57 protein-coding genes, 2 tRNA genes and 1 pseudogene (1 of these 60 running past the window's edge) are annotated in these 55,580 nt (G+C 61.0%); 26 read left to right on the top strand and 34 right to left on the bottom strand.

The genetic code is table 11. The features are described from left to right. The 3 genes in view from EWH21_RS13440 to EWH21_RS13430 are tightly spaced (at most 18 nt apart) and all read left to right on the top strand, a layout consistent with a single transcriptional unit that may run on beyond the window. Positions 1–192 carry the 3' portion of a transporter gene (locus EWH21_RS13440; protein ID WP_256662951.1) on the top strand. Its footprint begins 783 nt before the window's first position, so 192 of the gene's 975 nt are visible here — the last part of the coding sequence; its start codon lies beyond the left edge, outside the window; it ends in the stop codon at positions 190–192. A gap of 18 nt (positions 193–210) precedes the next feature. Beyond that, the gene (locus EWH21_RS13435; protein WP_152488798.1) at positions 211–1,800 is read left to right on the top strand and encodes an outer membrane protein transport protein; all 1,590 of its coding nucleotides are present in this window, start codon (positions 211–213) and stop codon (positions 1,798–1,800) included. Positions 1,801–1,804: 4 nt separating this feature from the next. After that, the gene (locus EWH21_RS13430) at positions 1,805–2,956 is read left to right on the top strand and encodes a MalM family protein (protein WP_277698548.1); all 1,152 of its coding nucleotides are present in this window, start codon (positions 1,805–1,807) and stop codon (positions 2,954–2,956) included. A gap of 75 nt (positions 2,957–3,031) precedes the next feature. Here EWH21_RS13430 and EWH21_RS13425 read toward each other — a convergent pair whose 3' ends face one another. Genes EWH21_RS13425 through EWH21_RS13415 form a run of 3 tightly spaced genes read right to left on the bottom strand, consistent with a single transcriptional unit; the run spans position 3,032 to position 6,091 of the window. Next, on the bottom strand, positions 3,032–4,018 hold the full coding sequence (locus EWH21_RS13425) for an alpha-L-glutamate ligase-like protein (protein ID WP_277698547.1): 987 nt from the start codon (positions 4,016–4,018) through the stop codon (positions 3,032–3,034). A gap of 4 nt (positions 4,019–4,022) precedes the next feature. Next, positions 4,023–5,549: an inactive transglutaminase family protein gene (locus tag EWH21_RS13420; RefSeq protein WP_037047708.1), complete on the bottom strand. Its 1,527-nt coding sequence runs from the start codon at positions 5,547–5,549 to the stop codon at positions 4,023–4,025. A gap of 5 nt (positions 5,550–5,554) precedes the next feature. Then, positions 5,555–6,091: an ATP-dependent zinc protease gene (locus EWH21_RS13415; RefSeq protein WP_037047706.1), complete on the bottom strand. Its 537-nt coding sequence runs from the start codon at positions 6,089–6,091 to the stop codon at positions 5,555–5,557. A gap of 304 nt (positions 6,092–6,395) precedes the next feature. Between EWH21_RS13415 and EWH21_RS13410 the strand changes: the two genes are divergently transcribed. From EWH21_RS13410 to prpF, 5 genes are all read left to right on the top strand, one after another. Next, positions 6,396–7,133: a GntR family transcriptional regulator gene (locus tag EWH21_RS13410; protein ID WP_277698546.1), complete on the top strand. Its 738-nt coding sequence runs from the start codon at positions 6,396–6,398 to the stop codon at positions 7,131–7,133. Next, the gene (gene prpB, locus EWH21_RS13405) at positions 7,130–8,017 is read left to right on the top strand and encodes a methylisocitrate lyase (RefSeq protein ID WP_037047702.1); all 888 of its coding nucleotides are present in this window, start codon (positions 7,130–7,132) and stop codon (positions 8,015–8,017) included. The genes EWH21_RS13410 and prpB overlap by 4 nt, the downstream gene beginning before the upstream one ends. A gap of 30 nt (positions 8,018–8,047) precedes the next feature. Continuing rightward, complete coding sequence (gene prpC / locus EWH21_RS13400) at positions 8,048–9,205, top strand: 2-methylcitrate synthase (RefSeq protein ID WP_037047700.1); 1,158 nt, start codon at positions 8,048–8,050, stop codon at positions 9,203–9,205. A gap of 14 nt (positions 9,206–9,219) precedes the next feature. Continuing rightward, entirely contained in the window at positions 9,220–11,829 is a 2,610-nt protein-coding gene (acnD, locus tag EWH21_RS13395; RefSeq protein ID WP_277700615.1) for a Fe/S-dependent 2-methylisocitrate dehydratase AcnD, read from the top strand. Between the two features lie 163 nt (positions 11,830–11,992). Beyond that, complete coding sequence (gene prpF, locus EWH21_RS13390) at positions 11,993–13,180, top strand: 2-methylaconitate cis-trans isomerase PrpF (protein WP_179554232.1); 1,188 nt, start codon at positions 11,993–11,995, stop codon at positions 13,178–13,180. Between the two features lie 5 nt (positions 13,181–13,185). Here the strand turns inward: prpF and EWH21_RS13385 are convergent, their stop codons facing one another. Further along, positions 13,186–13,815, bottom strand: a complete 630-nt coding sequence (locus EWH21_RS13385) for a LysE family translocator (RefSeq protein WP_277698545.1) — start codon at positions 13,813–13,815, stop codon at positions 13,186–13,188. 17 nt (positions 13,816–13,832) lie between these two features. Next, positions 13,833–14,651 carry a pyruvate, water dikinase regulatory protein gene (locus EWH21_RS13380; RefSeq protein WP_037047682.1) on the bottom strand — a complete coding sequence of 273 codons (819 nt, stop codon included), beginning with the start codon at positions 14,649–14,651 and terminating at the stop codon, positions 13,833–13,835. Positions 14,652–14,899: 248 nt separating this feature from the next. On the opposite strand from EWH21_RS13380, the gene ppsA reads away from it, so the two are divergent. From ppsA to EWH21_RS13340, 8 genes are all read left to right on the top strand, one after another. Further along, on the top strand, positions 14,900–17,272 hold the full coding sequence (ppsA, locus tag EWH21_RS13375; protein WP_037047680.1) for a phosphoenolpyruvate synthase: 2,373 nt from the start codon (positions 14,900–14,902) through the stop codon (positions 17,270–17,272). Between the two features lie 207 nt (positions 17,273–17,479). Further along, positions 17,480–18,469, top strand: coding sequence for an alpha/beta fold hydrolase (locus EWH21_RS13370; RefSeq protein ID WP_277698544.1), 990 nt, complete (start codon positions 17,480–17,482; stop codon positions 18,467–18,469). A gap of 204 nt (positions 18,470–18,673) precedes the next feature. After that, complete coding sequence (rraA, locus tag EWH21_RS13365; RefSeq protein WP_152488791.1) at positions 18,674–19,162, top strand: ribonuclease E activity regulator RraA; 489 nt, start codon at positions 18,674–18,676, stop codon at positions 19,160–19,162. 5 nt (positions 19,163–19,167) lie between these two features. Then, the gene (locus tag EWH21_RS13360) at positions 19,168–20,154 is read left to right on the top strand and encodes a zinc transporter ZntB (RefSeq protein WP_152488790.1); all 987 of its coding nucleotides are present in this window, start codon (positions 19,168–19,170) and stop codon (positions 20,152–20,154) included. A 55-nt stretch (positions 20,155–20,209) separates the two neighbouring features. After that, on the top strand, positions 20,210–20,455 hold the full coding sequence (locus EWH21_RS13355; protein WP_047593145.1) for a hypothetical protein: 246 nt from the start codon (positions 20,210–20,212) through the stop codon (positions 20,453–20,455). Between the two features lies 1 nt (position 20,456). Next, positions 20,457–21,281, top strand: coding sequence for a mechanosensitive ion channel domain-containing protein (locus EWH21_RS13350; protein ID WP_037047666.1), 825 nt, complete (start codon positions 20,457–20,459; stop codon positions 21,279–21,281). Between the two features lie 83 nt (positions 21,282–21,364). Then, the gene (sigX, locus tag EWH21_RS13345; protein ID WP_152488789.1) at positions 21,365–21,955 is read left to right on the top strand and encodes an RNA polymerase sigma factor SigX; all 591 of its coding nucleotides are present in this window, start codon (positions 21,365–21,367) and stop codon (positions 21,953–21,955) included. A 108-nt stretch (positions 21,956–22,063) separates the two neighbouring features. Beyond that, entirely contained in the window at positions 22,064–23,041 is a 978-nt protein-coding gene (locus tag EWH21_RS13340) for an OmpA family protein (protein WP_037047661.1), read from the top strand. A gap of 57 nt (positions 23,042–23,098) precedes the next feature. On the opposite strand, the gene cobA is transcribed toward EWH21_RS13340, so the two are convergent. The 9 genes and pseudogenes from cobA to EWH21_RS13295 form a co-directional block, all read right to left on the bottom strand. Next, on the bottom strand, positions 23,099–23,842 hold the full coding sequence (gene cobA / locus EWH21_RS13335) for a uroporphyrinogen-III C-methyltransferase (protein ID WP_277698543.1): 744 nt from the start codon (positions 23,840–23,842) through the stop codon (positions 23,099–23,101). Between the two features lie 10 nt (positions 23,843–23,852). Further along, complete coding sequence (locus EWH21_RS13330; RefSeq protein WP_277698542.1) at positions 23,853–26,564, bottom strand: nitrate reductase; 2,712 nt, start codon at positions 26,562–26,564, stop codon at positions 23,853–23,855. 90 nt (positions 26,565–26,654) lie between these two features. Then, positions 26,655–27,860, bottom strand: a pseudogene (locus EWH21_RS13325) (FAD-dependent oxidoreductase); the annotation flags it as partial. 677 nt (positions 27,861–28,537) lie between these two features. Beyond that, positions 28,538–28,984, bottom strand: coding sequence for a thioesterase family protein (locus tag EWH21_RS13320; protein WP_037047655.1), 447 nt, complete (start codon positions 28,982–28,984; stop codon positions 28,538–28,540). Positions 28,985–29,033: 49 nt separating this feature from the next. Next, positions 29,034–29,723, bottom strand: a complete 690-nt coding sequence (locus tag EWH21_RS13315; RefSeq protein WP_037047653.1) for a polysaccharide lyase family 7 protein — start codon at positions 29,721–29,723, stop codon at positions 29,034–29,036. Positions 29,724–29,820: 97 nt separating this feature from the next. Next, entirely contained in the window at positions 29,821–30,615 is a 795-nt protein-coding gene (locus EWH21_RS13310) for an ABC transporter ATP-binding protein (protein WP_277698541.1), read from the bottom strand. Between the two features lie 15 nt (positions 30,616–30,630). After that, positions 30,631–31,623 carry an ABC transporter permease gene (locus tag EWH21_RS13305; RefSeq protein ID WP_152488784.1) on the bottom strand — a complete coding sequence of 331 codons (993 nt, stop codon included), beginning with the start codon at positions 31,621–31,623 and terminating at the stop codon, positions 30,631–30,633. A gap of 52 nt (positions 31,624–31,675) precedes the next feature. Further along, the gene (locus tag EWH21_RS13300; protein ID WP_277698540.1) at positions 31,676–33,037 is read right to left on the bottom strand and encodes a CmpA/NrtA family ABC transporter substrate-binding protein; all 1,362 of its coding nucleotides are present in this window, start codon (positions 33,035–33,037) and stop codon (positions 31,676–31,678) included. A 314-nt stretch (positions 33,038–33,351) separates the two neighbouring features. After that, positions 33,352–33,666, bottom strand: coding sequence for a hypothetical protein (locus EWH21_RS13295; RefSeq protein WP_037047631.1), 315 nt, complete (start codon positions 33,664–33,666; stop codon positions 33,352–33,354). A 152-nt stretch (positions 33,667–33,818) separates the two neighbouring features. Here EWH21_RS13295 and EWH21_RS13290 point away from each other — a divergent pair, with 152 nt between their 5' ends. Next, positions 33,819–34,211, top strand: a complete 393-nt coding sequence (locus EWH21_RS13290) for a hypothetical protein (RefSeq protein WP_037047628.1) — start codon at positions 33,819–33,821, stop codon at positions 34,209–34,211. Between the two features lie 87 nt (positions 34,212–34,298). On the opposite strand, the gene EWH21_RS13285 is transcribed toward EWH21_RS13290, so the two are convergent. Further along, positions 34,299–34,988: a crotonase/enoyl-CoA hydratase family protein gene (locus tag EWH21_RS13285; protein ID WP_277698539.1), complete on the bottom strand. Its 690-nt coding sequence runs from the start codon at positions 34,986–34,988 to the stop codon at positions 34,299–34,301. Between the two features lie 185 nt (positions 34,989–35,173). Between EWH21_RS13285 and EWH21_RS13280 the strand changes: the two genes are divergently transcribed. From EWH21_RS13280 to EWH21_RS13270, 3 genes are all read left to right on the top strand, one after another. Continuing rightward, entirely contained in the window at positions 35,174–35,392 is a 219-nt protein-coding gene (locus EWH21_RS13280) for a hypothetical protein (RefSeq protein ID WP_037047623.1), read from the top strand. A gap of 92 nt (positions 35,393–35,484) precedes the next feature. After that, positions 35,485–35,574 (top strand) — tRNA-Ser (locus EWH21_RS13275). A 164-nt stretch (positions 35,575–35,738) separates the two neighbouring features. Beyond that, on the top strand, positions 35,739–36,449 hold the full coding sequence (locus EWH21_RS13270) for a PIN domain-containing protein (RefSeq protein ID WP_277698538.1): 711 nt from the start codon (positions 35,739–35,741) through the stop codon (positions 36,447–36,449). On the opposite strand, the gene EWH21_RS13265 is transcribed toward EWH21_RS13270, so the two are convergent. The 13 genes from EWH21_RS13265 to EWH21_RS13205 all read right to left on the bottom strand — a co-directional run bounded on the left by EWH21_RS13265 (position 36,432) and on the right by EWH21_RS13205 (position 44,579). Next, positions 36,432–37,421 (bottom strand): tyrosine-type recombinase/integrase, encoded by a 990-nt coding sequence (locus EWH21_RS13265; protein ID WP_152488783.1) that lies wholly within the window; start codon positions 37,419–37,421, stop codon positions 36,432–36,434. The genes EWH21_RS13270 and EWH21_RS13265 overlap by 18 nt on opposite strands. Continuing rightward, entirely contained in the window at positions 37,421–38,698 is a 1,278-nt protein-coding gene (locus EWH21_RS13260; RefSeq protein WP_152488782.1) for a hypothetical protein, read from the bottom strand. The genes EWH21_RS13265 and EWH21_RS13260 overlap by 1 nt, the downstream gene beginning before the upstream one ends. Positions 38,699–38,860: 162 nt before the next feature. Further along, a complete protein-coding gene (locus EWH21_RS13255; RefSeq protein WP_277698537.1) occupies positions 38,861–40,039 on the bottom strand; it encodes a zonular occludens toxin domain-containing protein in 1,179 nt (392 codons plus the stop codon). Then, a complete protein-coding gene (locus tag EWH21_RS13250) occupies positions 40,039–40,359 on the bottom strand; it encodes a DUF2523 domain-containing protein (RefSeq protein ID WP_277698536.1) in 321 nt (106 codons plus the stop codon). Before EWH21_RS13250 ends, EWH21_RS13255 begins: the two co-directional genes overlap by 1 nt. A 1-nt stretch (position 40,360) precedes the next feature. Beyond that, the gene (locus EWH21_RS13245) at positions 40,361–42,031 is read right to left on the bottom strand and encodes a virulence factor TspB C-terminal domain-related protein (RefSeq protein ID WP_277698535.1); all 1,671 of its coding nucleotides are present in this window, start codon (positions 42,029–42,031) and stop codon (positions 40,361–40,363) included. Between the two features lie 142 nt (positions 42,032–42,173). Beyond that, entirely contained in the window at positions 42,174–42,380 is a 207-nt protein-coding gene (locus EWH21_RS13240) for a major capsid protein (protein WP_277698534.1), read from the bottom strand. A gap of 11 nt (positions 42,381–42,391) precedes the next feature. Next, entirely contained in the window at positions 42,392–42,595 is a 204-nt protein-coding gene (locus tag EWH21_RS13235; RefSeq protein ID WP_037046859.1) for a hypothetical protein, read from the bottom strand. An 11-nt stretch (positions 42,596–42,606) separates the two neighbouring features. After that, positions 42,607–42,786, bottom strand: coding sequence for a hypothetical protein (locus EWH21_RS13230; RefSeq protein WP_047589682.1), 180 nt, complete (start codon positions 42,784–42,786; stop codon positions 42,607–42,609). 15 nt (positions 42,787–42,801) lie between these two features. Then, positions 42,802–43,170, bottom strand: a complete 369-nt coding sequence (locus tag EWH21_RS13225; protein ID WP_277698533.1) for a hypothetical protein — start codon at positions 43,168–43,170, stop codon at positions 42,802–42,804. Positions 43,171–43,421: 251 nt separating this feature from the next. Further along, the gene (locus tag EWH21_RS13220; RefSeq protein ID WP_277698532.1) at positions 43,422–43,730 is read right to left on the bottom strand and encodes a hypothetical protein; all 309 of its coding nucleotides are present in this window, start codon (positions 43,728–43,730) and stop codon (positions 43,422–43,424) included. 4 nt (positions 43,731–43,734) lie between these two features. Then, positions 43,735–44,034 carry a DUF5447 family protein gene (locus EWH21_RS13215; RefSeq protein ID WP_256662948.1) on the bottom strand — a complete coding sequence of 100 codons (300 nt, stop codon included), beginning with the start codon at positions 44,032–44,034 and terminating at the stop codon, positions 43,735–43,737. A gap of 183 nt (positions 44,035–44,217) precedes the next feature. After that, positions 44,218–44,367: a hypothetical protein gene (locus EWH21_RS13210; RefSeq protein WP_277698531.1), complete on the bottom strand. Its 150-nt coding sequence runs from the start codon at positions 44,365–44,367 to the stop codon at positions 44,218–44,220. Further along, positions 44,364–44,579, bottom strand: coding sequence for a hypothetical protein (locus tag EWH21_RS13205; RefSeq protein ID WP_012018532.1), 216 nt, complete (start codon positions 44,577–44,579; stop codon positions 44,364–44,366). Before EWH21_RS13205 ends, EWH21_RS13210 begins: the two co-directional genes overlap by 4 nt. A gap of 468 nt (positions 44,580–45,047) precedes the next feature. Between EWH21_RS13205 and EWH21_RS13200 the strand changes: the two genes are divergently transcribed. Both EWH21_RS13200 and EWH21_RS13195 read left to right on the top strand, forming a co-directional pair. Next, positions 45,048–46,319, top strand: coding sequence for an AAA family ATPase (locus tag EWH21_RS13200; protein WP_277698530.1), 1,272 nt, complete (start codon positions 45,048–45,050; stop codon positions 46,317–46,319). Between the two features lie 39 nt (positions 46,320–46,358). Next, positions 46,359–47,114: a hypothetical protein gene (locus EWH21_RS13195; protein WP_277698529.1), complete on the top strand. Its 756-nt coding sequence runs from the start codon at positions 46,359–46,361 to the stop codon at positions 47,112–47,114. Positions 47,115–47,144: 30 nt separating this feature from the next. Here EWH21_RS13195 and EWH21_RS13190 read toward each other — a convergent pair whose 3' ends face one another. After that, complete coding sequence (locus tag EWH21_RS13190) at positions 47,145–48,329, bottom strand: DNA adenine methylase (protein WP_277698528.1); 1,185 nt, start codon at positions 48,327–48,329, stop codon at positions 47,145–47,147. A gap of 84 nt (positions 48,330–48,413) precedes the next feature. Between EWH21_RS13190 and EWH21_RS13185 the strand changes: the two genes are divergently transcribed. The 3 genes from EWH21_RS13185 (at position 48,414) to EWH21_RS13175 (ending at position 49,913) form a co-directional block, all read left to right on the top strand. Then, entirely contained in the window at positions 48,414–48,680 is a 267-nt protein-coding gene (locus EWH21_RS13185) for a helix-turn-helix transcriptional regulator (RefSeq protein ID WP_277698527.1), read from the top strand. Further along, a complete protein-coding gene (locus tag EWH21_RS13180) occupies positions 48,664–49,776 on the top strand; it encodes a hypothetical protein (protein WP_277698526.1) in 1,113 nt (370 codons plus the stop codon). Before EWH21_RS13185 ends, EWH21_RS13180 begins: the two co-directional genes overlap by 17 nt. Before the next feature lie 58 nt (positions 49,777–49,834). After that, positions 49,835–49,913, top strand: a tRNA-Gly gene (locus EWH21_RS13175). Here the strand turns inward: EWH21_RS13175 and EWH21_RS13170 are convergent. Beyond that, positions 49,911–50,225 (bottom strand): hypothetical protein, encoded by a 315-nt coding sequence (locus EWH21_RS13170; RefSeq protein WP_277698525.1) that lies wholly within the window; start codon positions 50,223–50,225, stop codon positions 49,911–49,913. The two genes, EWH21_RS13175 and EWH21_RS13170, sit on opposite strands and share 3 nt — an antisense overlap. Before the next feature lie 99 nt (positions 50,226–50,324). Next, positions 50,325–51,296: a hypothetical protein gene (locus tag EWH21_RS13165; RefSeq protein ID WP_277698524.1), complete on the bottom strand. Its 972-nt coding sequence runs from the start codon at positions 51,294–51,296 to the stop codon at positions 50,325–50,327. A 53-nt stretch (positions 51,297–51,349) separates the two neighbouring features. Between EWH21_RS13165 and EWH21_RS13160 the strand changes: the two genes are divergently transcribed. Further along, positions 51,350–53,113, top strand: coding sequence for a site-specific integrase (locus tag EWH21_RS13160; RefSeq protein WP_277698523.1), 1,764 nt, complete (start codon positions 51,350–51,352; stop codon positions 53,111–53,113). Positions 53,114–53,247: 134 nt separating this feature from the next. Here the strand turns inward: EWH21_RS13160 and EWH21_RS13155 are convergent, their stop codons facing one another. The 3 genes from EWH21_RS13155 to EWH21_RS13145 form a co-directional block, all read right to left on the bottom strand. Further along, positions 53,248–54,243, bottom strand: coding sequence for a ParB/RepB/Spo0J family partition protein (locus EWH21_RS13155; RefSeq protein ID WP_277698522.1), 996 nt, complete (start codon positions 54,241–54,243; stop codon positions 53,248–53,250). 7 nt (positions 54,244–54,250) lie between these two features. After that, positions 54,251–54,496, bottom strand: coding sequence for a hypothetical protein (locus tag EWH21_RS13150; protein WP_134677905.1), 246 nt, complete (start codon positions 54,494–54,496; stop codon positions 54,251–54,253). A gap of 237 nt (positions 54,497–54,733) precedes the next feature. Then, positions 54,734–55,312, bottom strand: a complete 579-nt coding sequence (locus tag EWH21_RS13145; protein WP_277698521.1) for a recombinase family protein — start codon at positions 55,310–55,312, stop codon at positions 54,734–54,736. Positions 55,313–55,580 lie beyond the last annotated feature (268 nt).

The raw sequence follows: 55,580 nt of genomic DNA, 5'->3' as shown, positions 1-55,580 counted from the left end.
TTCAAGTTCAGCGACGTCACGCTGGAAGGGAACGAACAGACCAGTGCGGTGATGAACTTCTCGCTGGGCCTGCGCACCGCGCCGAACACCATCGTCAACGTCAATGCCGGTTTCGGCATGACCGAAGATTCGCCCGATGTCCTGCTCGGGATCTCCATGCCCCTTGATATCAAGGGCCTCAAGGCCGAGTAAGCAGCGAGCGAACCGGATATGAATCATCTTGCCAAGCTGCAGGCGCTGCTGCTGGTCGGGTTGGTCGCAGCTTGCGTCCTGCCCGCACAGGCGCAGTTGGCCAACAACCTGACCATCGGCAACCCCAAGGCCATGGCCATGGGCAACGCCGTGACCGCCGACTCCACCGGCATCGATGCCGTGCACTACAACCCGGCGGCCCTGAGCAAGCTCAAGGGTCGGCAGACGACGGTCAAGCTGCTCAGCGGGGTGATGGACATTCGCGCCAAGTTCGAGGCCCGCGAAGGCTATGGCTTCATGGGTTACGATGACGACCCGTTCAAGAACTCCAGCAGCCGCACGCTGACGCCTACCATGTACCTGCCCGGCGTCGGCGGGATGACCGAGCTGCCGCTCCTGGTGGCGCCGCTGGCGGGGTTGTCGATCAACCCGCCAGGCTCGAAGTTCACCTTCGCCACCAATGTCTACGCACCCATGGCGCTGGGCTATTCACGAGACTCGGACGATGATCCGGGCCGTTTCCAGGGGCGCCAGGTGTCGTTGCAGCGCATCACCTACTTCTCGCCGTCGCTGGCCTACCAGGTCAACGACGAGCTGTCCCTGGGCTTGTCCATCGGCTTCTCTCACCAGGCGGTGGCGCTCAACCAGGACTTCCGCAACCCCGGCATGCTCACCGGCCTGACCCGCATTCTCAACGAAGCGCTGTGCTTGCCCGGTCTGGGCGACATCGTCGGATCGATCATCAACGTCTGCAGTGGCAAGATCGGCCCGTTCGACTCGCTGGCCAATCTCGATCTCGACCTCGAACAGAGCCTGTCGCCGACCTACAACCTGGGCATTCTCTGGGAGCCGACCGACTGGTTCGCCTGGGGGGCGACCTACCAGAGCGAGGCGCGGATGAACCTCAAGGGCAAGTACCGCATCGACTACAGCGAGGACTGGGCGGGCTTCTGGTCGGGCCTGCAAGGCTCGCTGTTTGGCCAGATCCTCAGCCCGATCTTCCCTTATGGGGTCGACCAGGAGTCTGGCAACGCGTCCTTGAAACTGACCTATCCGGACGCCTTCAGCACCGGTATCAAGGTGCGCCCCTTCGACAAGTGGCAGTTCAACCTGGACCTGCGCTGGGTTGGCTATAGCGACTGGAACAACTTCGAGATCGAGTTCGACCGCGAGCTGGATCTGCTGCGCATCGCCAAGACCTTCGGCGGCGGTAACGCCACCAGTCGCAGCATCATTCTCGACCGTGGCTATCGTGACACCTGGAGCTGGGGCGTCGGTGTGCAGTACGACGTCAATGATCGCCTGGCCTTGCGCGCCGGCTACGAGTACCGCCCCTCGGCCATTCCCGAGAACAAGGCCGACGTGCTGGCGCCGGTCGGCGATGCCGATCTCTACGGCCTGGGTCTGGGGTACCGCTGGGACAAGGACAGCACCATCGATATCGGCTTCAACTACTTCGTTTCCAAGCAAAACATTCCGGCGGGCAGCAGTTGCAACGTCAGCTGCGAAGGCCTGGACAACCTGGTCTACAACCCCTACGCCGGGCTCAACGTGGAAACCACGGTCAAGGCCTACATCTTCTCCATGACCTATACCTCGAGGTTCTGAGACCATGCGCAGGCTCGCGTTCGCTCTGCTGCTCCTGCCCGTCGCCTGGCAGGCCGATGCCAGCAGCCGTTATCTGACCTGGGTCGACGAGCAGGGCCGGGTGCACAACACCTTCGTCGATACACGTTTCGCCGAGCAGCAACGTCAGGCGAGGCTGCATGCGGAAAAAAGCGACCAGGCCCGTCTGGGCGAGGGGGGCGCCTGGCCGGGGAGTGCGCCGAGCACCGGGGAGAGCAAGCGCCGCTATTTCACCTGGGTCGATGGCAATGGCCAGCTGCAGAACAGCTTCTATGCCGGTGCGCAGGTCGCTGGCGCGTCCGGGAACGACCACGTGCTGGCCAGTGGCGAGCGGGCAGGGGACTACATCGACTCGGAGGTGCTGGAAGGTCGTGGTTTCTCCCGGGGTACCTCCGACAGCCCTTACTACACCTGGGTCGACGAGCAGGGGCGCATGCACAACTCGTCCGTCCCGACGCGCTCTGGCCGGTCCGAGGCTGAGGCGCCCTCCAGCGTTCGTTACAGCGAAGGCCGGCAGATCGAGTTCGAGCGCGGAAAACCGGCGCTACCCATGCTCGACGGGCAACCGACCGCCGCCATGCAGGCGTTGCTCGCCGGCAGCCAGTCGCGTGGTGACGGGCTGTACAGTGAATTGTCGACACGCTGCTGTGGCCAGTTGCGCGACAGCGATTTCACCGTGCTTTCGGCCGAAGAGCCGCGTTACGAGGAGCTGGACCGCTTTTCGCCGAGCTTCGATTTTCCCATGGGACGCAGCTACTACGCGGCCTTGAAACTGCCGGCATCGCGGCGCAGTTATGGCTTGCGGGTGCGCAGTTTCGCCAATCGCCAGGTGGTCTATCCGTCACTGCTGTTTCTCGATGAGGCCAAGCAGCCGACCCGGCTGGTCAGCGATGCGGTGTATCAGCTGCACCCGGAAACCTGGTACCGCTACGCCTTCATCGAGGGGACGGTGCAGGTGCGTGCCGAGCGCGGCGAGCGCTACGTGCTGCTGATCACCACCGACGAGGACCGCAGCCTGCAGACGCTCGACAACAAGCCGTTCAAGCGCCCCTTGCAGGCGCTGGCGGTGGATGAGGCGGGTATGCAGCGTCATGCGCATGCCGATGAAGGGGCCTTCGAGCTGGCGATCATGCGCTAAGGGGATGTGTGGGAGGAGCTGCCCGCCATGCGTGGGCGGGCAGCAGCCTCCCTGCAAGGCAGGGAGGCTTGGGCGTCAGACTTCCTTGCTGACGACGCGGCCGAACAGGCCCTGGGAGAAGCGTACGCGTTCCTCGGCGTCTTCCTGCAGACCCTTGGCTTTCAGCTCTTCCAGGTGGGCCTCCACCGCGTGGGCGCGATGGGTCAGGCCGCAGTCGTTGGCGATCTGGATGTTCAGGCCCGGGCGGGCGTTGAGTTCGAGGATCAACGGCCCCTTGTCCTGGTCCAGGACCATGTCCACGCCGATGTAGCCCAGGCCGCAGAGCTCGTAGCAGCCGGCGGCGAGCTTCATGAAGCCATCCCAGTTCGGCAGTTGCACGCCATCCACCGCGTTGGTGGTGTCCGGGTGCTTGCTGATCTTGTTGTTCAGCCAGGTGCCGCGCAGGGTGACGCCGGTGGCCAGGTCGACACCGACGCCGATGGCGCCCTGGTGCAGGTTGGCCTTGCCGCTGGACTGCCGTGTTGGCAGGCGCAGCATCGCCATCACCGGGTAGCCCATCAGCACGATGATGCGGATGTCCGGTACGCCCTCATAGCTGATGCTCTTGAAGATGGTGTCCGGGGTCACGCGGTACTCGATCAGTGCGCGATCACGGTGGCCACCGAGCGAGTACAGCCCGGAGAGAATGCTGGAAATCTGCTGTTCCAGCTCCTCATGGCTGACGATCTTGCCGGAGACGGTCTTGAAGCGATCCTCGAAGCGGTCCGCGATCACCATGATGCCGTCACCGCCAGCGCCCTGCGCCGGCTTGATGACGAAGTCGTTGCGCCCGGCGATGATCTGGTCGAGCTTGTCGATGCCTTTCTCGGTATCGATGATGCCGTACAGCTCCGGTACATCGATACCGGCCTCGATGGCGCGTTCCTTGGTGATGATCTTGTCGTCGACGATGGGGTACAGGTGCCGTTTGTTGTACTTCAGCACGTAGTCCGCATTGCGTCGGTTGATGCCCATGATGCCTTTGGCTTCAAGGGCCTTCCACGTCTTGATCAGGCCGAACATGGTCTTAGTCCTTGAGGAAGGCTTTGAAACGGAACAGTTCGGTCAGGCGGTAGCCGCGGTAACGACCCATCGCCAGCATGAAGCCCACCAGGATCAGCAGGATCGCCGGGAAGGTGAACACGAAGTACACCAGCTCCGGAACCATCATCAGCAGGTGTGCGACGGTGGCGGCGAACAGGGTACCGATGGCGACCTTGAAGGCATGGCCGCCGCCGCGCTCTTCCCAGGTGATCGACAGGCGTTCGATGGTCATGGTCAGGATCACCATCGGGAACAGGGCGACGGACAGGCCGCGCTCCAGGCCCAGCTTGTGGCTGAACAGGCTGATGGCCGCGATCAGCACCACCACGAAGGTCAGCACCACCGACAGGCGTGGCAGCATCTGCAGCTTCAAGTGTTCCAGGTAGGAGCGCAACGACAGGCCGAGCGCCGTGATCACGGTGAACAGGAAGATGCCGAAGCCCAGCTGGGTTTCGCGGAAGGCCAGGGCGATCAGCACCGGGGTGAAGGTCCCCAGGGTCTGCAGGCCACCCAGGTTGCGCAGGATGAGGATCACCAGTACGCCGATCGGGATCATGACCATGATCATGAAGGTCTGCTGGGTCTGCAGGGGCAGGCCGTACAGCGAGTACTCGAGGAAGCTGGCGTCGGTGTTCTCGTCGGTCAGCTTGGCCAGGCGGATGGCATTCATCTCGCTGTTGTTCAGGCTGAAGCTGACCTGGGCCTGACGACCCCCTTCGAGGTTGACCAGCTCTTCGTCACCGATCCACCAGACCAGGCGATCGGCAGGCAGACCCTGCTCGCCGGATTCGGGATTGAAGTACAGCCATTTCTGGCCATTGAAGCTGCGCAGCCACAGCTCGGGCGACTGGGCGACCTCGGCCTGCAGGCGAATGGTGTGCACGCGCTCCATCGGCACGTGGGCGATGGACAGCAGCAGCTCGACGACCTTGGCCTTGTTGACGGTGGACGCGTCGCCGCCGAGCAGCAGCTTGACGTTGTCGTCGTTGGCGTTGTTGACGCGCTTGATGGTCTCGCTGATGAAGGTCTCGACATCCGCGGAATGCTGGCGGATCGGCGCGAGCAGCGCTTCTGCGGCGATCTTCTCCGGGCCCTCCACGGCAATGCTGTCACGGAAGATTGGCCCCTTGGCAGGCGCCTGCTCGCCGCTGTAACGCTTGGTCAGCACCAGGCGGTAGTAGAGGGTCTGCTTGCCGTTGGCGCGGCGGGCCGACCAGGTGACGCGGCGATTGCCGTCGACACGGTTGACGCTGACGCCATAGTTGTTGGAGATGAAACTCTCGTTGAGGCTCACGTAATCCTGGTTCAGCGGCGGTACGAACATCTGCAGCTTGACCGGCTCACGCGGGCTGGCCTGAAACTCGACCTTGGCGTCGATGTTCCACAGATCGTCGGTCTCGTCCTCGGTCACCGGGATGCCGAGAATGAAGATTTGGTATGCCGTAATCAGAACGCCCAGGGTCACCAGCAGGGTGATCAGGACTTTCAGATGCAGGTTCAGAGAGCGCATGGGAATTACTCGCCAGGGGTTGCGTCATCGGTGCAGCCGGGTTTTCCAGCTGCATATTTTAGGCTTGGATCGACCATGGCACCGAAATGCTTGAGGGCTTCGGAGCCGATCAGAAGCGGGTATTGGAATGCACTTCGGTCGGTCAAGTTCACTTCAATTGTGCGCAGGGCCTGCCCCATGCACAGTTCAAGGTCGATTACAGGGCGCGCGGTGTAGGTCTTGCCCTCGTCCGGATCGTAGTCGCCGGCACGGCGTTTGATCTTGCTGATGCGCGCCAGAGGGCGCTCGATCGTGCGCTCGTGGGTGTCGTCGATGGCCAGCACGAAACGCACCCAGGTTTCCCCGTCGCGTTTGAAACGTTCGATGTCTCGGGCGCTGAGCGAGGCGGTCTTGGCGCCGGTGTCGAGCTTGGCTGCCACCTGGAGGTCGAGCTCTTCGATGTAGATGTATTCGTTCAGGCCATAGACGGACTTGCCCATGGCCAGAGCAGGGCAGGACAGGGTCAACAGGCAGAGCAGCAAGGAGAAGGGTTTCAGTCTCATGAGTCCTTGAGAGGTCTTGCCAGAAGAGGGTGATGAACAGTGCCTGGAGGCATCCTGCCAGACACTTGTCCGTCATGAAGTCTAGCAGGCGAGGCAGCGGGCGCTGGCCGGGCTTGAGTTCGGCGAATTCTAGCATGGGGATTTTCCATGCTGACAGACGCTTATGTAGCTTTCTGCAAGTAAGGTCGCGCTTTTCAGACCTGGCCGAGTTGAAAATATTGTCGACAATACTTTGGTCTGCTTTGACTGGTTCGGCTTTTGAGCGTAGTTTTGCGCCTATCGAAATGCTCTGGTGTCGACAATCATGCTGCTCGAATCGAATGAATTGGCCACGCCTCAGGCGGATTCGGAAACACTTTCCGAGCATGTCTTTCGCTTGATCCAGGCAGCCATCGTCAAGGGCGAGATCGCTCCTGGCAGCAAGATCTCCGAGCCGGAGCTGGCGCGTACCTATGGCATCAGTCGTGGCCCGTTGCGCGAGGCGATTCACCGCCTGGAAGGGCAGAAGCTGCTGGTGCGCGTCCCGCACGTGGGCGCACGGGTCGTATCGCTGAGCCATGCCGAGCTGATCGAGCTGTACGAGATCCGCGAATCGCTGGAAGGCATGGCCTGCCGCCTGGCCGCCGAGCGCATGACGCAGACGGAAATCGACGAGCTGCGCCGGGTGCTGGAACTGCACGAGCAGGACGCCGCGTTCAAGGCGGGGGTCGGCTACTACCAGCAGGAAGGCGACTTCGACTTCCACTACCGGATCATCCAGGGCAGCGGCAATCGCACCCTGGCCAAGCTGCTCTGCGACGAGCTGTATCAGCTGGTGCGCATGTATCGCCTGCAGTTTTCCGCGACGCCCAACCGGCCGCGCCAGGCGTTCGCCGAGCATCACCGCATTCTCGATGCCATCGCCGACCGTGACGGCGAACTGGCCGAACTGCTGATGCGCCGTCATATCGGCGCTTCCAAGCGCAACATCGAGCGCCACTACGTTGCCCAGAACGGGCAGGGCGCGCTCACCACTCCATCCAAGACCCGAGGTGATTCATGACTCAGCTTTCCGCCGGCCAGCGTTTCCGCCAGGCCCTCGCCATCGAGAGTCCGCTGCAGGTAATCGGTGCGATCAACGCCAACCACGCGCTGCTGGCCAAGCGCGCGGGCTTTCGCGCCATTTATCTGTCTGGCGGTGGTGTGGCGGCCGGCTCCCTCGGTTTGCCGGACCTGGGCATCAACACCCTGGATGACGTGCTGACCGACGTGCGGCGCATCACCGATGTCTGCGACCTGCCGCTGCTGGTGGACATCGACACCGGCTTCGGTCCCAGCGCCTTCAACATCGAGCGCACCATCAAGAACCTGATCAAGGCGGGTGCTGCCGCAGCGCACATCGAGGACCAGGTCGGCGCCAAGCGCTGCGGTCACCGTCCGGGCAAGGAAATCGTCTCCTGCGAAGAAATGGTCGACCGCGTGCGTGCCGCCGCAGACGCCAGGACCGACCCCGATTTCTTCCTCATCGCCCGCACCGACGCCATCCAGGCCGAAGGCGTGGACGCGGCCATCGAGCGTTGCCAGGCCTACGTCGAGGCCGGTGCCGACGGCATCTTCGCCGAGGCAGCGTACGACCTGCCGACCTACAAGCGTTTCGTCGATGCGCTGAACGTACCGGTACTGGCCAACATCACCGAGTTCGGTGCCACGCCGCTGTTCACCCGCGACGAACTGGCCTCGGTCGGCGTCGCCATCCAGCTCTATCCGCTGTCCGCCTTCCGCGCGGCGAACAAGGCGGCCGAGAGTGTCTACACCTCGATTCGCCAGAACGGCCACCAGAAGGACGTGATCGAGCTGATGCAGACCCGTGCCGAGCTCTATGACCGCATCGGCTATCACGCCTTCGAGCAGAAGCTCGATGCGCTGTTCGCCGCCGGCAAGAAATAAAGACAAGAACAAGGATTCGAGGAGATAACCATGAGTGCCACTGAAACCACCCCTGGCTTCAAACCGAAGAAGTCCGTCGCCCTGAGCGGCACCGCCGCCGGCAACACCGCGCTGTGCACCGTCGGCCGTACCGGTAACGACCTGCACTACCGTGGCTATGACGTGCTCGATTTCGCCAATCGCTGCGAGTTCGAGGAAATCGCCCACCTGCTGGTCCACGGCAAGTTGCCGAATGTCGCCGAGCTGGCCGGATACAAGGCCAAGCTCAAGGCGCTGCGTGGCCTGCCGGCCGGGGTCAAGGCCGCGCTGGAGCAGCTGCCGCCGTCCGCCCATCCGATGGACGTGATGCGTACCGCGGTGTCTGTGCTCGGTTGCCTGGCGCCGGAGAAGGACGACCACAACCATCCGGGTGCCCGCGACATTGCTGACAAGCTGATGGCCTCGCTGGGTTCGGCGCTGCTGTACTGGTACCACTACAGCCACAACGGCAAGCGTATCGAGGTGGACACCGACGATGACTCCATCGGCGGCCACTTCCTCCATCTGCTGCACGGCGAGAAACCGCGCGAGTCCTGGGTGCGTGCCATGCACACCTCGCTCAACCTGTACGCCGAGCATGAGTTCAATGCCTCGACCTTCACCTCGCGGGTGATCGCCGGCACCGGCTCGGACCTGTTCTCCTGCATCGCCGGTTCCATCGGTGCGCTGCGCGGGCCGAAGCACGGCGGCGCCAATGAGGTGGCCTTCGAAGTGCAGAAGCGCTACGACAGCCCGGACGAAGCCGAGGCCGACATCCGTGCCCGGGTCGAGCGCAAGGAGGTGGTGATCGGCTTCGGTCACCCGGTCTATACCGTCAGCGACCCGCGCAACAAGGTGATCAAGGAAGTGGCTCGCGAGCTCTCGGTGGAGCAGGGCAACAGCAAGATGTACGACATCGCCGAGCGCCTGGAGAGCGTGATGTGGGACATCAAGAAGATGTTCCCCAACCTCGACTGGTTCAGCGCCGTCAGCTACCACATGATGGGTGTGCCCACCGCGATGTTCACCCCGTTGTTCGTCATCGCCCGCACCGCCGGCTGGTCCGCGCACGTCATCGAGCAGCGCATCGACGGCAAGATCATCCGCCCGAGCGCCAACTACACAGGCCCCGAAGACCTGAAGTTCGTGCCGCTCAAGGATCGTAAATAATCATGACCGACACCGTGAATAGCCAATACCGCAAGCGCTTGCCCGGTACCGCGCTGGATTACTTCGACGCCCGTGAGGCGGTCGAGGCGATCCAGGCCGGCGCCTGGAGCAAGCTGCCCTACACCTCGCGCGTGCTCGCCGAGCAGCTGGTACGCCGCTGCGCGCCGCAGGACCTGACGGCGTCGCTGGAGCAACTGGTCTATCGCCGGCGCGACCTGGATTTCCCCTGGTATCCGGCGCGCGTGGTGTGCCACGACATCCTGGGCCAGACCGCGCTGGTCGACCTGGCCGGCCTGCGCGATGCCATCGCCGACAAGGGCGGCGACCCGGCCAAGGTCAACCCGGTGGTACCGACGCAACTGATCGTCGACCATTCCCTGGCCGTGGAAGCAGCGGGGTTCGATCCGGATGCGTTCGAGAAGAACCGCGCCATCGAGGACCGCCGCAACGAGGATCGCTTCCACTTCATCGACTGGACCAAGACCGCGTTCAAGAACGTCGACGTGATCCCGGCCGGCAACGGCATCATGCACCAGATCAACCTGGAGAAGATGAGCCCGGTGATCCAGGCGCGTGGCGGCATCGCGTTCCCCGACACCTGCGTCGGCACCGACTCGCACACGCCGCACGTCGACGCGCTGGGCGTGATCGCCATCGGCGTCGGCGGCCTGGAGGCCGAGACCGTGATGCTCGGCCATCCATCGATGATGCGCCTGCCCGATATCGTCGGCGTCGAACTGACCGGCAAACGCCAGCCGGGCATCACCGCTACCGATATCGTCCTGGCCCTGACCGAATTCCTGCGCAAGGAGCGCGTGGTGGGTGCCTACGTCGAGTTCTTCGGCGAAGGGGCCGACAGCCTGTCCATCGGCGACCGCGCGACGATCTCCAACATGTGCCCGGAATACGGCGCCACGGCCTCGATGTTCTATATCGACGAGCAGACCATCGATTACCTCAAGCTCACCGGTCGCGAGCCGGAGCAGGTGGCGCTGGTCGAGCACTACGCCAGGACCCTGGGGCTGTGGAGCGATGCGCTGACAAGCGCGGAGTACGAGCGGGTACTGCGTTTCGATCTGGGCAGCGTGGTGCGCAATATGGCGGGGCCGTCCAACCCGCATCGACGCCTGCCGACCTCGGCCCTGGCCGAGCGCGGCATCGCCGATGAAGCCAAGCTGCAGTCCGGCAAGGGCGAGGAAGCCGAGGGGCTGATGCCCGACGGCGCGGTGATCATCGCGGCCATCACCAGTTGCACCAACACCTCCAACCCGCGCAATGTCGTCGCGGCAGGTCTGGTGGCGAAGAAGGCCAATGCCCTGGGGCTGGTACGCAAGCCCTGGGTGAAGACCTCGTTCGCGCCAGGCTCGAAGGTCGCCAGGCTGTATCTGGAAGAGGCCGGCCTGCTGCCGGAGCTGGAGAAGCTCGGTTTCGGCATCGTCGCCTATGCCTGCACCACCTGCAACGGCATGTCCGGTGCGCTCGATCCGCAGATCCAGAAGGAGATCATCGACCGCGACCTGTACGCCACCGCCGTGCTCTCGGGCAACCGCAACTTCGACGGGCGTATCCATCCCTATGCCAAGCAGGCCTTCCTCGCTTCGCCGCCGCTGGTGGTGGCCTACGCCATCGCCGGCACCGTGCGCTTCGATATCGAGCAGGACGCGCTGGGTACCGATGCCAATGGCAATCCGGTCACCCTGAAGGACCTCTGGCCGAGCGACGAGGAGATCGATGCCATCGTCGCCGCCAGCGTGAAGCCGGAGCAGTTCCGCCAGATCTACATTCCGATGTTCGACCTCGGTAGCGTGCAGGAGGCGGAAAGCCCGCTGTACGACTGGCGACCGATGTCCACCTACATCCGCCGTCCGCCGTACTGGGAAGGCGCGCTGGCTGGCGAGCGCACGCTCAAGGGCATGCGTCCGCTGGCGATCCTGCCGGACAACATCACCACCGACCACCTGTCGCCGTCCAACGCCATCCTGGCGGACTCGGCGGCGGGCGAGTACCTGGCGAAGATGGGCCTGCCGGAGGAGGACTTCAACTCCTACGCCACCCACCGTGGCGATCACCTGACCGCGCAGCGTGCCACCTTCGCCAACCCGCAGCTGGTCAACGAGATGGTCGTGGTCGACGGGCAGGTCAAGAAGGGCTCGCTGGCCCGCGTGGAGCCGGAAGGCAAGGTCATGCGCATGTGGGAGGCGATCGAAACCTACATGAACCGCAAGCAGAACCTGATCATCGTTGCCGGTGCCGACTACGGCCAGGGCAGCTCGCGCGACTGGGCGGCCAAGGGTGTACGCCTGGCTGGCGTGGAAGTGATCGTCGCCGAAGGCTTCGAACGCATCCACCGTACCAACCTGGTGGGCATGGGCGTGCTGCCGGTGGAGTTCAAGCCGGGCGCGACCCGCCTGACCCTGGGCCTGGACGGCACCGAGACCTACGACATCGAAGGCGAGATTTCGCCGCGTTGCGAGCTGACCCTAGTGGTCAATCGCCATGACGGTGAAGTGCTCAAGGTGCCGGTGACCTGCCGCCTGGATACCGCTGCCGATGTCAGCGTGTACAAGGCCGGTGGTGTGCTGCAGCGCTTCGCCAAGGACTTCCTCGAAGGCGCGGTGGCCTGACCTTGCAGGGTGGATCACGCCCCATCCATCTGCCGTGGAATCCGCCACGGGGGATGGGGAGCGCCATCCACCCAGCGTCTGGCACGTAGTCCGGATGCAATCCGGGCATGACCAAATCTGCTTGCCCCGGATCGCATCCGGGCCACTTTTCAGGACTGCACTCATGGCTCATCTGCCGCAAGTGAAAATCCCCGCTACCTACATCCGTGGCGGTACCAGCAAGGGCGTGTTCTTTCGCCTGCAGGATCTGCCCGAGCGCTGCCAGGTGCCGGGCGAGGCGCGTGACCGGTTGTTCATGCGCGTCATCGGCAGTCCTGATCCCTATTCGGCGCATATCGATGGCATGGGCGGTGCGACCTCGTCCACGTCGAAATGCGTGATTCTGTCGGCCAGCAGTCAGCCGGAGCACGATGTCGATTACCTCTATGGCCAGGTCTCCATCGACAAGGCCTTCGTCGACTGGAGCGGCAACTGCGGCAACCTGTCCACGGCAGCGGGGGCGTTCGCCATCCATGCCGGCCTCGTGGACCCGGCGCGAATTCCGCAGAACGGCACCTGCGTGGTGCGCATCTGGCAGGCCAACATTCACAAGACCATCATCGCCCATGTGCCGATCAGCAACGGCCAGGTGCAGGAAACCGGCGATTTCGAGCTGGATGGGGTGACCTTTCCGGCGGCGGAGATCGTGCTGGAGTTCCTCGACCCGTCCGACGATGGCGAGGAGGGGGGCTCGATGTTCCCCACCGGCAACCTCGTCGACGACCTGGAGGTGCCTGGCATCGGCACCTTCAAGGCGACCCTGATCAGCGCCGGCATCCCCACGGTGTTCGTCAATGCCGAGGACATCGGCTACCAGGGCACCGAGCTGCGCGAGGCCATCAATGGCGACCCGGCGCAGCTGGCGCGTTTCGAGCAGATCCGCATCGCCGGTGCGCTGCGCATGGGCCTGATCGCGACTGCCGAGGAGGCTGCGACCCGTCAGCACACGCCGAAGATCGCCTTCGTCAGCCCACCCAAGGATTACCGCACCTCCAGCGGCAAGCAGGTGCAGGCCGGCGAGATCGACCTGCTGGTGCGTGCGCTGTCGATGGGCAAGCTGCACCACGCCATGATGGGCACCTGCGCGGTGGCCATCGGCACGGCGGCGGCGGTGCCGGGCACCCTGGTCAACCTGGCCGCCGGTGGTGGTGAGCGTGAAGCGGTGCGCTTCGGCCATCCGTCCGGCACCTTGCGCGTCGGTGCCGAGGCCCGGCAGGTCGAGGGGCAGTGGGCGGTGACCAAGGCGGTGATGAGCCGCAGCGCGCGCATCCTGATGGAAGGCTGGGTGCGGGTGCCGGGCGACAGCTTCTGAGTCGCTCAGTGCTGGCTGGTACCCAGCAACAGGCCGCCGGCGCCGACGAAGAAGGCGCCGGTGGTGCGGTTCAGGTTGCGCACGCCACGGGCACTGCGGATCAGGCGGCGAATCTGCAGGCCGAACAGCGCATAGAGCAGCGAGGCGGCGTATTCCGCCAGCAGATAGGTCGTGCCCAGATAGAGAAACTGCTCGGCGGCAGGCTGATCGGGGCGGATGAACTGCGGGAAGATCGCCGCGAACAACAGGATGGCCTTGGGGTTGCTGATGCCGATGAGGAATTCCTGGCGCGTCGCCAGCCACAGGGTGCGCCTGGGTTGCGTCAGACCTCGCTGTTCGTCCAGGGCGAAGGCGCGGCTGCGCCAGGCGCTGACACCCAGGTAGAGCAGGTAGGCGGCGCCGACCCACTTGATCGCGGTGAACAGCTGTTCGGAGGCCATCAGCATGGCGCCGAGGCCGACCGCCGAAATGAGCAGGAAGAAAGCGAATGCGATGACCCGCCCGGTGGTCGCCACTACGGCGGTCGTCACGCCATGGCGGATACCGTTGTTCATCGCGCAGAAGTTGTTGGGCCCCGGGGTGATGGCGATCAGCAGGGCGATCGGGGCGAACAGCACGGCATCGTTGAGCGTCATGGCGGGCTCGCGGCAGGTTATTTGAGACGGCGTTCCACGCCTTTTTCCACCAGGATCTTGGCGGAAATCTCTTCCACGGAGAAATGCGTGGAGTTGATGAAGGCGATGTTCTCGCGGCGGAACAGGCTTTCCACCTCGCGCACCTCGAACTCGCACTGCGCATAGCTGGCGTAGCGGCTGTTGGGTTTGCGCTCGTGGCGGATGGCGGTGAGGCGATCCGGGTCGATGGTCAGGCCGAACAGCTTGTCGCGGTACTTCTTCAGCGACTCGGGCAGCTGCAGGCGCTCCATGTCGTCTTCCGTCAGCGGATAGTTGGCGGCGCGGATGCCGTACTGCATGGCCATGTACAGGCAGGTGGGCGTTTTGCCGCAGCGCGACACGCCGACCAGGATCAGGTCGGCCTTGTCGTAATAGTGGGTGCGGGCGCCATCGTCGTTGTCCAGGGCGAAGTTCACCGCCTCGATGCGCTCCATGTAGTTGGAGTTCTGGCCAATGGAGTGCGACTTGCCGACGGAATAGGAGGAGTGCGAGCTCAACTCCTGCTCCAGCGGCGAGAGAAAGGTGGAGAAGATGTCGATCATGAAACCATTCGCGGTATCGAGGATCGCACGAATGTCACGGTTGACGATGGTGTCGAAGATGATCGGGCGCATGCCGTCTCTTTCGGCAGCGGCATCGATTTGTTGTACCATGGCGCGCGCTTTTTCGACGCTGTCGATATAAGGGCGGGTCAGTTTGGTGAACTGAATGTTCTCGAACTGCGCGAGCAGGCTCTGGCCCAGGGTTTCGGCCGTGATGCCGGTGCCGTCGGAGATGAAGAAAGCGGTTCGTTTCATTTGCGCCAAAGGCCTTAAGCTGAGTTCGATTCTTGGCTATGATAGGCCGCGTTTTTCGCCGGCCCCATGGGGTCTGGCATTGTTACTTATTCAAGGGCAAGGCCACAATCTTGCGGCAACCTGTCGCCGGAGCGTCCAGCCCCCCGAGAATTTGCGTGAAGGCTGCCAGCTGGAGCCCTGCAGGGCCGAAGTGCAGCGGGCTTCACGCGAGTTCTGAGCTTTTCCAACATTCTAGTGGAGAGATCACCTTGGTAGAGTACGTAGTTTCCCTCGATAAGCTCGGCGTCCACGATGTAGAGCATGTGGGGGGCAAAAACGCATCCCTCGGCGAGATGATCAGTAATCTGGCGGGTGCCGGCGTCTCGGTTCCCGGTGGTTTCGCCACGACCGCCCAGGCCTATCGCGATTTCCTCGAGCAGAGCGGCCTGAACGAGCGCATCCACGCCGCACTGGATGCACTGGACGTCGATGACGTCAACGCCCTGGCCAAGACCGGCGCAGAAATTCGCCAATGGGTGATGGACGCCGAATTTCCGGCCCGTCTCGATGCCGAGATCCGCGAAGCCTTCGCCGCCATGAGCGCCGGCAACGACAACATGGCGGTCGCCGTGCGTTCCTCCGCTACCGCCGAAGACCTGCCGGACGCGTCCTTCGCCGGCCAGCAGGAGACCTTCCTCAACATCCGTGGCGTGGACAACGTGATCCGCGCCGCCAAGGAGGTGTTCGCCTCCCTGTTCAACGACCGCGCTATCGCCTACCGCGTGCACCAGGGCTTCGACCACAAGCTGGTCGCCCTGTCCGCCGGCGTGCAGCGCATGGTGCGTTCGGAAACCGGCACCGCCGGCGTGATGTTCACCCTCGATACCGAGTCCGGCTTCCGTGACGTGGTGTTCATCACCGGTGCCTACGGCCTCGGCGAGACCGTGGTCCAGGGTGCGGTCAACCCCGACGAGTTCTACGTGCACAAGCCGACCCTGGAAGCCGGTCGCCCGGCGATCCTGCGTCGCAACCTGGGCAGCAAGGCGATCAAGATGGTCTATGGCGACGAAGCCAAGGCCGGCCGCTCGGTCAAGACCGTGGAAGTCGATCGCGCCGAGCGCGCCCGTTTCTGCATCAGCGATGCCGAGGTCAGCGAGCTGGCCAAACAGGCCCTGATCATCGAGAAGCACTACGGCCGCCCGATGGACATCGAGTGGGCCAAGGACGGTGACGACGGCAAGCTGTACATCGTGCAGGCCCGTCCGGAAACCGTGAAGAGCCGTTCCAGCGCCACCGTGATGGAGCGCTACCTGCTGAAAGAGAAGGGCACCGTGCTGGTGGAGGGTCGTGCCATCGGTCAGCGCATCGGCGCCGGCAAGGTCCGCGTTATCCACGACGTCTCCGAGATGGACAAGGTCCAGCCGGGCGACGTGCTGGTCTCCGACATGACCGACCCGGACTGGGAGCCGGTGATGAAGCGCGCCAGCGCCATCGTTACCAACCGCGGCGGGCGTACCTGCCACGCGGCGATCATCGCCCGTGAGCTGGGCATTCCGGCCGTGGTTGGCTGCGGCAACGCGACCAGCGTGCTGAAGGACGGCCAGGGCGTCACCGTTTCCTGCGCCGAAGGCGACACCGGTTTCATCTTCGAAGGCGAACTGGGCTTCGACATTCGCAAGAACTCGGTCGACGCCATGCCGGACCTGCCGTTCAAGATCATGATGAACGTCGGCAACCCGGACCGCGCCTTCGACTTCGCCCAGCTGCCCAACGAGGGCGTGGGCCTGGCCCGCCTGGAATTCATCATCAACCGCATGATCGGCGTGCACCCGAAAGCGCTGCTGAACTTCGCCGGCCTGCCGCCGGAGATCAAGGACAGCGTCGAGAAGCGCATCGCCGGTTACGGTGACCCGGTCGACTTCTACGTCGAGAAACTGGTCGAGGGCATCAGCACCCTGGCCGCGGCGTTCTGGCCGAAGAAGGTCATCGTGCGCCTGTCGGACTTCAAGTCCAACGAATACGCCAACCTGATCGGCGGCAAGCTGTACGAGCCGGAAGAAGAAAACCCGATGCTCGGCTTCCGTGGTGCCTCGCGCTACATCAGCGAGTCGTTCCGCGACTGCTTCGAGCTGGAGTGCCGCGCGCTGAAGAAAGTGCGCAACGAGATGGGCCTGACCAACGTCGAGATCATGGTGCCGTTCGTGCGTACCCTCGGCGAAGCCAGCCAGGTGGTCGAGCTGCTGGCCAGCAATGGTCTGTCCCGTGGTCAGGATGGCCTGAAGGTCATCATGATGTGCGAGCTGCCGTCCAACGCCCTGCTGGCCGATGAGTTCCTGGAGTTCTTCGATGGTTTCTCCATCGGTTCCAACGACCTCACCCAGCTGACCCTGGGCCTGGATCGCGACTCCGGCATCGTCGCGCACCTGTTCGATGAACGTAACCCGGCGGTGAAGAAGCTGCTGGCCAATGCCATTGCCGCCTGCAACAAGGCGGGCAAGTACATCGGCATCTGCGGTCAGGGCCCGTCGGACCACCCGGACCTGGCGCGCTGGCTGATGGAGCAGGGTATCGAGAGCGTGTCGCTGAACCCGGATTCGGTACTCGACACCTGGTTCTTCCTGGCTGAGGCCCAACCGGCCTAAGCGTCGCGATCGACCGAAGAAGGGCGGGTTGATCCCGCCCTTTTTTTGCTTTTCAGGCCGTTGAAAGCGATCGTGCAGACGCTCCCGACGGTTTTCGTTGCCTGCCATCCGAGCAGGCAGCCCCCTGGTCCGTCGCTGGCGGCGGCATGAATTGCTTTCGGCAGTTCTTTCGCATGCCGTTCAGCGCCATTGTGGTCTCCGTGGTCCATGCAGAGCAGTAGTGAGCTTTTCCCGGTATCTCTGATCAGCGCCGAGTTGCGTGGCGACCTCAGTGAGGACATCTACCTTCTCAAGCCCAACAACAGCCCGGACCCGAGTGTCGAGCTGGCGCTCACGCGTCTCGGGCCGGCCCGCCACGAGGGTGGCCGTGGTGTGCCCGTGGTGTTGTTGCATGGCAGCTTCTCCAACCGACGCTTCTGGTACTCGCCCAAGGGCATCGGTCTGGGTGCGCACCTGGCGCGGGCCGGTTTCGATGTGTGGATCGCCGAAATGCGCGGTCATGGCCTGTCGCCGCGCAACGAGTGCTACAGCAGCAACAGCGTGGCCCAGTACGTGCGTTACGACCTGCCGGCCATCGCCGACTTCATCTTCGAGCAGAGCGGCCAGGTGCCGCACTGGATCGGTCACTCGCTGGGCGGGGTGATCCTGGCCGCCGCATTGGGCGGTGGCTATCTCGACGAGACACGGGCGCGCTCGGCAGCACTGTTCGGCAGTCAGATCAGCCGCATCTACTGGCCGCTGAAAATCCCGCCGGTGGAGTGGGGCAGCCGCCTGTTGTTGCGCGCCTTTCCCTACCTGTCCGGGCGGCGTCTCAAGCGCGGTCCTGAGGACGAGCCCGTCGGACTGGCGTTGGAGACCCTGCGCTGGTTGCGCCTGTTCGGGCGTTTCGCCGACGACGAGCGGGACTGGTGGGCCGGGCTTGCCGAGGTGCGCCTGCCGCTGCTCGCGGTGAGTGCCGCCGGCGACCACCAGGACCCGGCCTGGGCCTGTCGCAAGCTGCTCGAGCAGTGCTCGGCGGCGGGCTCTGAGTTTCTCCTGCTGGGCAAGACGGCTGGCTTCTCCAGCGATTTCGGTCATATCGAGATGCTGGTCAGCAAGGAGGCGCAGCGCGAGGTATGGCCGCTCGCCGAATACTGGTTGCAGCACCTGCGATTGCCCGATGGCTTCGCCGAGCGAGGCGCCAGCCAGGACGCTTGAGGGGTTGCGGGCGTTTCTTCATGGCGCGCTTGACGCTAATATGTGACGCATCAGGCGCAGCCGGTCATTTTCAGTATTTGTTGCCAGTCACTCGTTCGCTGGGCGCAGCCGCATTGCGCTGAATTGTCCCGGCGAGCGCGGGTCAATGAAGGTGACCCCGGCGCCAGCCGCCCTTGCTTATCCAATGTCGAAAGGAGTTCTGTCATGCACTACGTCACCCCCGATCTGTGCGATGCGTACCCGGAGCTGGTTCAGGTGGTCGAGCCGATGTTCGCCAACTATGGCGGCCGCGATTCCTTTGGTGGCCAGATCGTCACGATCAAGTGCCACGAAGACAACTCCCTGGTGAAGGAGCAGGTCGACCTGCCCGGTCAGGGCAAGGTACTGGTGGTGGACGGTGGCGGCTCCCTGCGCCGTGCGCTGCTCGGCGACATGCTCGCAGAGAAGGCGGCCAAGAACGGCTGGGAAGGCATCGTGGTGTATGGCTGCATCCGTGACGTCGACGTGATCGCGCAGACCGATCTCGGCGTGCAGGCGCTGGCCAGCCATCCGATGAAGACCGACAAGCGCGGTATCGGCGACCTCAACGTGGCAGTGACCTTCGGTGGCGTCACCTTCAAGCCGGGTGAGTACCTGTACGCCGACAACAACGGCGTCATCGTGTCGCCGCAAGCCCTGACCATGCCGGAGTGAGTGCGATGCCGGGGCCGACTGCCGCGCTGCTGCATGCCTTCGTGCTCGACGGGCAGGGCGGTGCGCGCAGCATCGAGCGCAGCCAGCTGGACAGCCTGCAACTGGCCGAGCAGGAAAGCCTCTGGCTGCACTGGGATCGTAGCCAGGAGCAGGCGCAGCGCTGGCTGCGCGAGAGCAGCGGGCTGGACGAATTCAGCTGCGACCTGCTGCTGGAGGAGAACACCAGGCCGCGCCTGCTGCCCTTACCGGACCATGAGCTGCTGGTGTTTCTGCGGGGTATCAACCGCAACCCAGGAGCCGAGCCGGAGGACATGGTCTCGGTGCGCATCTTCGCCGATGCCAGGCGCATCATCTCCCTGCGTCTGCGCCCGCTGCTGGCGACCGACGCGCTGATCGCCGATCTGCAGGCCGGCAAGGGCCCCAGAACCTCCTCCGAGCTGCTGCTGGAGCTGGCGCGCCACCTGACCAGTCGCGTCGACGATCTGGTGACCGAGCTGAGCGAGCAACTCGATGACGAGGAAGACCGTCTCGACGAAGATGAATGCTACCGCCCGGATCACGGCCTGATGCTGCAGGTGCGCCGACGTGCTGCCAGCCTGCGCCGGTTCCTGGCGCCGCAGCGTGACCTGTATGCGCAGCTGGCACGCAACAAGCAGCCGTGGTTCGTCGAGGACGACGATGACTACTGGAACGAGCTCAACAACAGGCTGACGCGTTACCTGGAGGAACTGGAGCTGATCCGTGAGCGGGTCGGCCTGGTGCTCGAGGCGGAAAGCAGCCGGCTTGGCGAGCGCATGAATCGGATCATGTACCGCTTCACGGTGATTACCGGCCTGTTCCTGCCGCTGAGCTTCCTGACCGGGCTGCTGGGCATCAACGTCGGCGGCATTCCGGGGGCTGACAATCCCACCGGTTTCTTCGTCGCCTGCGGCCTGATGCTGCTGCTGGCGGTGGGGCAGTTGTTGCTTTTCCGCCGCTGGCGCTGGCTGTGATGTGTGACTCATTGCCCGGCCATGACGTCTAGCCGTGACATCCCGTGAGGTGCGCATGCACGATCCATTTGAAGAATCTCTACGCGATTTGCTCAAGTCCTCGCCGTCCAGCCATGACGACGATGCCTGTCTGCACCGGGTTCTCAAGACCGCCAACCGGCAAGTCGGTGCGGGCGATCTGTTCAGCCTGATGGGGCACTGGGCACAGGCCTTGATGATCGCCCTGAACAACGGTTCGGCGCATGTGGCGCCGGTTTCGCGCCGTACCCAATCCTCTGCTGCTGCTGATAAGGCTGATTGAAATGGAACTCGACCCCTGGACCCAAAGCCTGATTTCCGCGATGACCGCACTCTGGACCAAGGTTGCCGGCTTCATTCCCAACCTGTTCGTTGCGCTGGTGCTGGTGCTGCTCGGCTTCGTCGTCGCCAAGCTGCTTGATACCCTGCTGTCCAAGCTGCTGGGCAAGGTCGGCCTTGATCGCCTGATGACCGGCACCGGCCTGACCAAGATGCTGGCCCGCGTGGGCATTCACGCCTCGGTGTCGACCCTGATCGGCAAGATCGTCTACTGGTTCGTGCTGCTGATCTTCCTGGTCTCGGCCGCGGAGTCCCTCGGCCTGCAACGCGTGTCCGCCACGCTCGACGTGCTGGCACTGTACCTGCCCAAGGTGTTCGGTGCCGCATTGGTGCTGCTCGCCGGCGTGCTGCTGGCACAACTGGTCAGCAGCCTGGTGCGTGGCGCCGCAGAAGGCGTGGGTCTGGAGTACGCGCACGGTCTTGGCCGCGTGGCCCAGGGCCTGGTGATCATCATCAGCATCTCCGTGGCCATCGGTCAGCTGGAAGTCAAGACCGACCTGCTCAACAACGTCATCGCCATCGTCCTGATTTCCGTCGGGCTGGCGGTTGCACTGGCCCTGGGCCTGGGCAGTCGGGATATCGCCAGCCAGATTCTGGCAGGCATTTATGTGCGCGAGTTGTACCAGGTCGGGCAACAAGTGCAGGTGGGTGATGTCGAAGGGCAGATCGAAGAGATCGGCACGGTGAAAACCACCTTGCTCACCGACAGCGGTGAGCTGGTATCCGTCGCGAATCGAGTGATGCTCGAGCAACGCGTGAACAGTCGCTGACGCCAATCTGTTATTTTATGTAGCTGCCCGGCAAGGTGTGACCTGTCGGGCACTTTTCGTCCTGACCGTCGGCCCGACCCGTTTTGAACAAAGCTCAGCCACTGCCCAAGCGCTACGACCCCCGCGAGCTCACCGATGAAGAGCTGGTGACGCGCGCCCACGACGAGCTGTTTCACATCACGCGTGCTTACGAAGAGCTGATGCGTCGCTACCAGCGCACGTTATTCAATGTGTGCGCACGTTATTTAGGGAACGAAAGGGACGCTGATGATGTCTGTCAGGAAGTCATGCTTAAAGTGCTCTATGGCCTGAAGAACTTCGAAGGCAAGTCCAAGTTCAAGACCTGGCTGTACAGCATTACCTACAACGAGTGCATTACGCAGTATCGAAAAGAGCGGCGTAAGCGTCGATTGATTGACGCCTTAAGTTTGGACCCACTTGAAGAAGCGTCCGACGAAAAGACTCCCAAGGTCGAGGAGCGAGGCGGTCTGGACCGCTGGCTGGTCCATGTCAATCCGATCGACCGAGAGATTCTCGTGTTGCGTTTTGTTGCAGAACTCGAGTTTCAAGAGATTGCAGACATCATGCACATGGGCTTGAGCGCGACGAAGATGCGCTACAAGCGAGCATTGGATCGGTTGCGGGATAAATTTTCGGAAACTTCCGAAACTTAGTTCAGCTTTCCGACCACTAAGGGGATGGCGAGACCTGATAAAATCGCCGCCAAGTTGCCGACTGATTTACCTGGCAACTGACTAACCACCAAGATGGGGATTTAACGGATGAAAGTAAAAAACACCTTGGGCGTTGTGATTGGCTCTATCGTTGCCGCAACTTCCTTCGGCGCGCTGGCGCAAGGCCAAGGCGCTGTCGAGGTGGAGGGTTTCGTCAATCGCTACTTCGCCGACTCTCAGCGTGACTTCGCTCACGACGAAGGCAACCTGTTCGGCGGCAGCATCGGCTACTACCTGACCGACGATGTCGAACTGGCACTGTCCTATGGCGAGTACCACGACCTGCGTGGCGAAGGTTCTGCCGGTAGCAAGAACATCAAGGGCAACCTGACCGACCTGAAGGCCATCTACCACTTCGGCCAGCCGACTGCCGGTCTGCGTCCGTACGTGTCTGCCGGTTTCGGTCATCAGAGCATCGGCGACGCCAACGGCAGTGGTCGTAACCACTCCACCCTGGCTATCGCAGGCGCTGGCGCCAAGTACTACTTCACCGAGATGTTCTATGCCCGCGCTGGCGTGGACGCTCTGTACAACATCGACCAGGGCGACACCGAGTGGCAAGCCGGCGTCGGTGTGGGTCTGAACTTCGGTGGTGGCAGCAAGCCGGCTCCGGCTCCGGTCGTCGCCGCTGTCGAGCCGACTCCCGAGCCTGCTCCGGAACCGGCCATGGAAACCGTTCGTGTCGAGCTGGACGTCAAGTTCGACTTCGACAAGGACCGCGTGAAAGAAGAAAGCTACGGTGACATCAAGAACCTGGCTGACTTCATGAACCAGTACCCGCAGACCACCACCACCGTCGAAGGTCACACCGACTCCGTCGGTAGCGATGCTTACAACCAGGGTCTGTCCGAGCGTCGTGCCAACGCCGTGCGTAACGTGCTGGTCAACCAGTACGGTGTGGACGGTGAGCGCGTGAACGCTGTTGGCTACGGCGAGACTCGCCCGGTTGCCGACAACGCCAGCGACTCCGGCCGCGCCATCAACCGTCGCGTTGAAGCCGAAGTGGAAGCCCAGATCAAGCAGTAATGCATCTGGCGCTCTGAGAAAACCCGGCTTCGGCCGGGTTTTTCTTTTTCTGCGCGCTCATCCGTGCGCCAGCTGCGCAAGATCCAGCGTGGCACGTTGCTGCACGACCTCGCCGATGACCAGGATCGCCGGGCTCTTCAGGGCGAAGGCTGCCGCATCGTCGAGGATGCTGGCGAGGCGGCTGCGGCATTCGCGCTGCTGAGGTAGCGAGGCGCTCTCGATCATCGCCACCGGCATCTCGCCCGGCATGCCACCGGCGAGCAGTCCCGTGCGGATGTCCGCCAGTTTCGCCACGCCCATGTAGATCACCAGCGTCGTGCCGCTCTGCGCCAGCGCGGCCCAGTTCAATGCGCTGTCGTCCTGGGTGTGGGCGGTCAGCAGGGTCACGCCACGGGCCGTGCCACGCAGGGTCAGGGGGATGCCGCAGCTGGTCGCGCCTGCCAGGCCGGCGGTGATGCCATTGACGATCTCCACCTCGATGCCACGTGCGGCCAGCCAGCCCGCTTCTTCGCTGCCGCGGCCGAAGATGCACGGGTCGCCACCTTTCAGGCGTACCACGCATTTGCCCTGGCGGGCATAACGCAGCATCAGGCGATGAATGAAGGCCTGCGGCGTGGAGCGGCATCCGCCACGCTTGCCCACCGGGATGATGCGCGCTGCGTGGCTGTGTTCGAGCACGGCCGGGTTGACCAGATCGTCGATCAGGACGATCTCGGCCTGCCGCAGTGCCTTGACCGCCTTGAGGGTGAGCAGCTCCGGGTCACCGGGGCCTGCGCCTACCAGCCAGACTTTTGCACTCATGTCAGGTTCCTCACAGGGTTTGCGCGACTGGCCGGGTGGCCAGCAGGCGCTTGATTTCGGGGACGCAGGAGCCGCAGCTGGTGCCGCAACCGAGCGCCTGCTTCAGGTCATCCAGGTCGAGACCGCTGGCAATGCCGGCGCGGACCTTGGCCTCGCTGACGTTCAGGCAATTGCACAGGACCTTGCTGGGCGCTGCACTGACGTTGCCGGGTGGCGCCGACAGGGGGGCGAGCAGCCAGCGCTGCTGATCGCCTGCGAGTCGCCCGTCCTGCCACACGCTGCGTAGCCACTGGCCGGCGAGCGTTTCGCCGGCCAGCCGGAAACCGGCGATTCGGCCGTCGTCCAGGCGTACGCGCTTGCTGATGGATCGGCTCGGGTCGTCATAGGCCAGGATCGGTCCGCTGCTGAGCTGCAGCAGCTGATCGATCCGCTCGAGCAGCTCCGGGGCAGGGGGCTCGGCACTGGCTGCACGGATCAGCAGTGCCGGTCGTTCGCGGCCGGTCGGTACCAGGCTGGCGTAGGCGAACGCCTCGAACAGTGGGCGCAGGGTCTGCAAGCGGTTCTGCACCTCGCCCTCGACCAGCGCGACGAGGCGCCAGGGCAGCTCGGCCTTGCTGACTTCGACGCAGGCATGCTTGAGCTCGGGCTGTCTGGACAGCGGATCGACGGCGGGCAGGGTCAGTGCGTTGCTCCCCAGTCCCTTGAGAAATCGCTTGCCCCAGTGCATAGGCAGCCAGGCCTGGCCAGGTCGCAGGGCATCGTCTGCCTGTACCGGCAGGATCAGGCTGCCGCGGCGGCTGCTGAGTGTGATCAGGTCGCCGTCCTGCAGCTGGCGGCGTTGCAGGTCTTCGGGGTGCAGGCTCAGTGTCGCGGCTTCGACATGACCGAACAGGCGGGAGGCCGTGCTGGTGCGGCTCATGCCGTGCCACTGGTCGCGCAGGCGCCCGCTATTGAGGATCAGCGGGTAGTCGGGAGTGCAGGGCTCCTGGGGCGCCAGGTAGGGATCGGCATGGAAGCGGGCGCGGCCGGAGTCGTGCGGGAAGCGGCCATCCGTGTAGAGGCGGGTGGTGCCTTGATCAGCGCCGGGCGGAAATGGCCACTGCTGCGGGCCCTGTTCGTCCAGGCGTGCGTAGCTTAGCCCGGACAGGTCGAGGTCGCGCCCTCGGCTCAGTGATTTGTATTCCTCGAACAAGGCCTCGGCGCTGCTGAAGTCGAACAGGCTGGGGCGTTCGGGGTGCAGGCGCTTTTCCAGGCGGCGGGCGAAGTCGCAGGTGATCGACCAGTCGGCGCGAGCCTGGCCCGGGGCCGGCACGGCAGGGCGCACATGGCTGACGCGGCGCTCGGAATTGGTCACCGTGCCTTCCTTCTCGCCCCAGCTGGCGGCGGGCAGCAGCAGGTCGGCATGCTCGCAGGTCTCGGTGTGGCGAAAGGCTTCCTGGACCACCACGAACGGGCAGGCGGCCAGGGCCTCGTGCACCCTGTGCTGGTTGGGCAGCGACTGGGCTGGGTTGGTGCAGGCGACCCACAGCGCCTTGATGCGCCCGGCGTGCAGCGCATCGAACAGCTCGATGGCGGGCAGGCCTGCAGTGCTCGGCAGCTGTTCGATGCCCCAGTAGGCGGCCACTTCGGCACGGTGCTCGGGGTTGGCCGCATCGCGGTGTCCCGGCAGCAGATTGCTCAGGCTGCCGGTCTCACGGCCGCCCATGGCATTCGGCTGGCCGGTGAGGGAGAAGGGCCCGGCACCGGCCTTGCCGATCTGCCCGGTGGCCAGGTGCAGGTTGATCAGTGCGCTGTTCTTGGCACTGCCGGCGCTGGACTGGTTCAGCCCCATGCACCACAGCGAGAGGAAGCTCGGCGACTGACCGATCCAGCGCGCGCAGGTGAGCAGGTCGGCGCGGCTGATCTGGCAGAGCTCCGCGACCCTGGCCGGCGTATAGTCGCGTACATGTCGCTCCAGGGCGGCGAAGCCCTCGGTATGCGCGTCGATGAAGTGCCGATCGATCCAGCCTTCCTGCAGCAGCACATGGAGGATGCCGTGAAACAGCGCGACGTCGCTGCCCGGCTGCAGCGCCAGGTGCAGGTCGGCCAGCTCGCAGGTCTCGGTACGCCGGGGGTCGACGACGATGATCTTCATCTGTGGGCGTCTGGCCTTGGCCTCCTCCAGGCGACGGAACAGCACGGGATGGGCGTAGGCCATGTTGGACCCGGCGATCAGCAGGCAGTCGCTCTGCTCGATGTCGCTGTAGGAGCAGGGCGGCGCATCGCTGCCGAGGCTGCGCTTGTAGCCGACGACGGCAGAACTCATGCACAGGCGCGAGTTGGAGTCGATGTTGTGGGTGCCGACCACCGCGCGGGCCAGCTTGTTGAAGGCGTAGTAGTCCTCGGTGAGCAGCTGCCCGGATATGTAGAACGCGACGCTGTCGGGGCCGTGCTGGCGGATGGTCTCGGCGAATACCGTGGCGGCATGATCCAGCGCGCTGTCCCAGTCCGTGCGCGAGCGTGCCAGGCTCTTGCCCAGGCGCAGCTCGGGGTAGAGTGCGCGGGCATCGAGGTCGCCGGTCAGGTGCAGGGTCGAACCCTTGCTACACAGTCGACCGTAGTTGGCAGGATGCTCCGGATCACCGCTGACGCCGAGAATCCGTGCGCCGTCGTGTTCGATCAGTACTCCGCAGCCGACGCCGCAATAGCAGCAGGTGGAGGCGGTGACATGGTGGCTGGTCATTGCTGACACTCCTTGCGGCGGCCGCCGGGCCGCTCAGGCGCATTGCCTGGTGGGCTCGCGGGTCTGGCTGTGGGCGGACTGGCTGCGTGTCGCGAGTTCACCGAACATCAGTGCGTCGCGGAGCTCGCCGATGTGGCGTTTCTCGTGGATCAGCCGCAGATACCAGGCGCTATCGGCGGTGTCGCCGTACAGGCAGGCACCGACCAGCAGGTCATCCTCGATCACCAGTTTCTTGTAGATGCCGTTGAACGGGTCGCGGAGCGTGATGCTCTCGGTGCCGGGCGCGCCCATGAAGTCGCCGGCCGAGAACAGCTCTATGCCGGTGACCTTGAGCCGGGTGGCTGTCACGGAGCCCGGGTAGCGCGCGAAACCCAGCTGTGCCAGGTGATTGGCGCAGACCCTGGCCTGTTCGTAGAGCGGTGCCACCAGGCCATAGGCGACGCCGCGATGAGCGGCGCATTCGCCGATGGCGTAGATGCGCGGGTCGTAGGTCTGCAGCGTGTCGTCGACGACGATGCCGCGATTGCAGGCAAGGCCGGCGCTCTGCGCCAGTTCGATGTTGGGGCGGATGCCGGCAGCCATCACCACCAGGTCGGCGGGGATTTCCTGGCCATCCGCGAGTTTTACGGCGCGCACGCGGCCGGCACCGTTGTCCAGCAGCTCGGCGGTCTGCCTGCCCAGCAGCAGATTCAGCCCCCGCGCCTGCAGCGACGTCTGCAGCAGCGCTGCGGCGCTTCGATCCAGCTGACGATCCAGCAGCCATTCGCCGATGTGCACCACGCTCGTTTGCATGCCGCGTAGTTTGAGGCCATTGGCGGCCTCGAGGCCGAGCAGGCCGCCACCGATGACCACGGCATGTCGATGGGTCCTGGCGGTGTCCATCATCAAGCGTGCATCGGCCATGTCGCGGTAACCGATGACCCCGTCGAGCCGGTTGCCGGGGATCGGCAGGATGAACGGGCTGGAGCCGGTGGCGATCAGCAGGCGGTCGTAGGGCGCTTGGCTGCCGTCATCGGCCAGTACCCGGCGTGCCTGGCGATCGATCTTCACCACTTTGCGCCCCAGTTGCAGGCGGACGCCGTTCTTCGCATACCAGTCAAGGTCGTTGAGAATGATGTCTTCGAAGCCCTGCTCGCCAGCCAGCACCGGCGACAGCAGGATGCGGTTGTAGTTGGGCCGAGGTTCGGCGCCGAACACGGTGATGTCATACAGCCCCGGCGCCAGCTTGAGCAGCTCCTCAAGGGTGCGTACACCTGCCATGCCGTTGCCGATCATCACCAGCTTGAGTCTTTCCACGCCGGTTCTCCCGAATGCGCCATCACGTAACGCTGGCTGCCCACCGGGCGTGCCAGGGTAAGCAACTTGCCGGGAGCGGTTTGCCGCTCGCCGGACTCGGAAGGTTGTCGCCAGGAATGACAGGCAACAAAAAAAGGCGTCCCGCTAGTTACCTAGCGAGGACGCCTTTGTCCAAGTCCCGAGTCTCCGGGAAGTGCGGCGCTCTTCGTTGAGCGTCGCGCTTTGATCAAGTTGTGTCGTCAGCAATGCAGCGCTTGTGCCAAGTCGCCCGAGCCGCTGCTGTCGGGCGTTTCAGGGCAGGGTGGTGGCCCGCCTCGTGGCGTGGGTGCACTGTTTCAACGCCGGATGCGCTGATCTGGTGCGCGGCGCCGTTGGCTTCAGCGAATCGATTCGACCTGGCGCGACGGACTTGCCAGTGCTGCGACGACTCCGGAGAACGCACTCGCCGATGCCGAAGTGGCGTGCGTAGGCAGAGGCAGTGCGAGCAGGGACCAGGCCGAGAGGCTGGCGATCAGAGCCGTGCGTTGAGCGCGCTTGCGTATGGCTGGCATTGCGGTTCCTCCCAAGGTCAGCCTGGCATGCTGCCGATTCGTCGATGAACCTGGCATGACAGGCTGTTTATCGTTATGCCCTAAGGCGTAGCAGAGGATTCAGCAACTGTCACGCCAACAGGTCAGTTATCCGACCACGCGATTGACCTTGGGGAACTTGGCGCCGAATTCCTGCGGCATCTGCACGACCTTCGACTGACGGTAATCGAAGAACACGAAGCCGGACTTGGCCATGGCCACCAGCGTGCCGTCGGCAGGGCGGGTGATGCGAAAGGTGATATCGCCGCCGTACTTGTTGAAGTCCATGACGCCCACTTCGAACAGCAACTGGTCGCGTGCATGCGCCTCGGCGCGGTAGGTCGTCGCCAGGTCGGTGACGATGATGCCCACGCCATTGCCGTCGCTCTCGCGGATGCCGAATTCGAACAGGAAGCGTGCACGGGCCTCGGAAATCATCGAGATCATCGAGTCGTTGCCCAGGTGGTTGGCGCCGTTGATGTCGGTAACGCGAACGGTGAGATGGGTGCTGTAGCAGTACTGGTCTTCGGGAAAATCGAGGGTCAGGCGCGCCATGATCGTGTCACTGTCGGGGGAAAGTGGCGATTGTAAGCGCCTGGCCAGCTCATCGGTGCAAGCTGTTGAGGTGGTAGAAGGTCACACGACCGCCTTCGCTGTCCGGCCCCGAGTTGTCCTGGATATAGGCGCCTGCCTTGAAGTAGAGGTACTGGGTGTCCCAGCTGCTGCTCAACTGGCGGTAGTAGGAGCCAGCATCGCCGTCCGTGCTGGACACGCTGATGCCGATGCGCCCGCTGGGGGTGACGCGCAGGTCGTAGCCAAAGCGCTCGCCCAGTTGCACGTTCTCGGCCAGCAGGATGTTCTTCACTTCACTGTCGCCCGGCCGGGCGCGCAGCAGCAGTTCGATGCGGCCGACACCGCGAAGGTAGTGATACTGCAGCTTGAGCAGCGGATCGTTCTGGCTGCCGGGTACGTCCGTGCTGTGGATCTGCCCGATCACCACCTTGTTGCGACTCGGCACCTGGTCGACCTGCAGCACCGCGCTCAGGTAGCTGTCTGAACTGGCGTGCAGCCAGTTGTCGAGGCTGCCGTCACGCAGGGTTTCGCGCAGCTCGCTGCGCGGGTAGCGGGCATCGGCCGTGCGTGAGCCGGTCACCGGTACCCAGAAGGTCACGCTGCCGTCGGCGTTGCGCCGGAAGTAGCGGCTCTCGTAACCATTGTTCAGGCGCTCGGTACTGATGGTGGTCGGCGTCGGGTCGGTGGGAATCGACAGGTTCCAGGTGGTGAGATCTAGCACGGGACTCTCTGCTCGTCGGTTGAAGGCACTTCTTCGTCCCCCTCACGGGCCAGAGGTTCAACCGCGCCGACCCTCGAGCCGGCGCGGCAGAGCCACGTCAGGCCGCAGGGCGCTGCTGACGCTGGTAGAGGAATTCCAGCACCGCGGCCCGGTAGGTGTGGTACTGGCTGTCGTGCGCCAGCGCCATGCGCTGCCGAGGCCGCTCGAGATCGACCTGGAGGATTTCACCGACGGTGGCCGCCGGGCCGTTGCTCATCATCACGATACGGTCGGACAGCAGCACGGCTTCGTCCACGTCGTGGGTAATCATGATCACCGTGTTGCCCAGTTCAGCGTGAATCTCCATCAGCGAATCCTGCAGGTGCGCGCGGGTGAGGGCGTCGAGCGCTCCGAACGGCTCGTCCATCAGCAGCACCTTGGGCTGCATGGCCAGGGCGCGCGCGATGCCGATGCGCTGCTTCATGCCGCCGGATATCTCGCCGGGGCGTTTGTCGCACGCGTGCGTCATGTGCACCAGGGCCAGGTTGTGTTCGATCCAGTCACGCATCTCCGCGCGCGTCTTCTGTCTGCGAAACACTTGGCGTACGGCCAGTTCGACGTTCTCGTAACAGGTCAGCCAGGGCAGCAGGCTGTGGTTCTGGAACACCACGGCGCGCTCGGGACCGGGTTCGTTGACTTCCCGGCCATCGAGGATGATGCCGCCGGCCGTGGCCTGATGAAGCCCGGCGACGATGTTCAATACGGTGGACTTGCCACAACCGGAATGGCCGATCAGCGAGACGAACTCGCCCTTGGCGATCTTCAGATTGACGTTCTGCAGGGCACGGAACAGGCCTTTATCGGTGGGGAAATCGATGCCGACATTGGTCAGTTCGAGGTGGGCGTGGCTCATGGCGGTTCTCCTGGGTCAGCGCAGTACGGCGTTCTTGTCCCAGCTGAACAGGCGCTGGAGCAGAAGCATCAGACGGTCGAGGGCAAAGCCGATCAGGCCGATGACGATCACCGCCACCATGATCCGCCCGAGTGAATTGGAGCTGCCGTTCTGGAACTCGTCCCAGATGAATTTGCCCAGCCCCGGGTTCTGCGCGAGCATCTCGGCGGCGATCAGCACCATCCAGCCAGTGGCGAGCGACAGGCGCAGACCGGTGAAGATCATCGGCAGCGCCGCCGGCAGAACGATGCGCCGCACATGGCTGAGCGGCGACAGGCGCAGCACCTTGCTGACGTTGTTGAGGTCCTTGTCGATGCCGGCCACGCCCACCGTGGTGTTGATCACCGTTGGCCACAGGCAGCACAGCGCGACGGTGAAGGCCGAGGTCAGGAACGACTTGGCGAACAGCGGATCGTCACTGACATACAAGGCGCTGACCAGCATGGTCACCAACGGCAGCCAGGCCAGTGGCGATACCGGCTTGAACACCTGGATCAGCGGGTTGAGCGCGCTGTACAGCGATTTGCTGAGGCCGCAGACGATGCCCAGGGGGATGGCCACCAGCGAGGCGATGACGAACCCGGCCGCCACGGTATAGAGACTGGTGAAGATCTGCTGGATGAAGGTCGGCTTGCCGGTGTAGGGGCGGATCTTCACCTCGGCGGCCGGATTGCTGGCCAGCAGCCTGGCGTTGCGTTCGTCCTGGCGCTGGTAGAACGCGGCCGCCTTCTCCTGCTCGCGCTGATGGGCAGCGATCAGCCCGGAGAACTGTTCGCTGACCTGCAGCGGGCCGGGAAATTGCCCCAGGCTGGTCTGGATGTGATTGGCCAGCCCCTGCCAGCACAGCAGGAACAGGGCGATGCCCAGTGCCGGCAGGATCAGGCTGCTGGCCAGGCGCTTGAGCAAGGCGCTGTGACGCGCTGTCTTGAGGGTCTGCTGAATCGGAGTGGCGACGTTCGGGTTGCTCATCGTCCTGTCCTCGGGTCGGTTGAGGCCGCGACCAGGCGCGGCCGCTGGTGGCTTAGAGCGTGCGGTCGCCTTTCAGGCCGATGCTGAACTGCTGCAGGTAGGCGTTGGGCTGATGGCCGTCATAGACCACGCCGTCGATGGTGTCGGCCAGCGGTTCACGAAAGCCATCCTCATCGGCCGGCGGGAAATCGCTGGCCTGCGCGTGGCCTTCGGCGACCAGCTCGGCAGCGGCCTGGCGATAGATCTCCGGGAGGAACACGCGCTTGGCCGTTTGCACGTACCAGTCGTCCTGCTTGGCGTCGGCAATCTGCCCCCAGCGACGCATCTGCGTCAGGTACCAGATGGCGTCGGAGTAGTAGGGGTAGGTGGCGTGGTAGCGGAAGAACACGTTGAAGTCCGGAACCTCGCGCTTGTCGCCTTTCTCGAATTCGAAGGTGCCGGTCATCGAGTTGGCGATGACCTTGGCATCGGCGCCGACGTACTCCGGACGCGAGAGAATCTCCACCGCCTCGGCGCGATTCGCGTTGTCGTCCGCATCCAGCCATTTGCCGGCGCGGATCAGCGCCTTGATCAGGCGCTTGTGAGTCTCCGGATTGGCTTGCGCCCAGTTGCGCGAGACGCCGAAGACCTTCTCCGACATGTTCCTGCGAATCGCGTAGTCGGCCACCACCGGCACGCCGATACCCTTGAACACGGCTGCCTGGTTCCAGGGTTCGCCGACGCTGTAACCGCTGATGGTGCCGGCTTCGAGTGTCGCCGGCATCTGCGGTGGCGGCGTCACCGAGAGCAGCGCCTGGGCATCGATCTGGCCGCTGATGTCGCCCTTGTTCGGGGCGTAGTAACCGGGGTTGATACCGCCAGCCGCGAGCCAGTAGCGCAACTCGTAATTGTGCGTCGACACCGGGAACACCATGCCCAGGTTGAAGGGCTTGCCGGCGGCGGCGTACTGCTCGATCACCGGCTTGAGCGCGTCGGCCTTGATCGGGTGCACGGGTTTGCCATCGGCCATTGGCACCTGTGGCTTCATCGCCTGCCAGACCTCGTTGGAAACCGTGATGGCATTGCCATTGAGGTCCATGGTGAAGGCCGTGACCACATCCGCCTTGGTGCCGAAGCCGATGGTGGCCCCCAGTGGCTGGCCGGAGAGCATGTGCGCGCCGTCCAGTTCGCCGTCGATCACCCGGTCCAGCAACACCTTCCAGTTGGCTTGCGCCTCGAGCGTGACATACAGCCCTTCGTCCTCGAAGTAGCCCTTCTCATAGGCAATGGCCAGCGGCGCCATGTCGGTGAGCTTGATGAACCCCAGTTTCAGTTCGGCTTTCTCCGGTTCGGCGGCGTGCAGCAACGGCGCGCTCAGCAGACCCAGGGCAAGACCCAGCGAAGACAGGCGGCGGGGCGATAGGCGATGGAGCATGGCATTTCCTCGACTGACAGAAACGAAAAAAGACGTCGCAGACAACCTGCTGCCGATGGCAACGAGGAGTCTTTGACGTCTTTGTCGGTGTGCCCGAATCGCCGCCGTTGGCGATCTGGAGCGTGGTCAGGGTTTCCTTAGCAAGGCCTTTGCCAGCTTTCGTCGTGGCTGCCCTGGGATACGGATAAATCCATATCTTTCAAGGACCTGGCTCTTCAGTGGCGGCTCCGTCAAGGTGTTCGATCCTGCTGCGGACTGCCCAAAGACTGTGCAGCAGGATGATCGCTGGCCGATTTCGGAGCGTGGCGCGCGCCTCAGTGACAGGATTGCTGTTGTTTCAGTTCAACGAAGTCACGCAGCCAGTGCAGCACCTCGACGGCCTCCCAGCGGGCTGGGTCGAACAGCGCATAGGCAAGGCCCTGGTAACCGACCACATCGAGCTGACGGTGGTAGCCGGCACGCTGCAACAGGGCCTCGATTTCAGCGAAGCAGGTATTGAAGTGCTGACGATTGAAGGGCGTGCGGTTCTCCGTGACGATGCCTTCGAGCAACAGCTCATCGACCATGTCGCGTACGCGTTCCAGCGGCATGCGGTTCACTCGGTGTTTCAGCTGTAGTACGTCCAGCATGGTGGCGCTCCTGTGCAGTCGATCGTTTACCTGCCCAATAGGGTAATCGAAAAACACTGTACAAATAAACAGTATTGGGTGATAGTGGCCTCATTCCGGCGACGACAACCTGCTCACTCTGCGAAGCGAGCACCTTGCAAGGGGTATTGGCAATGCAACAGATGCTGATGACGATTGTGCTATTGGTCCTGCTGAGCGGATGCGCCCAACCTCAGGTCGAACGGCCTCAGGCCAATGGCGCTTACCTGGTCATAGAGGGCGAGCAGGCCTGGGCGGTGCTGGTGTCCAATGGCCGCCGGGTCGAAGAGGCGGGCAGGGTGCTGGATGTGGTCCGTCTGCCGAGCCCCCACTCCAATATCGCGGCCAGTTATGTCATCGAAACGCCCAACTGCGGCAAGCTGCAGTGGTTGACCGAGCGGCACGGCATGGCGGAAGGCGACACGACCTTGCTGCCAGCAGCGTTCAACGAGCAGTTGAGCAATCCTGACTGCGTGCTGGCGCAGGGCTTGAGCCGCGCCTGGACCGCACTGGATTACTCCAGCTGAGCAAGGCGCCTCGATCAGGGCACAAAAAAACGCCGCGACTATAGAAGTCGCGGCGTTTTCTTTTGCAGCGTGAGTCCTTCGTGGGGACTACATCAGGTGTTGCTTGTCCATCTCGATGGCGGCATCGAGCGTTTCCAGCAAGGCCTTGCGCACCTTCAGCTTGGTGTTCTTGTGCGCGGTCATGTTGATCTTCTTCATCTGCAGGGCTGCGGCCTGGGCGGTAGCCAGCAGCTGCTCGCCGGGTACGACCTTGTCCAGGAAGCCTGCATCCAGCGCGCCTGCCGGGTCGAACATTTCGCCATTGATCACCGAGCGGTGGAATGCCGACTTGCGCAGGCGATCACGTGCCAGTTCGATGCCGACATGGTGCATGGTCATGCCGATCTGCACTTCGTTCAGGCCAATGTTGAACGGGCCTTCGACACCGATGCGGTAATCGGCAGACAGCAGGATGAACGCGCCTTTGGCCACGGCGTGGCCTGGGCAGGCGACGATGATCGGGTAGGGGTGAGCGAGCATGCGCCGCGCCAGCGTGGAACCTGCCGCCACCAGGTTGACGGCGTTCTGCGGGCCGGAGGTCATCACCTTCAGGTCGTAGCCGCCGGAGAGGATGCCTGGCTGGCCTGTGATGATGACGATGGCGCGATCCTGTTCCGCACGGTCGAGTGCGGCATTGAAGGCAGCGATCACGTCAGGGGAGATGGCGTTCACCTTGCCATTGCTCAGGGTCAGGGTGGCGATGCCATCTTCGAGTTGATAGCTGATCAGGTCGCTCATGGCAGTTTTCCTTGTTGGCGTCGCGGGGCTGAATGTGGGCAGAAGGTACTCAGCCGAACCGCTCTGGTAAAGCGCTGTGACTGACCGGCTGGTCAGTGTTTCTGCCTATCGCGGCGATGCCGAATGGCAATTGGTCGTGCATGGCGGCTGACATTTAAGGTAGACCGCATATCCGAGGAGCGCCCATGAACAGCCTTTACTCCACCCTCTATCTGATTGCCGTGCTCGGCTTGCTGCTGGCAGCCGTCGTGCTCAGCGACAGCCTCTATCTGCGCAGCCCGTCCGGCGTCCTGATGCTGTTCGGCATCGGGCTGTTCCTATCCCTCGGTTTTCTGCTGTTTGGCCACATCCGTTTCGACGAAACACCCTCCGGCGAGCCCGAGGAAAACCGCTTGCGCTCTTAAGCGCATGAATCCTTTAAAAAAATTTGCCATTCGTAAAACATTCGACTACATTAGCGCACCTCGACGGGCTACACGCCAAAACGTCGAGATCCGGTGAAGTGTCCGAGTGGTTGAAGGAGCACGCCTGGAAAGTGTGTATACGGGAAACCGTATCAAGAGTTCGAATCTCTTCTTCACCGCCACTTTCGCAATACCTAAAGCCCTGAAAGCTAACAAGTTTTCGGGGCTTTTTGCTTTCTGGCTTTCGGCAAGTGTCGAAAAAGTGTCGAAATGCCAGCTTTCTGTCTTTCAGACGTGCCGCTTCTTGTTTCAGAATGCCAGCTCAATGGACGTGAGGCGGATCAGGATGCGGGTCAATTACGTATTTATCGACTACGAGAATGTGCAGGCTACCTCGCTACGCTTGCTGCAGCCGGAGCATTTCAAGCTGCGTGTTTTTCTCGGGCCAAATAATTCGAAGCTGCCCACTGACCTTGTGACTGCAATCCATCGGCTTCATGACCGAGCTGAGTACATCCAGATGGATACGCCAGGCGCTAACGCCCTGGACTTCCACATCACGTACTACCTAGGTGTTTTGTCGGCGGCGGATCCAGTGGGCTACTACCACATAATCTCCAAAGACAAAGGCTTTGATCCGCTGATCAAACATCTGAAATCGAAGGGACTGACGGTTGTTAGATCAGAGAGCATCGAGCAAATGCCTTGCTTCGCTGCGACTCTTGCTACGCCTAACCCGTCTCAGAAGGCCGCTACGCCTAATCCACCAAAACCTGCGCCTAGCCAGCCTAAAAAGCCTGAGCCGGTAAAGGCCTCGCCATCAAAGGCGGCGGATAAAAACCAAGATGCTCTTATCAAGCTGGTGGTCGCAGATCTGATCGCCAGGAAGGCTTCAAAGCCACGAACGATAAAAACGTTGATGAACACCATTCATTCTAAGCTCGGCAAAGAGCGCGCTCTTAGTGAGATAGAGCAGATCTACAAGGTCTTGCGTCAGCGAGGCCTGGTGAAAGAGGCTGGTGCGAAGGTGTCTTACGCATTACCGAGTGGGAAATAACGGATTGAGCGTCAAAGCATCCTGCAAATGGTCTGGCGACAGGTGCGCATAGCGCATGGTCATCGCCAGCGACGTATGCCCCAGGATCTTCTGTAGCGTCAGGATGTTCCCGCCCCGCATGACGAAGTGACTGGCGAAGGTGTGCCGCAGCACGTGCGTGGCCTGGCCGGCCGGGAGCTTGATCGAGGTCTTTTCCAGCACGCGGCTGAAAGTCAGCATGCAGTTGGTGAACAGGCCGTGGCGCTTGAAGTAGAGATGTAGAGCCTTCTCTAGCGCTTTATCGATCGGAATCGACCGGGTTCGCTTCGACTTGGTGTTGGCAAAGGTCACCATGCCGTTTCGCACTCGCTCAGGTGTCAGCGCCTGGGCTTCTCCCCAGCGGGCACCCGTACTCAGACAGACGCGAGCGATCAGGCCGATACCCGGACTGGTGGTGCGATCATCGAGAGCATCGAGCAGCTCGGCTATCTGGCAGGTCGAGAGAAACGAGATAGGGCGTTCCTGCAGGCGTAGCGGGCGGACGTTGGCCAACGGGTTCGGGTAGTCGATATCGCCCAGGCGGTGCAGCTCGTTGAAGAGTGCTTTCAGGTAGCCGAGCCGGTTGTTCAGCGTCTTGCCCTGGATGCCTGCCTTGATCAGTGCGCTTCGGGTTTCACAGAAGGCGTTGCCGGTCAGGTTGATCGCTATCGGATCGCCCAGATCCTTGGCCAGATTCTGTAGGGTGCGGAGTATCGCAGCGCCGTCAGCCAGGGCATGGCCGTGCAGCTCGTGATAGCGGGTGCAGAGTTCGGAGAGGCGGCGACGATCTTTCGGCTTGGGTGTCCAGGCAGGCGACTCGATGCACTTGGCCCGGCAGGTGGCTTCGAAGCGCTGGGCGTCACTCTTGGTCTTGAAGGTCTTGCGGAAGCGCCGGCCCTTGATGGGTTCTACATCGACTTTCCAGCGACCGTCAGGCAGTTGCTCGATAGCCATCAGACAGCCCGACCCCACCTGACATGCCGTTCTTCGAGGATGCCCTTGATGTGCTTGTACAGCCCGTCTTCATCCATGCCCTTGGCGGCATAGTGATCGCGGATCACCGGCCAGCACTCCCAATCCTTGAGCCGGTAGAAAGCCTTTCTAGCGCCCACTCGCTCCCGTGCCAGCAGGCTGACGAAGTTTCCCAGGAATAGCTCGACGTTCTTCCCCGAGAAGCCGCGAGACGTCTTGTACTGGCGCTTGTACTCGGTTTCATCGACCAGGGAATCCACCGGCAGATCCACGCGCACGTCTTCGCGAATCAGCGTCCAGATGGGTTCGAAATAGCCAGGGCGAGCCAGCAACTTGAACTGGCGCAGGCCATAGCGCCACAGGCCGTCCAAGTGCGGGGCGAAGGCGGCATAGCTGTCGGTCTGGATGGTCGAACCGGTCTGCAGGTCGAACGATCCCGAGGCGAATTGCTGGATGATCGAGTGGTGGTAACGCAGCTCGACACGCCAGACGTCTTGCTCCGGGTTGTAGTTGTCCGGGTCGGTTTCATCGAAGCTGTCGCGACGTCTCCAGACGCCTTCCCAGTAGTCGAGTTTGTCGATGGCCCGGGCCTGTTCGGTCTTGTTGTAGATCCCGAGCTGGACGCCTCCCGCTGAGCCGAACAGGTAGGACTGGCCCTTGCCGTAGGTGGCCGACTCCAGCGTCCATTGAATTTCCTTGATGCCAGAAATGTCACGGGCAGCGCGTGCGCGGCAGTGCATGCGGGCGACCAGATCGGCGGGCGGTTGCCAGCCCTGGAGGTCTAGCGCGAGGTGGACTGCGCATTGGTTGCGCTCGACGTTGGTGAGCACGTGGCTGGCGTAGTAGTCCAGGCGCTCTTGTAGGCGCTCAGGTGAGAAGGTATCGATGGCATGCGGTGACACTTCGATTTTCAGGTGTGGGCCGATGTTCTCGATTTTGGCGTTGAAGTTCTTCACCAGCAGGATAAAGCCCAGGTCTGCGTTCTGGAGCTTGTACTGGTAGCCAGAATCCTTGCTGACGCGACCCGAGTGCCAGCGCTGGCCAGCGAAATCAACGATGGTCCCTGGCTTGTCGAACAGACACATGATTCCCGGACGGATAAGGCCACGATACAACTGGCGGACGGTATCGACGCTGCAGGCCAGGATTCGGACGTTGGACAGGTCGGTTATGCGGGCTGACTGATGGTCAAAGAACAGGCGTCCGGTTGGCGTTTCCTTGAACTCACGGTTCACACGGAGTTGGTCTTTAACTGCCATTTTCTAATGCTCCAAATAGTGCCGAATTGACACGTTTAACCTTGGTTTATCTGACGTGCTACAGGGACGTCAGCGCCCGCACGGCGGCGCACACGCGCGCTCGTGCCTCGCACGCAACTACACCGCCGCGCATGGCGTTCCGCTGCCCTTTGCGTGCGTGGCTCACCACAGGAAGCGGCCTTTCTGGTGCGGCACCACCGTTACCCGCGTTCCATTGGCGGGCTGCTGGGGCTGCGTTGAATCGCCGTAAAGGGCAGGCGGTTGCCCAGGCATCATCTGGCCTTCGGGTGGGGGTGGCAGTCGGTCAGGCTTGGCCGGGTCAAAGGCCCCTTCATTGACGTAGGCCATGCAGGACTCGAAGGACACCACCGCTCGGGTGCCTTGCTGGGTATTGCAGCGGCAGCCATGGACCCGACCCTTGATGTAGCCGACGCTTAGGCGCTCTCGGTTGCGATCAACGAAGTACGGATCTGACGAGGACACGCAGGACAGCTTCGGGTAGGTCACCGGGCGGGTGACTTCGTCATAGATGGGCGCGGAGCTGGGAACGTCCGGCACCCTTGGTACCCGCAGGGCGAGATATTCCGCTTCGCTGATGGGCGCCGCTTCGCCCTGGCCTTGTGGCACGGCGTTATAGGACTGAGGTGAAGCGCTTTGTGCTTGTGGCGCGACGGCCTCGGGCGTGGTTTCGCTGGGCGCGATTCGGCGCTCATACAGGCCATAGCCGAAGTAGCCGATGATCAGGACGCAGGCACCGAAGACAAACAGCGCACGAGGCGGCTTGAACTTCATGTGATGTTCAGAGCCTTCGGCCACGGACTGGTAAACCCCGAAGTACTTCTTATCGAGCAGAACGCGGGTGGCCTGGCCGTCGCTGAAGACGTTCTTCTTTTCGACGTCCATGTTCACGCGCTCGAACTCCCAGCGCTTGATGACCTTACCCTTGTGGCCGCGTACGTAGTGGATATGGGAGTTGCACAGCTTGCGGAAGTGGGTGTCGATCAGGCCGGGGTTCTGGGTGATGCAGTGCAGTTCATGGCCCCGGTGGCGCATGGTCTCCAGGGCGCTGGCGTAGGCCGGTACGGCAGATCCAGCAGGGCGCACCCGGAAGAAGGTCTGAGCTTCGTCGATGACGATCATGGCGTTCTGCGGTAGCTCGTGCCATTTCTGTGGTTCGTCGAATTCCTGCCACACCGCTTCCAGGACTTCGGCGTTGGGATCGAAGCCGCGGATGTTGTGGTAGTAGACCGGGCGGCCTTCTTTCGCGGCTTTGGCGTCCACTTCCTTGATGGTGTTTAGGGTCTTGCCGTTACCCTGCAGACCGGTGCGCAGGACGAACATCAGCCACCCGCCTTGTTGAGCAGGGCGAGGCCGGTGATGGTGCCGGTTACGCGGTCCATGCCGGCGAGCAACAAGCGGGCGATCACGGCGGCGATCATGATGTTGATCGCTACATCAATCTTGGCCATGCCAAGAATGGCGGCGACTTCATGCGGGACGGCGTTGAACAGCCCTTGCACGTAGCTTTTCACGGTGTCGACCAGTTGGCCGATACCGACATAGGCGACGTAGGCAAAGCCCAGCGAGGCGAGTACGCGAAAGGCCAGACCCGCGACGATGGAGCCGAGGAAGGTGGCGAGCAGGGGAAGTAGTAATGGCATGTCAGCCTCCTTTGATGCCGCGACCGATGAAGACGGCGAAGAAGATCGAGGCCAGGGCGACGATCAGCGGGCCGATGGATTGAGCGAAGTGGCAAAGCGGCTCCCATTCGAAGCTGTAGGAACGGCCCATGATGGTGATGCTGCGCGGGGCAGGGCAGGTACTCGGCAGCCAACGACCTTGGCCCAAGGCTTCATTGAAGAGTGAACCGACACCCACTTGTTTTTCGTCGAGCTGGTAGCCGGGACCGCTGACGATGGCTTCGACCTGGGCCTGTACTTCGCCGTCGAATTTCCATTGGCAGACCTGATCCTTTTGCTTGCGCAGAATGGCGCACTGGATCGCATCGCCTTCGCAGCGCAGCTCGGTTGCGCAGGACTCACCGCCAACAGTTGAAGGCGTCGGTTCGGCTTCTTCGCCATCCTTGCCTCCGCCACCACCGCCGGTTGAGCCGTCACCGTCACCTTTACCACCGTCACCGGTGCCGGGTTTGGGATTGCTACCGTTGTCGGTGCCGCCAGGACCAGCACCACCGGAGACCGGTACACAGGCAAAGCCGCCGCTGCCGTTGTTTATGGGGTAAGTGCCTGCCTTGCAGGTTTCCGGCTTGTAGCCCTCGGGCACACAGACCTTCTTCATTTCGTCGCCCCTGCCGACATAACCGGGTGTTTCGCCTGGCTTGCAATCGCTGTCTTCTGGGGGCGCGTCAGGATCTGGCTGGCAGACCTTTTCCCCGTTCACCGTGCCGGAGAAGCCGGTGGGGCAATCAGGGTCTTCTTGGTTGTATGGCGGAACGCAGATGGTTTCACCACCCATGTTGCCGAGGGTGCCACCAGGGCAGTCCGGGTCTTCGGGTGGCTGGTTGGGGATGCAAACGTGCTCGATGTAATCGCCCTTACCAACTGCGCCGTAGGTGGTGCCGGGTGGGCAGCGTGATTCACCCGAGCAGAAGGGTGTGTAGCCGTTGTAATAGCCTTTGAAGTCGGGGCTGTCTGGGGTGCATTCGTCATCAGCAGGCGGCATGCAGATCCGAAAGCCCTGGGCGTTGGACAGCACGCCGTCGCCGTCGCAAACGCAGTCCTTGAGAGACGGCGACCAGTTACTACCGGTCGGGCACTGATCATCTTCAGGCCACTTGCAGGACTCGGTTTCAAAGTCCCAATACTGCCCCTCCGGGCATAGCGGCGGTGGCTCGCATGTCATCGTGACATGGTTGGGAACGTCGGGTGCGTCGCACTCCAGGGCGCAGGAGCCGTCAGGCTGGCGGGTGGAGTCGCCGGGGCACTGCTGCTCAGGAGGAATACATGTGGGCTGGCTTGGATCGGTAGTGTTGAGCGTGTGATCAGGCGGGCACGAGTCGCCTAAACGGTGTACCTCAGTGTTACCGTATTGAGTGCCATGATTATTAGACAATAAAAAGGTAGAACGGCAGGAATAGGTAGTTTCGTTGATACGACTAACCGTGAACGAACCGGTAACAGGCCGATAAACAGCTGTCTGTTCGCGGGACGCCACACCAGCATCGGTCAAGGCAGAACAGGCATCAGATGGACTAGAAAAGCGAAGACCGGTAGTGCCGTAAGTCCAATAGTAATCCTCAGCACTGGCCAGCCCTGAATAGAAAACCGTCAGCAGCGGCAAAACCAGCGCGATATAAAAGCGTGTCCGGCGCATCTCAAATCCGCCCAAAGAACAACGTCCAGAACGCCATGACGATGATGATGGTGGTCAGCATGTGGGCATCCAGGAACATGGTGTAATCCCGATGTGAAAAAGCCCGATAACCAGTTACCGGGCTTCTTGTGGTGGTCGCGCCTTACAGCGCGCGGCGGATGTACTTGAACGCAGCGATGGCGATGATCACCGCGAGGACGAGGCCGGCCAGGGTAGTGCCATCGGTTTGGGCGCCAGTGATGGCATCGGTGACGCCAGTCGGCAGGTCAGCGTGGGCTTGCTGCACGACCAGCAGGCCAACAGCGGCGGAAGCACCGAGGGAACGGCGCAGGGTTTTCAGGTGTTGCATAGGTGTGTCTCCTACAGGTTGAGTGCCTTTTTCAGCACGAGAGCGCCGAAGACGATGGCGAACAGCACCAGGGCTTGTTCGCGGATCTGTGCATGGTCCTCGGCGGTTAGCCCGGATGGGCTTATCTCACCGAGCGAGACGGTCGAGAGGGTGCCGTTGCAAACCGGGGTTTGCCCCGCGCTTTCCCACACGCCATCGCACACGATGAAATCCATGGCGCCCCCTGTTACTCAGCCAAGCTGGGGTCTTGAACGACCTCAGCCATGTCGAGGCAGTCAGGGCACAGGGTCTGGTGGGGCGCCTGGGTCAGATCGGGCAGCAGGTCGGGCTGTGGGGACGGCTGGTTGTAGAGCTGGCCCATGGGCTGCCCGCAGCAATCACACGTCACGCGATCAACGATCAGCACGGCGGCGCCCTCCGGTCAGGCCTTGGCCGCGTCCGGCTGAGTGCCGGTCGGCTTGGGCTGTTGTTGGGTGCTCTGCTGGGGAGCGGGCTTGCCAGCCTGGGCAGGCTTGGCCGACTCGACGTGCAGGACGATGAACTTGCCGGCGTTCTTGGAGCCGCGTTCGATTTCGGCGGTTACGCGGACGCTCTCCAGCACGTCGAAGCCTTTGCAGGCGGACCACACTTCCTCGCGGACTTCTTCGGATACCTGCATCGAGAGCAGGGAGACGCCCAGGTCTTTCTCGCCGTCCGGCTCATCGCCGAAATAGAGTTTGATCAGGTCTACGTTGTCGAACTTCACGCGCTCAGCGCTGATGAATGCCAGTTCCATAGTGGTGCGTGCCATGTGGTGTTTCCTCGCTTGGGTGCGCGGTATTGCGCGGGTTTGCCTTTCAGCAGGCCGAGCGGGTCCAGGCGGGCAGATATCACGGTTTCTGCCCGAGTGGTTTTCTCGACGTGCCGAGGGTTTCAGTTGTGCCGCTGGTGCAGCGGGTTGGGGTTCAGCACCAAGGGCTTTGCCCTTGTCATCCCACTCTTCGCCAGAGGGTCAGAGGGCAGGGGAGAGAAGCGTTCCCCAGCCCTATGCCCCTAGCGTTGTCAGGGTGGTGGGTGCTCAAGGGTGCGCTCCGCCCGTGCTTCCGTTCGCCGGATCGGTGAAGCTTGATCCGACGAGCCGGGAGCGCGGCCCTTGACCGGTTCAGCATCGGCGGTGTTTGCCGGATCGCTGGGGGCGCACTGTTGGGCGGCAGTCAGGACTTGCTGCAGCTCTTCTTTGAAAGAGGCCGTGAGCTGGACGACAAAAACGGCATACACAAAGGAGCTGATGAACATGCCGAGCACCACATAGGGCGCGGAATGCCAGAGCAGGGCGACCAGATAGCGGCCGACGCGGAAAGAGACAGTCATGCGCTCACCCCACCAGTTCGAACGGTTCGCGCAGCGGCACGAAGGGCGTGGGTTTGCCGGTGTCGCTCACAACGTGCCAGTACTTCGGCGGTCGGTTCGACGGCGTGTGCTTCTCGCAGTACGAGGCAGCTGTCACACAGATCCGCCCATCGACCACTCGCCACTGTGCGGGGCGGCACTCGGTGCAGGGTGTGGACGGGGAGGCGGCGGGCTTGGGTGGCTCCCAGTTTCGGTTGAGCCAGCAGACAGAGCAGTCGCAGTTGGCGGGGTGCGGCTGGCGTAGGTACTGGCTCAGGCTTTTCATTGGCGGCCTCCAGCGCTTGGCGCTTTTCGAAGTCAGCGCCCTGGCCGTGGGCGAAGTCGTTGCAGCTGTTGCAGCCGCAGAAGTCGCCACCGCAGTCACAGCGGTAATCACCGAAGTGGCCTGCCTCGCTGTACGGACGAACGTGTAGGCAGTCCTGGCAGAGCATGAGGTTGTCTGGCTTGCTCATTGGTTCACCCCCGTGAACAGCACCACGCGGCTTTTGCCGAGCTTCACGCTCTCGACGGCGCAGGTTCTGATCCAGTGCGCGACCTGTTCGACGGGAACACCCGCCAGGGCGGCGAAGGCGGCTTGCGTATAGAAGGGAGGATTCATGCCGTCCACTCCTGTTCCAGCAGCCAGGAGCGGAGCAGGGCGCTGTTGACCATGCGGCGCTTGCCTAGCTTTACGGTGGGGAGAACGCCTTTCATTGCCCAGGCACGCGCGGTGCCGTAGGTCAGGCCGTTACGGTCGGCCCAGGACTCGACGGTTTCCACGTCCTGTTGCGGGCCTATCAGCTTCGAAGGTTCCAGCTCTTCCAGTTCCATGCTCGTTCCGTCACTATTCGTGTGGTTATACACAAAATGCGTAATAAATAATTTATCAGTGCAGAGGCATAATGGCCTTTGATGAATTATTTATCAATAAATTATTCATCATTTATAAGAGCTTTTTGGAATGATCGAGGAAAGGCTTAGAACCCTTGTGAGACACATAGGGGCCACGAGGCTGGCTGAGGCCACTACGATCAAGGAGCGCCAACGGTGGCAGACCGTGGCGACCAATCGGAAGGTGAAGACACGGATTGAGGATCTAGAGGAGCTGCTAAAGGTATTTCCTCAATACGAGCTGTGGCTGTGGAGGGGAGAGGTAGACCCTGCAAAGGGCCAGGTATCACCAGGATATGAAGAGGCCGATTCAAACTTGCCAAATCAAAACGCGGGATAGCGATTACAACGGAAGTGGTTAGGCGTTGGTATGCCCGAAAGTTTGATAGCTAATAAGGATATAGAACCATGCTGACTGTCACTCAAGTAGAAAATGCTTTTCTTCCCGCGAAAGAGATTGTAGATGCGGAGCGGTTCTCGGGTAGGGAAGGTGAGATTACTGATGCTTTTTACGCGCTTGTTACCGAAGGCTCAAATATTGCGATTGTAGGTAATAGGGGGATAGGTAAAACATCACTGGCAAGGCAGGTGCTCAGTTTAGGCCAGGGTGATAACTCGATTCTTGAAAAAACGGGGCTTGCGGGAGCTGAAACGCTAGACTTTGCGACTTTTTATTATGCCTGTGGCAGACAGGTTGAAAATACCGAGCAGTTACTTGATCGACTTTTGACATCTAATAACTGTTTATCTGAATGGATATATGAAATTCCGTCTGCTAGCAGAATAATGGCTGCATATTCTCCTAAGTTCGGGGTTAATTTGCTTGGGGTTAGTGCAGAGCTTGGTGGGGAGAAAGAGACGGAGACAACCTCGGAGAAGGCTCTGCAGAGTCATAGCGTCGATGCGGTTTTTACGAATGTTGTAGATGCAATTGTGAAGGCAGGTATCAGCAAGAATGGATTGCTGATTGTTATTGATGAGTTTGATCAAATTGCTAATCCGGCCGGCTTTGCTTCATATATTAAAGCGCTGGCTACAAATTGCCCGGGTGTTAAGTTTTGCTTGGTTGGTGTTGCAAAAGATATTCAAGGGCTAATGAAGGAGCACGAGTCAACTGATAGACTTTTCTCAGGAAGTATCGTTGCTCTTGAGCCGATGACTGGGGATGAGCTTAGAGGGATTATTGATAATGCGGAGCGCGTGATTAATAAAGCCATAGCCTTTGAGGAGGACGCCAGGCAGTCAATGGTCGACTTGGCTCAGGGGCATCCTTATATGATTCATTTGATTGGCAAGTTTTGCTTAAGAAGTGCATTTAGAGAGGGGCGGGATAAAATAAACGCTGAAGATGTAAGGAGGACGCTTTCTGATATTGCAGAGCGTAGGTCTGACCCTGTGCTTGAGGGGAAGTATCGGAAAGCCGTTGCTTCTTCCCCTCAGAGGGAGATAGTCTTGAAGGCAATGGCTAGGAGTAAAGATGAGCAAGGAGAGATTTGGACAACTAATGCATATAAAGCGGCTCTTGATGGAGGGGTCGACAATGCAAGTCAATATGTAGGTCAGTTGGTTACGGATGAATATGGAGCGGAAGTGGAAAAGCTGAGAGAGAGATATTATAGGTTCAAGGACTCTCTTTTTCATGCGTACGTTTGCGCGCGCCCAGATATGTATAAAAAATAATACCTTAAGATAGCAAATCGCTTGCGGCAGGGAGGCCATATGAAATCCGACTGGGACGACGCACCAGACCATCTACGCAGCAAGAAAAAGCCCGGCCCATGGCGAATGGTGGCCATCCTGGGCGTGGGTTCCGCGATTACCTGGGGCGTGATCGCGTTGTTTGCCAAGCCAATCGTGATCAATGTGGATCAGCTCAAGCAGGCGATCCAAGTAGACGGCAAACCCCTGTTTAGCCAGCAACCGGCGCCACAGCCCTACAGCGAGCCGGAAGAGCCTATAAGGCTGCCATCCATTCCTGTCGATCCGCCCGTCCAGGACGTTCAGCCCTACCAGCAGACTCAAGCCGATATCGAGTGGGCAGAGACGAGCAAGGCGATGGCCATCGAGCGCATTCGCAACTCGTTCAACGACAACAACTACACCCCCAAGCAGCCGGCCAACACCTACACACCGCCAGCTATCCAGCAGGTTGCAGCCACGCAACGAACAGAGAAGCGCCAGACCAACCAGACTAGCCGCGAGCGAACAACCCGCTGGATCAGGAGCTGGAATGGCGGTTCGAAGTACCTGGCGGAATGGGTGGCCGTAAACAACTACATCGACGGCAGTAGCGTGTGCGCCAACCACCGGCGTGGATCAATCGACTACCGAGAATGCCGCAAGGCGGCCAAGCAGCACTTTCATGAAGAGTGCAAGACTTGGCGCGCTCGCTATGACGGTGACCGCAAGACAAGCAGTGATCGCATGAAAACGCGCTATTGCTCTGCCGCGAGCAGCTTTAATCCGATGGGGTAAAGGCTAGCAGGCACTCAAGGTGTCGGAGGCTTATTTGACAAGTAACAGGCATTCTTTAACGTCGCGGTGTCTGATGCCTTGTCTGCCTAATGTCATATGCTGGTGATCCGTAGAGAGCAGCTCTATATTTCGGCCTTTAAAAATATCATTAGCTATATCCGATAGCTCTTCTAGGCTGATCATGCCTGTATTGCTATAGCTCAGCACCAGGTTGGATTCTCCCTCTTGAACTCCAGTGAATAAATCTTTGAACGCACTGGATACTTTTGAGTGAATGCTAAAAGGAGACTGATGGCGATCTACTCTATACCTGCCTTTAACAATTTTTTCGCTCTTAATTTGTAGTTCGGGGAAGTCATAACGAACCAGAGTTTCAATTGCGTGATAGAAGCGGCTGTAGTGGACAAAGCAATAAGGTGGGTCCGCATATACGACGCCTTTTTTGAAGCCTTTGAGCGAGTCTTTAAAGTCAAGTGAGGTAGAAGAACTCGCGGTCTGTGGAGGGCTTGTTTCAAGGGCGGCGAGCACTTCTTTGTATTTTCTAGAGAAGTAAGAGGCTAAATCTCGGCCTCTATAAATAAGGATATCTTTCATGGATGAAACGGTTTTTGCGTCTCTGTACTGAGCATAGTGCCCTGTACCTTGACTACAGTATGCCATGGCAAACATTAGAGACGACATGATGACCGGGAAAGCCGAATTGTCTTTATGGGTCTCTGCGACTTTTCTGATGGCGTCGATCCACATGCATTGTTTGGCTGACCACCATGTGCCAGAGTAATTCTTTAAAAAGAGGTGGTTTTTGTGGGAGAAGTGGAAGCTAATTAGTTCTCGCTGCTTTTCTTCTGCCTTGTTGAATGCTTCGAGAGTGTTGCATTGCGAGTAGTCTATTAGATAGTCGGCTATGTCTGACTCGTACTGAGAAATCTCTTTCTCGGCTTCTTTAATGATTTCATCAACTAAAGGGGTGTCTGTATCGCGCCAGGCAAGAGTGTAGGCGTCGGCGAGGATGCCAGAATAGGACTGAATATCGTTGGATTGCAGAGTGGCTTGCCTTCCGATTGCCCCAGCTAAAGAGGCGCTACCGGAAAATAGATCAAGAATAGGCTGGTCATCGCTATGAACCTCATTTATGCCTTCAATGATAAAGTCAATGATTTTCGACTTTGAACCCATGTATTTGATGTAGCTAGGGTAGGGCTTTGCGATGAGCACTGCATTCTCCGACATAAATCCCAATTCGGGATATTTCGCATGATATGCAATTATCCGCTAAATGTCAATTTCTAAGGCGATGCCATGGCGACATGGAGTCTAGAGCGGCTGGCCGTTCAGGAAGTTTTAAAGCAGCTGCGTTTGGATGCTCAGCTCACGCAAAGTGAGTTAGCCAACAGACTTAATAAACCTCAAAGCTACGTCTCAAAATACGAGAGTGGGGAAAGGCGTCTAGATGTAGTGGAAATAAGAGAGATCTGCATCGAGATCGGGATCACATTGGCTAAGTTTTCTGACTTGGTTGAAGAGGCAATTTTGAAGTCAGGGAGTGATGATGAGTTACTTAGATAATATACCTCGAAATTCTCGCACGTCTTTGACTAAACATGGCGCCCATAAGGTTGCATCTCTCATTGAGCGCTTTGGCGCTAGCTGGGTATTGGCTAATCTCCACGGCAGTGTGCAAGGGATCAATATTGATTACAGCCAAGCTGCCAAAAATTTGGGTGCTTATGATGGTAGTGTTCCTGCCTTTTGGGACGTTGCGCTATCTGTTGGCAGGCCGGCGGTAAATGCCCTTGTCTTGATGGCAATAACGCTCAGTCATAGTGAGCTTGTTGGCCTTATGAGGAATAGTAGGAAGTTAGGCAGTGGCAGAGGTATTGTTTACAAGGAGGGGTGTGATACTAAGTCATTCACGAATTTTAAGAATAATTTTATAGAGTTGGGTTTTTCGGAGCGCAGCTCAGTTGATTCATTTACCTACAATTTGTCTAAGATTTTTCGGCCAGAAATTGCGCCGATGGCGAGAGATTTAATTCAGCTCAAGCTTGAGGCTGCTGGTGCTCCATTTGCCCGCTTGGAAAGAATGATTCAAGACGAAAACATTCATAATATTCTAGGTGTTGATCGTCAGTTTTTCGAAAGTTGGCTGTTTTCGTTGCCTACCTCCAAGGTTGAGGTGCCGGAGGATGTTGCAGAAGACCTCAGTTTTTTGCTCGACGATTCGGACCGGCAGAATAGGTCGCTGATTTTTACTCCAGGGCATACTCCCAAAAAGACTGGTGTGGTTTCAGTTAACGTAGCACATCTCACGTTTACTATGAAGCTTGAACATAACGAGCTTCAGACAAAATTGCACAGGTTGCTTGCGGATGAGTATGGAGAGGATAATGTTGTAACAGAACATGATTATGTCGATGCGCTAGTGGTGAATGGTAGCGAGCATATCTTGTATGAAATCAAGACAGCACCAACCGCAAAGCTTTGTATCAGGCAGGCAATATCACAGCTACTAGAGTATGCATACTGGCCTGGAAGTGCATTCACGGTAGCGAAGCTGATAATCGTCGCATCAGCAGACCCAACGCTTGAATCTGAGAGCTTTTTGAGGCTTTTGAGGGAGCGGTTCAACCTTCCGGTTTACTACCAGCAGCTGAAGCTATAGACAGTAGCGTCTGGAGAGCAGTATGCTAACCACCGCTATATTCTTTATAGCATGTGGCGAAGTGGTGGAATTGGTAGACACGGTCAGTTGCCAACTGACCGCCCACGGGCGTGCGGGTTCGAGTCCCGCCTTATTCAGGAAAGCTGGTGAGCAATCACCGGCTTTAGTAGGTAGTCCACCCCAGGGCCATGCAGGCTGACCAGTGACATGTTGATTGCTCTGATCATTACCGTTATGGCGAAAGCCACGGCGAGGCCGGTAAGAAAGCCCTTATGAGGCTTGAAGATCAGGCAGAAGACGATGCACGTCAGCGCAGTGAAGTAGCTGTATGACGTGACCCAGGACGGAAGAAATTCGCCACTGCTAAGCAAGAACGCCGCTGTTGTTAGATGGGTAATTCCCAAGGCAACGGAGAAGTCGTACTGCTTCAGTGATCGTCCGTTGATCAATTTATTATTCCTTAAGATAAGAAGGCTTATTTTATATGGAGTGAATCCATAGTCTTGACGTGTTGCTCGGCTACAAAGCATCGCTATAGTGTATTTGATCTACCTTTCTTTCGGTAGTTGGGTTTGCTGTCTTTGGCCTTCCGCTTGCTGAGTGATCGCTGCATGTTTTAATGCGTCTATGCATTTGTCTAAAAAGTCACTTAGGCCAGATGTGTCTATTGTCGACATATTTAGAGGGCTGTGCTTTAGTGCGCGCCTGCAGCGTAAGTAGTCGACAAGGCTACAAGATATTGAAACTTTCAGTATTTCGCCATCAAGCTCTGCAGTAAGTTCTTTGATGCTTTTCTCGTGGCGTGATATCCCTAGCTCTGCAAGGGCTTGCTTGCCGTGCTCAAAATTGGAGAGCAAATTGGGCAGTATTTCGCTGTTTAGGTGCGATATATAATTTTTGTTATGATTCAGGAGTTCTTGAAGCTTCTCCTTGCCTTTTAGTTGGTAGGCAAGCACGGGGTTAATGGTCGCCAGTTCTAGTAGGGCGGTTTCATATGGAGCAAGGACTTTTTCATCTATGTCTGTTTTTACTGTGCTGTTTATATCCGTAAGATGTTTCATGATTACGGGTGCCATCAGTTTATTTAGCTCATCTATATCTAAGTCCATGTCTCGCTTTTTCATTTCGACTGATATGTCTTGAATATATTTACTATATGTGTGATCAGGATTTATTAGAGATGTGTGAATTGCGTATCTGATTTCTAAAAGATAGTAGAGCACCTTGCGCGTGCTTTTCTTGATCTCTATTCGATTGCGCCAGTAGAAGCCTATAGAGCTCAGTAGCGCTGCGAGAGTGATACCCACAAGGACCAATACGTGTTCGATATCCATTCTATGCCCACTATCCTGCTTGGTGTTGGCATAGTGCCATTGTTCGGCGGTCAGTGTCGAAAAAGTGTCGAAATCATAGGGCCGAATAGCGACGGATCGAGCAGGCGAGGGTGGCGCAAAGCCCGTATTGAGCGGGTTTGGCACGGACTGACACGCTACTGAAACGGGTTCGAATCTCTTCTTCACCGCCACTTTCGTGAAACCCCTGTAGGCTATGGCTTTCAGGGGTTTTTTCGTTTATGGCGACCGTCAACCCTCCCGACATGCGTACACCGGGAGCGTACACACACATGGCCATGGCGATGACCCGTCCGACCAAAGATTCTCGCGGCGTCTATGAATACAAGACGCGCTACCCGAAAGACCTTGCCCATTTGTTCAAGCCTCACGCTCGCTGGAAGCGGAGCCTGGGTACGCGCGCCCCCGCTGAAGCTGCCAAGCGCTTTCCGGCCGTCGACCAGGAGTGCAAGCAGCACTTTGCCCTGCTTCGGGCAGTGCATCTCGATGGCTTCCAGCTTGATGCCAGGGACGCCCAGCAGTTGGCTGCCAGGTGGTTCCGTGAAACGCTGGCGGAGCTGGAGGCGAGTGGTGACTACGGCATTTACCTTGTGCGGTCGGTAGAGTCGATTCCTGATCAGGCGACGGGGCAGGTGATGGACGCTCCCAGTTGGGGGACGGTGCAAAGCCTGGTTGACGAGGAGTCGGACGCCACCCCATGGATTGCCCCCTTCATTCGTAGCACGCTGGAAGCACACCAGTACCCCGAGGTAGTGGAGGGAACCGACCTCCATGGCGTTCTGGTCGACGCGTTCTGGCCGGTCTTCTGTGACCTGTCCACCCTGTGCCTTGCACGTATGACCAAGGGCGGGCGTTACGTGCCGACACCTCCTGTAGCGCCTCACGCCCTATTATCCTTCGAGGTCCAGAATAATGAGGCCCTGACACTTTCTCAGGTATTCGAAAAGTGGGCCGAGGACAAGCTCATAACGGACCCCAAGGCCGGTAAGACCGTGGCTGAGTTTCGTGGGGTGGTTCGCCGCTTCCAGGAGCTGTACGGTGACGTGGCGGTGCGTTCAATCAAACGCAGCTCGATTGGCGATTTCCGCGTCGCCCTGGGAAAGCTGCCCACGAAAGGAGAAGGCATCCGTGGCTTGAGTGCCCCTCAGGCTATCGCTAGGGCCGCGACTGAAGGCTTACCCACGGCGGGTCTGGCGACCGTCCGCAAGCAGCTTGTTGCCCTGTCTGCTGTCCTGAACTTTGCAGTGAAGCGCCTGGGAGCCATGGACGAGGAGCCGGTCTCCTCCTCAGGCATCCTAAAGTCACTGGCGAAGGCGTCGGCGCGCCAGGAGACCCGGACAGGGGAAGACAAGGCATACACCATGACTGACCTCCGGCGAATGTTTGATAGTCCACTTTTCCGAGGTGAGTGGAAGCCGGCCCGGACAGATTACGGGCAAGCACTCTACTGGATACCCTTGCTACTGGCCTATACCGGGGCTAGGCGTGAAGAAGTCGCCCAGCTACTGGTATCGGACGTAGCGCGTTGCCCGGATACCGGTGTTTGGTATGCGGCGCTTCGCCCGGACGATGCTAAGTCCGTCAAAGGCGCGTCCAGCCGGCGCCGGGTCCCCCTTCACACCGACTTGGTGGATTTGGGGTTCGTGCGCTACGTGGATTCGTTGCCAAAGGATGGTCTTGTTTTCCCGCGTCTAGTTGAACATTCCTCCAATGGATTGGGGCACAGTGTTGGTCTGGCCTGGGGGCGCTATCTGCGGCGGGAGCTGGGTATGGATGCTGAGGCTGCTCCCTTTCACGGTTTTCGCCATACCTTCAAGACGCTCTGTAGGGAGGCCGGCATCGAAACAGCAGTCCACGACTGCATTACCGGGCACTCAACGGCGGGTGTGGGCGCCTCCTATGGGGCGATGCCCTTGATTCGCCTCGCGGAGGACCTGAAGAAGTATCCAAGCATCGCCCGCATGGCCGGACTGCTGCCCGCCTGAAAGCGCCAGGGGGACGGACACGCGAACGTCCATCAGCCCCCTTGGGCGCGTGATAGGTTTGAAGGGGCAGCTCCAGGAACGACGGGGCCTGCAGCCATTCGAGGGCTCTGAGGGCCCCTCATGTGGGGCTCCCGTTAGAAGTCGCCAGGCGCCCTGGAGGTGCCTTCCGCGTGCATGCGGGCAACCTCCACGCCCAACTGGCTGTAGTCAACGTCGCCGCCCACGGCTTCATCGTCGTCCGTCGTCACTGGTTGATGAACCTTCGGCTTGTACTTCGCCTCCAGATACGCAGCTCCGTCCGGGCGTCCTGCTTCACGCCCAAGCTCCTCCAGGGCCGTGACTATGACCTTGGGGTCGTATCGCCCATCCTCACCGAACAACGCCTGTATGACGGCCATTTTGACGGCATGCTTCAGGGCTGCCGGGCTGGTTCGTTTCCCGCCGTCCTGGCGCTGCTTCTGGAACATCCTCCAGGAGATGATGGAAAGGCGTCGCCACGTCGTCTTCCGCTGCCAGTAGGCCTGGAGTTGCTGTTCCGCCTTGTCCCTTGGCGTGTCACGGTCGATCTTGCCGGCGTTGATGCCCTCCTGGCGGACTGCGTCGCGGAAGCGCTTGATGGAGTTCTCGGAGACGCCCAGCAGGACGGAAGCTTCCTTGACCGGCATCTTGCGGTAGGTGTCGCGCTCCTGGTTGAAAGCGCCCCAGGCGTTCTCGACTCGCTCCAGTGGTGATAGAGCCTGGACAATCTGCGGGTTGGCCAGTCGGGAGGCGTCGAGAGCGTCCGCGAAGCCGAGCCCAGGCAGGACTTCGACCAACGCCTCCGCTACTCCCGCCTTCGTTAGCGCTTCCAGACGGTGGTGTCCGTCCACCAGCCAGAAACGGGCGGGGACGTGGTGCGGCCTGTCGGCCCCTGGGGCAAGCTCGTAGACACCGCCTTCCTCAGCCGCCACGACCTGCAGGGGGACTTGCTGGCCGTCGGCCTTGATGCTGCGCCGGAGCTGATTGACGTGGTCCTTGTAGCGCTTGGCGTCGCTGTGCTCCTTGTACTTCTGCATACCGACATTGCGGTTCTGCAACTGCGGGTCGGTCTGGATTGAGTCCAGGGGAATAGATTGAAGTCGTCCCGTCATAGCTACCTCACCGCGTCCGAACGATAGGGCCCAGGGCGAGCCAGCGCGGCTCCTCCCGGTCGCTACGAGCCAAGTCCAGGAGGTCGTCGTCCTCCCAGGAAAGGCCTGCTGTCAGGGCCAGCTCCATGGCTTCAGCCAGGCGTGTGTCGCGGCATTTCTTCTTGCCCAAGGCGCAGGCCAGGGTGGTCAGGCGATCGATGTGGTCAGGGCGCAGGTGCAGGTTCAACCGCACCAGCTTGGTGGTGGTGTTCATTGGATCGAAGTCCTTGGTGATAGAGCGAACGCCAGCGCCCCGCCTGGAGGGCTCCGGGCAGGGTGTCGTGGTCGTCGCTGGATGGATTGAGTCGGGCTTGAGGCGCACCCCGCTGGAGCAGGCTGCGTCGTCTTCGCCTAGGGGTGGCCGCAATTCTCCCTGGCAAAGAGGTGCCAGGGCTCGTCGGTTTGTCCTATGGGGGGCCCAAATAGCCCAAGGAGACGCTTGGAGGGGCGCTTACACCGCGACTGGATGCGCCTTGCAGGCCCGCTTCACGGTGGCTGTGGATACCTTCCAGTGGTCGGCGGTGTCCTGGATGCTGGCGCCGTTCTCCTTCCGCCAGGCGGCGATTGCTGCGTCGTCGTGCTGCTTGGGTTTGCCCAGCTTGCGACCGTCCTGCCTGGCCTTCTCAATGCCGGCCATCTGCCTGGCCTTGATGTTCTCCCGCTCCAGCTCGGCGACGCCCGCCAGGAGGGTGAGCATGAGCTTGCCGGTGGGCGTGGATAGGTCAAACCCCTCACGCAGGGACACGACGGTGACTCCCTTCTTCGCCAGCGCCTCGACTGTCTCCAGGACGTCGATAGTGTTCCGGCCCAGGCGGTCGATGGCCGCGACGATGACGGTGTCGCCCTTCCTGGCAAAGGTGAACAGCGCCTTGAAGCCCTCGCGCTCCAGGGCCTTGGTGGTGCCGCTGGTGGCTTCGTCGGTGAACCATCCATCTTCGCTGACGTTGTGGCGCTGGCCGATGGCATGGCGCTGGGCCTCGACTGACTGGCCGTCGCTACTGACTCGGGTATAGGCAAGGATGGCGGTCATGGTGTCGCGCCCCAGATGGCTCATAAAGTAGGCTCACAACCTACCGAATAGCTCAATGAAAAGCAACACATTTGAGCCACCCTGAAGACCTCATTCTTCCGTGCCCCCGTGAGGCCGCCTAGCCTGGCTCATAAGGTGTAGTTAGTGAGCCAGGTGGAGCGCCACTAGGATCGTGTCGTGTGCTGTCGAGGAGAGGGAGTGCGCTGGACGCTGCGATGCCGGGTGACCAAGTTCGGCGAGTAAGGTGCTTCATGGGGGGATTGAAGGG

The sequence above is a fragment of the Pseudomonas sp. REST10 genome (genome assembly GCF_029542605.1).
In the GTDB taxonomy this organism is placed as follows: Bacteria; Pseudomonadota; Gammaproteobacteria; order Pseudomonadales; family Pseudomonadaceae; genus Aquipseudomonas; species Aquipseudomonas khazarica.
This window is presented reverse-complemented; position numbering and strand designations above follow the sequence as displayed.

Bases quoted from the DNA above. Each gene is read 5' to 3' on its own strand.
- EWH21_RS13435 (WP_152488798.1), top strand. From the start codon at position 211: ATGAATCATCTTGCCAAGCTGCAGGCGCTGCTGCTGGTCGGGTTGGTC.
- EWH21_RS13430 (WP_277698548.1), top strand. From the start codon at position 1,805: ATGCGCAGGCTCGCGTTCGCTCTGCTGCTCCTGCCCGTCGCCTGGCAG.
- EWH21_RS13425 (WP_277698547.1), bottom strand. From the start codon at position 4,018: ATGTTCGGCCTGATCAAGACGTGGAAGGCCCTTGAAGCCAAAGGCATC.
- EWH21_RS13420 (WP_037047708.1), bottom strand. From the start codon at position 5,549: ATGCGCTCTCTGAACCTGCATCTGAAAGTCCTGATCACCCTGCTGGTG.
- EWH21_RS13415 (WP_037047706.1), bottom strand. From the start codon at position 6,091: ATGAGACTGAAACCCTTCTCCTTGCTGCTCTGCCTGTTGACCCTGTCC.
- EWH21_RS13410 (WP_277698546.1), top strand. From the start codon at position 6,396: ATGCTGCTCGAATCGAATGAATTGGCCACGCCTCAGGCGGATTCGGAA.
- prpB (WP_037047702.1), top strand. From the start codon at position 7,130: ATGACTCAGCTTTCCGCCGGCCAGCGTTTCCGCCAGGCCCTCGCCATC.
- prpC (WP_037047700.1), top strand. From the start codon at position 8,048: ATGAGTGCCACTGAAACCACCCCTGGCTTCAAACCGAAGAAGTCCGTC.
- prpF (WP_179554232.1), top strand. From the start codon at position 11,993: ATGGCTCATCTGCCGCAAGTGAAAATCCCCGCTACCTACATCCGTGGC.
- EWH21_RS13385 (WP_277698545.1), bottom strand. From the start codon at position 13,815: ATGACGCTCAACGATGCCGTGCTGTTCGCCCCGATCGCCCTGCTGATC.
- EWH21_RS13380 (WP_037047682.1), bottom strand. From the start codon at position 14,651: ATGAAACGAACCGCTTTCTTCATCTCCGACGGCACCGGCATCACGGCC.
- EWH21_RS13370 (WP_277698544.1), top strand. From the start codon at position 17,480: ATGCAGAGCAGTAGTGAGCTTTTCCCGGTATCTCTGATCAGCGCCGAG.
- rraA (WP_152488791.1), top strand. From the start codon at position 18,674: ATGCACTACGTCACCCCCGATCTGTGCGATGCGTACCCGGAGCTGGTT.
- EWH21_RS13360 (WP_152488790.1), top strand. From the start codon at position 19,168: ATGCCGGGGCCGACTGCCGCGCTGCTGCATGCCTTCGTGCTCGACGGG.
- EWH21_RS13355 (WP_047593145.1), top strand. From the start codon at position 20,210: ATGCACGATCCATTTGAAGAATCTCTACGCGATTTGCTCAAGTCCTCG.
- EWH21_RS13350 (WP_037047666.1), top strand. From the start codon at position 20,457: ATGGAACTCGACCCCTGGACCCAAAGCCTGATTTCCGCGATGACCGCA.
- EWH21_RS13340 (WP_037047661.1), top strand. From the start codon at position 22,064: ATGAAAGTAAAAAACACCTTGGGCGTTGTGATTGGCTCTATCGTTGCC.
- cobA (WP_277698543.1), bottom strand. From the start codon at position 23,842: ATGAGTGCAAAAGTCTGGCTGGTAGGCGCAGGCCCCGGTGACCCGGAG.
- EWH21_RS13330 (WP_277698542.1), bottom strand. From the start codon at position 26,564: ATGACCAGCCACCATGTCACCGCCTCCACCTGCTGCTATTGCGGCGTC.
- EWH21_RS13320 (WP_037047655.1), bottom strand. From the start codon at position 28,984: ATGGCGCGCCTGACCCTCGATTTTCCCGAAGACCAGTACTGCTACAGC.
- EWH21_RS13310 (WP_277698541.1), bottom strand. From the start codon at position 30,615: ATGAGCCACGCCCACCTCGAACTGACCAATGTCGGCATCGATTTCCCC.
- EWH21_RS13305 (WP_152488784.1), bottom strand. From the start codon at position 31,623: ATGAGCAACCCGAACGTCGCCACTCCGATTCAGCAGACCCTCAAGACA.
- EWH21_RS13300 (WP_277698540.1), bottom strand. From the start codon at position 33,037: ATGCTCCATCGCCTATCGCCCCGCCGCCTGTCTTCGCTGGGTCTTGCC.
- EWH21_RS13295 (WP_037047631.1), bottom strand. From the start codon at position 33,666: ATGCTGGACGTACTACAGCTGAAACACCGAGTGAACCGCATGCCGCTG.
- EWH21_RS13290 (WP_037047628.1), top strand. From the start codon at position 33,819: ATGCAACAGATGCTGATGACGATTGTGCTATTGGTCCTGCTGAGCGGA.
- EWH21_RS13285 (WP_277698539.1), bottom strand. From the start codon at position 34,988: ATGAGCGACCTGATCAGCTATCAACTCGAAGATGGCATCGCCACCCTG.
- EWH21_RS13280 (WP_037047623.1), top strand. From the start codon at position 35,174: ATGAACAGCCTTTACTCCACCCTCTATCTGATTGCCGTGCTCGGCTTG.
- EWH21_RS13270 (WP_277698538.1), top strand. From the start codon at position 35,739: ATGCGGGTCAATTACGTATTTATCGACTACGAGAATGTGCAGGCTACC.
- EWH21_RS13265 (WP_152488783.1), bottom strand. From the start codon at position 37,421: ATGGCTATCGAGCAACTGCCTGACGGTCGCTGGAAAGTCGATGTAGAA.
- EWH21_RS13260 (WP_152488782.1), bottom strand. From the start codon at position 38,698: ATGGCAGTTAAAGACCAACTCCGTGTGAACCGTGAGTTCAAGGAAACG.
- EWH21_RS13255 (WP_277698537.1), bottom strand. From the start codon at position 40,039: ATGTTCGTCCTGCGCACCGGTCTGCAGGGTAACGGCAAGACCCTAAAC.
- EWH21_RS13250 (WP_277698536.1), bottom strand. From the start codon at position 40,359: ATGCCATTACTACTTCCCCTGCTCGCCACCTTCCTCGGCTCCATCGTC.
- EWH21_RS13245 (WP_277698535.1), bottom strand. From the start codon at position 42,031: ATGCGCCGGACACGCTTTTATATCGCGCTGGTTTTGCCGCTGCTGACG.
- EWH21_RS13240 (WP_277698534.1), bottom strand. From the start codon at position 42,380: ATGCAACACCTGAAAACCCTGCGCCGTTCCCTCGGTGCTTCCGCCGCT.
- EWH21_RS13235 (WP_037046859.1), bottom strand. From the start codon at position 42,595: ATGGATTTCATCGTGTGCGATGGCGTGTGGGAAAGCGCGGGGCAAACC.
- EWH21_RS13225 (WP_277698533.1), bottom strand. From the start codon at position 43,170: ATGGCACGCACCACTATGGAACTGGCATTCATCAGCGCTGAGCGCGTG.
- EWH21_RS13220 (WP_277698532.1), bottom strand. From the start codon at position 43,730: ATGACTGTCTCTTTCCGCGTCGGCCGCTATCTGGTCGCCCTGCTCTGG.
- EWH21_RS13215 (WP_256662948.1), bottom strand. From the start codon at position 44,034: ATGAAAAGCCTGAGCCAGTACCTACGCCAGCCGCACCCCGCCAACTGC.
- EWH21_RS13210 (WP_277698531.1), bottom strand. From the start codon at position 44,367: ATGAATCCTCCCTTCTATACGCAAGCCGCCTTCGCCGCCCTGGCGGGT.
- EWH21_RS13205 (WP_012018532.1), bottom strand. From the start codon at position 44,579: ATGGAACTGGAAGAGCTGGAACCTTCGAAGCTGATAGGCCCGCAACAG.
- EWH21_RS13200 (WP_277698530.1), top strand. From the start codon at position 45,048: ATGCTGACTGTCACTCAAGTAGAAAATGCTTTTCTTCCCGCGAAAGAG.
- EWH21_RS13195 (WP_277698529.1), top strand. From the start codon at position 46,359: ATGAAATCCGACTGGGACGACGCACCAGACCATCTACGCAGCAAGAAA.
- EWH21_RS13185 (WP_277698527.1), top strand. From the start codon at position 48,414: ATGGCGACATGGAGTCTAGAGCGGCTGGCCGTTCAGGAAGTTTTAAAG.
- EWH21_RS13180 (WP_277698526.1), top strand. From the start codon at position 48,664: ATGAGTTACTTAGATAATATACCTCGAAATTCTCGCACGTCTTTGACT.
- EWH21_RS13160 (WP_277698523.1), top strand. From the start codon at position 51,350: ATGGCGACCGTCAACCCTCCCGACATGCGTACACCGGGAGCGTACACA.
- EWH21_RS13155 (WP_277698522.1), bottom strand. From the start codon at position 54,243: ATGACGGGACGACTTCAATCTATTCCCCTGGACTCAATCCAGACCGAC.
- EWH21_RS13150 (WP_134677905.1), bottom strand. From the start codon at position 54,496: ATGAACACCACCACCAAGCTGGTGCGGTTGAACCTGCACCTGCGCCCT.
- EWH21_RS13145 (WP_277698521.1), bottom strand. From the start codon at position 55,312: ATGACCGCCATCCTTGCCTATACCCGAGTCAGTAGCGACGGCCAGTCA.